54 protein-coding genes, 1 tRNA gene and 1 pseudogene (2 of these 56 running past the window's edge) are annotated in these 57,299 nt (G+C 68.6%); 28 read left to right on the top strand and 28 right to left on the bottom strand.

Features of this window, described 5'->3' with window-relative positions; translation table 11 throughout:
- The 5 genes in view from OG817_RS27900 to OG817_RS27880 are tightly spaced (at most 10 nt apart) and all read right to left on the bottom strand, a layout consistent with a single transcriptional unit that may run on beyond the window.
- Positions 1–704, bottom strand: the 5' portion of a protein-coding gene (locus OG817_RS27900; RefSeq protein ID WP_406047567.1) for a DNA glycosylase AlkZ-like family protein. It extends 280 nt beyond the left edge of the window; only the first 704 of its 984 coding nucleotides appear in the window; its start codon is at positions 702–704; the stop codon falls past the left edge of the window.
- 8 nt (positions 705–712) lie between these two features.
- Positions 713–1,300: a hypothetical protein gene (locus OG817_RS27895; protein ID WP_406047566.1), complete on the bottom strand. Its 588-nt coding sequence runs from the start codon at positions 1,298–1,300 to the stop codon at positions 713–715.
- A 4-nt stretch (positions 1,301–1,304) separates the two neighbouring features.
- Positions 1,305–1,910: an RdgB/HAM1 family non-canonical purine NTP pyrophosphatase gene (gene rdgB, locus OG817_RS27890; RefSeq protein WP_406047565.1), complete on the bottom strand. Its 606-nt coding sequence runs from the start codon at positions 1,908–1,910 to the stop codon at positions 1,305–1,307.
- A complete protein-coding gene (gene rph / locus OG817_RS27885) occupies positions 1,907–2,623 on the bottom strand; it encodes a ribonuclease PH (protein WP_131361811.1) in 717 nt (238 codons plus the stop codon). Before rph ends, rdgB begins: the two co-directional genes overlap by 4 nt.
- 10 nt (positions 2,624–2,633) lie before the next feature.
- A complete protein-coding gene (locus tag OG817_RS27880; protein WP_406047564.1) occupies positions 2,634–3,491 on the bottom strand; it encodes an SGNH/GDSL hydrolase family protein in 858 nt (285 codons plus the stop codon).
- 162 nt (positions 3,492–3,653) lie between these two features.
- Between OG817_RS27880 and OG817_RS27875 the strand changes: the two genes are divergently transcribed.
- Both OG817_RS27875 and OG817_RS27870 read left to right on the top strand, forming a co-directional pair.
- A complete protein-coding gene (locus tag OG817_RS27875) occupies positions 3,654–4,826 on the top strand; it encodes a Gfo/Idh/MocA family protein (RefSeq protein ID WP_406047563.1) in 1,173 nt (390 codons plus the stop codon).
- A 161-nt stretch (positions 4,827–4,987) separates the two neighbouring features.
- Positions 4,988–5,836 (top strand): SAM hydroxide adenosyltransferase, encoded by an 849-nt coding sequence (locus OG817_RS27870; protein WP_406047562.1) that lies wholly within the window; start codon positions 4,988–4,990, stop codon positions 5,834–5,836.
- Positions 5,837–5,838: 2 nt separating this feature from the next.
- On the opposite strand, the gene OG817_RS27865 is transcribed toward OG817_RS27870, so the two are convergent.
- The 3 genes from OG817_RS27865 to bcp form a co-directional block, all read right to left on the bottom strand.
- Positions 5,839–5,919 (bottom strand) — tRNA-Leu (locus tag OG817_RS27865).
- Positions 5,920–5,972: 53 nt separating this feature from the next.
- Positions 5,973–7,571, bottom strand: a complete 1,599-nt coding sequence (locus tag OG817_RS27860; protein ID WP_406047561.1) for a substrate-binding domain-containing protein — start codon at positions 7,569–7,571, stop codon at positions 5,973–5,975.
- Between the two features lie 365 nt (positions 7,572–7,936).
- Entirely contained in the window at positions 7,937–8,404 is a 468-nt protein-coding gene (gene bcp / locus OG817_RS27855) for a thioredoxin-dependent thiol peroxidase (protein ID WP_131361816.1), read from the bottom strand.
- 102 nt (positions 8,405–8,506) lie between these two features.
- Here bcp and OG817_RS27850 point away from each other — a divergent pair, with 102 nt between their 5' ends.
- The 3 genes from OG817_RS27850 to OG817_RS27840 all read left to right on the top strand — a co-directional run bounded on the left by OG817_RS27850 (position 8,507) and on the right by OG817_RS27840 (position 10,232).
- A complete protein-coding gene (locus tag OG817_RS27850; RefSeq protein ID WP_406047560.1) occupies positions 8,507–9,550 on the top strand; it encodes a glucose 1-dehydrogenase in 1,044 nt (347 codons plus the stop codon).
- A gap of 77 nt (positions 9,551–9,627) precedes the next feature.
- Complete coding sequence (locus tag OG817_RS27845) at positions 9,628–9,897, top strand: DUF3618 domain-containing protein (protein WP_396395416.1); 270 nt, start codon at positions 9,628–9,630, stop codon at positions 9,895–9,897.
- Positions 9,898–9,938: 41 nt separating this feature from the next.
- The gene (locus OG817_RS27840) at positions 9,939–10,232 is read left to right on the top strand and encodes a co-chaperone GroES (protein ID WP_360453437.1); all 294 of its coding nucleotides are present in this window, start codon (positions 9,939–9,941) and stop codon (positions 10,230–10,232) included.
- On the opposite strand, the gene OG817_RS27835 is transcribed toward OG817_RS27840, so the two are convergent.
- From OG817_RS27835 to OG817_RS27825, 3 genes are all read right to left on the bottom strand, one after another.
- On the bottom strand, positions 10,229–11,338 hold the full coding sequence (locus OG817_RS27835) for an amidohydrolase family protein (protein ID WP_406047559.1): 1,110 nt from the start codon (positions 11,336–11,338) through the stop codon (positions 10,229–10,231). The genes OG817_RS27840 and OG817_RS27835 overlap by 4 nt on opposite strands.
- Complete coding sequence (locus tag OG817_RS27830) at positions 11,325–12,404, bottom strand: FAD-dependent oxidoreductase (protein ID WP_406047558.1); 1,080 nt, start codon at positions 12,402–12,404, stop codon at positions 11,325–11,327. Before OG817_RS27830 ends, OG817_RS27835 begins: the two co-directional genes overlap by 14 nt.
- A gap of 70 nt (positions 12,405–12,474) precedes the next feature.
- Complete coding sequence (locus OG817_RS27825) at positions 12,475–12,852, bottom strand: DoxX family protein (protein WP_406047557.1); 378 nt, start codon at positions 12,850–12,852, stop codon at positions 12,475–12,477.
- A gap of 86 nt (positions 12,853–12,938) precedes the next feature.
- Between OG817_RS27825 and OG817_RS27820 the strand changes: the two genes are divergently transcribed.
- From OG817_RS27820 to OG817_RS27780, 9 genes are all read left to right on the top strand, one after another.
- Positions 12,939–13,409 (top strand): MarR family winged helix-turn-helix transcriptional regulator, encoded by a 471-nt coding sequence (locus tag OG817_RS27820; protein ID WP_406047556.1) that lies wholly within the window; start codon positions 12,939–12,941, stop codon positions 13,407–13,409.
- A 43-nt stretch (positions 13,410–13,452) separates the two neighbouring features.
- Positions 13,453–14,061 carry a TetR/AcrR family transcriptional regulator gene (locus tag OG817_RS27815; protein WP_396395411.1) on the top strand — a complete coding sequence of 203 codons (609 nt, stop codon included), beginning with the start codon at positions 13,453–13,455 and terminating at the stop codon, positions 14,059–14,061.
- 6 nt (positions 14,062–14,067) lie between these two features.
- The gene (locus OG817_RS27810) at positions 14,068–14,967 is read left to right on the top strand and encodes an alpha/beta fold hydrolase (protein WP_406047555.1); all 900 of its coding nucleotides are present in this window, start codon (positions 14,068–14,070) and stop codon (positions 14,965–14,967) included.
- Positions 14,967–16,067 (top strand): succinyldiaminopimelate transaminase, encoded by a 1,101-nt coding sequence (dapC, locus tag OG817_RS27805; RefSeq protein ID WP_406057527.1) that lies wholly within the window; start codon positions 14,967–14,969, stop codon positions 16,065–16,067. Before OG817_RS27810 ends, dapC begins: the two co-directional genes overlap by 1 nt.
- Before the next feature lie 69 nt (positions 16,068–16,136).
- Positions 16,137–17,507, top strand: coding sequence for a M15 family metallopeptidase (locus OG817_RS27800; RefSeq protein ID WP_406047554.1), 1,371 nt, complete (start codon positions 16,137–16,139; stop codon positions 17,505–17,507).
- Between the two features lie 185 nt (positions 17,508–17,692).
- Positions 17,693–18,340 carry a hypothetical protein gene (locus OG817_RS27795; RefSeq protein WP_406047553.1) on the top strand — a complete coding sequence of 216 codons (648 nt, stop codon included), beginning with the start codon at positions 17,693–17,695 and terminating at the stop codon, positions 18,338–18,340.
- Positions 18,341–18,401: 61 nt separating this feature from the next.
- Positions 18,402–19,556 carry an amino acid deaminase/aldolase gene (locus tag OG817_RS27790; RefSeq protein WP_406047552.1) on the top strand — a complete coding sequence of 385 codons (1,155 nt, stop codon included), beginning with the start codon at positions 18,402–18,404 and terminating at the stop codon, positions 19,554–19,556.
- Positions 19,553–20,851, top strand: coding sequence for a D-arabinono-1,4-lactone oxidase (locus OG817_RS27785; RefSeq protein ID WP_406047551.1), 1,299 nt, complete (start codon positions 19,553–19,555; stop codon positions 20,849–20,851). Before OG817_RS27790 ends, OG817_RS27785 begins: the two co-directional genes overlap by 4 nt.
- A 56-nt stretch (positions 20,852–20,907) precedes the next feature.
- The gene (locus OG817_RS27780) at positions 20,908–21,630 is read left to right on the top strand and encodes a PIG-L deacetylase family protein (protein WP_406047550.1); all 723 of its coding nucleotides are present in this window, start codon (positions 20,908–20,910) and stop codon (positions 21,628–21,630) included.
- Here the strand turns inward: OG817_RS27780 and OG817_RS27775 are convergent.
- The 6 genes and pseudogenes from OG817_RS27775 to gndA form a co-directional block, all read right to left on the bottom strand.
- Entirely contained in the window at positions 21,586–22,464 is an 879-nt protein-coding gene (locus OG817_RS27775) for a DUF559 domain-containing protein (protein WP_406047549.1), read from the bottom strand. The genes OG817_RS27780 and OG817_RS27775 overlap by 45 nt on opposite strands.
- Before the next feature lie 235 nt (positions 22,465–22,699).
- Positions 22,700–23,110: a hypothetical protein gene (locus tag OG817_RS27770; protein WP_406047547.1), complete on the bottom strand. Its 411-nt coding sequence runs from the start codon at positions 23,108–23,110 to the stop codon at positions 22,700–22,702.
- A 75-nt stretch (positions 23,111–23,185) separates the two neighbouring features.
- Positions 23,186–23,722 (bottom strand): DUF6817 domain-containing protein, encoded by a 537-nt coding sequence (locus OG817_RS27765; protein WP_406047546.1) that lies wholly within the window; start codon positions 23,720–23,722, stop codon positions 23,186–23,188.
- A 368-nt stretch (positions 23,723–24,090) separates the two neighbouring features.
- Complete coding sequence (locus OG817_RS27760; protein WP_360453183.1) at positions 24,091–24,522, bottom strand: DUF6319 family protein; 432 nt, start codon at positions 24,520–24,522, stop codon at positions 24,091–24,093.
- 203 nt (positions 24,523–24,725) lie between these two features.
- Positions 24,726–25,940: pseudogene (locus tag OG817_RS27755) on the bottom strand (integrase core domain-containing protein); the annotation flags it as partial.
- 297 nt (positions 25,941–26,237) lie between these two features.
- Positions 26,238–27,677: an NADP-dependent phosphogluconate dehydrogenase gene (gene gndA / locus OG817_RS27750; RefSeq protein ID WP_406047545.1), complete on the bottom strand. Its 1,440-nt coding sequence runs from the start codon at positions 27,675–27,677 to the stop codon at positions 26,238–26,240.
- 179 nt (positions 27,678–27,856) lie between these two features.
- Between gndA and OG817_RS27745 the strand changes: the two genes are divergently transcribed.
- Genes OG817_RS27745 through OG817_RS27735 form a run of 3 tightly spaced genes read left to right on the top strand, consistent with a single transcriptional unit; the run spans position 27,857 to position 33,206 of the window.
- Positions 27,857–31,033 carry a DUF2961 domain-containing protein gene (locus OG817_RS27745; protein WP_406047544.1) on the top strand — a complete coding sequence of 1,059 codons (3,177 nt, stop codon included), beginning with the start codon at positions 27,857–27,859 and terminating at the stop codon, positions 31,031–31,033.
- Positions 31,030–32,676 (top strand): family 43 glycosylhydrolase, encoded by a 1,647-nt coding sequence (locus OG817_RS27740; protein ID WP_406047543.1) that lies wholly within the window; start codon positions 31,030–31,032, stop codon positions 32,674–32,676. Before OG817_RS27745 ends, OG817_RS27740 begins: the two co-directional genes overlap by 4 nt.
- Positions 32,673–33,206, top strand: coding sequence for an isochorismatase family protein (locus OG817_RS27735; RefSeq protein ID WP_406047542.1), 534 nt, complete (start codon positions 32,673–32,675; stop codon positions 33,204–33,206). Before OG817_RS27740 ends, OG817_RS27735 begins: the two co-directional genes overlap by 4 nt.
- On the opposite strand, the gene OG817_RS27730 is transcribed toward OG817_RS27735, so the two are convergent.
- The gene (locus tag OG817_RS27730) at positions 33,193–33,549 is read right to left on the bottom strand and encodes a hypothetical protein (RefSeq protein ID WP_360458058.1); all 357 of its coding nucleotides are present in this window, start codon (positions 33,547–33,549) and stop codon (positions 33,193–33,195) included. The genes OG817_RS27735 and OG817_RS27730 overlap by 14 nt on opposite strands.
- 41 nt (positions 33,550–33,590) lie before the next feature.
- Complete coding sequence (locus tag OG817_RS27725) at positions 33,591–34,418, bottom strand: NAD(P)H-binding protein (RefSeq protein ID WP_406047541.1); 828 nt, start codon at positions 34,416–34,418, stop codon at positions 33,591–33,593.
- Positions 34,419–34,777: 359 nt separating this feature from the next.
- Here OG817_RS27725 and OG817_RS27720 point away from each other — a divergent pair, with 359 nt between their 5' ends.
- A complete protein-coding gene (locus tag OG817_RS27720; protein WP_406047540.1) occupies positions 34,778–35,422 on the top strand; it encodes a class I SAM-dependent methyltransferase in 645 nt (214 codons plus the stop codon).
- Here OG817_RS27720 and OG817_RS27715 read toward each other — a convergent pair.
- Positions 35,400–36,587, bottom strand: a complete 1,188-nt coding sequence (locus OG817_RS27715) for an aminoglycoside phosphotransferase family protein (protein WP_406047539.1) — start codon at positions 36,585–36,587, stop codon at positions 35,400–35,402. The genes OG817_RS27720 and OG817_RS27715 overlap by 23 nt on opposite strands.
- A 4-nt stretch (positions 36,588–36,591) precedes the next feature.
- Entirely contained in the window at positions 36,592–37,794 is a 1,203-nt protein-coding gene (gene tyrS / locus OG817_RS27710) for a tyrosine--tRNA ligase (protein WP_406047538.1), read from the bottom strand.
- A gap of 236 nt (positions 37,795–38,030) precedes the next feature.
- On the opposite strand from tyrS, the gene idi reads away from it, so the two are divergent.
- Entirely contained in the window at positions 38,031–38,588 is a 558-nt protein-coding gene (gene idi / locus OG817_RS27705; RefSeq protein WP_406047537.1) for an isopentenyl-diphosphate Delta-isomerase, read from the top strand.
- On the opposite strand, the gene OG817_RS27700 is transcribed toward idi, so the two are convergent.
- Positions 38,583–39,464: an NAD(P)/FAD-dependent oxidoreductase gene (locus OG817_RS27700; protein WP_406047536.1), complete on the bottom strand. Its 882-nt coding sequence runs from the start codon at positions 39,462–39,464 to the stop codon at positions 38,583–38,585. The genes idi and OG817_RS27700 overlap by 6 nt on opposite strands.
- 104 nt (positions 39,465–39,568) lie before the next feature.
- On the opposite strand from OG817_RS27700, the gene OG817_RS27695 reads away from it, so the two are divergent.
- On the top strand, positions 39,569–40,471 hold the full coding sequence (locus OG817_RS27695; RefSeq protein ID WP_406047535.1) for a GNAT family N-acetyltransferase: 903 nt from the start codon (positions 39,569–39,571) through the stop codon (positions 40,469–40,471).
- Here the strand turns inward: OG817_RS27695 and OG817_RS27690 are convergent.
- The 6 genes from OG817_RS27690 to OG817_RS27665 form a co-directional block, all read right to left on the bottom strand.
- Positions 40,448–41,440, bottom strand: a complete 993-nt coding sequence (locus tag OG817_RS27690; protein WP_406047534.1) for a 2-dehydropantoate 2-reductase — start codon at positions 41,438–41,440, stop codon at positions 40,448–40,450. The two genes, OG817_RS27695 and OG817_RS27690, sit on opposite strands and share 24 nt — an antisense overlap.
- Before the next feature lie 112 nt (positions 41,441–41,552).
- Positions 41,553–42,512 carry an ABC transporter permease gene (locus tag OG817_RS27685; RefSeq protein WP_406047533.1) on the bottom strand — a complete coding sequence of 320 codons (960 nt, stop codon included), beginning with the start codon at positions 42,510–42,512 and terminating at the stop codon, positions 41,553–41,555.
- 2 nt (positions 42,513–42,514) lie between these two features.
- On the bottom strand, positions 42,515–43,441 hold the full coding sequence (locus OG817_RS27680; protein ID WP_406047531.1) for an ABC transporter permease: 927 nt from the start codon (positions 43,439–43,441) through the stop codon (positions 42,515–42,517).
- Positions 43,438–44,451 carry an ABC transporter ATP-binding protein gene (locus OG817_RS27675; protein ID WP_406047530.1) on the bottom strand — a complete coding sequence of 338 codons (1,014 nt, stop codon included), beginning with the start codon at positions 44,449–44,451 and terminating at the stop codon, positions 43,438–43,440. The genes OG817_RS27680 and OG817_RS27675 overlap by 4 nt, the downstream gene beginning before the upstream one ends.
- A 76-nt stretch (positions 44,452–44,527) precedes the next feature.
- Positions 44,528–45,508 carry an ABC transporter ATP-binding protein gene (locus OG817_RS27670; protein ID WP_396395382.1) on the bottom strand — a complete coding sequence of 327 codons (981 nt, stop codon included), beginning with the start codon at positions 45,506–45,508 and terminating at the stop codon, positions 44,528–44,530.
- 5 nt (positions 45,509–45,513) lie between these two features.
- Complete coding sequence (locus tag OG817_RS27665) at positions 45,514–47,310, bottom strand: ABC transporter substrate-binding protein (protein WP_406047529.1); 1,797 nt, start codon at positions 47,308–47,310, stop codon at positions 45,514–45,516.
- Positions 47,311–47,476: 166 nt separating this feature from the next.
- On the opposite strand from OG817_RS27665, the gene OG817_RS27660 reads away from it, so the two are divergent.
- The 8 genes from OG817_RS27660 to OG817_RS27625 form a co-directional block, all read left to right on the top strand.
- Positions 47,477–48,160 (top strand): response regulator transcription factor, encoded by a 684-nt coding sequence (locus tag OG817_RS27660; protein ID WP_131517438.1) that lies wholly within the window; start codon positions 47,477–47,479, stop codon positions 48,158–48,160.
- Between the two features lie 71 nt (positions 48,161–48,231).
- Positions 48,232–49,608 carry an ATP-binding protein gene (locus OG817_RS27655; RefSeq protein WP_406057525.1) on the top strand — a complete coding sequence of 459 codons (1,377 nt, stop codon included), beginning with the start codon at positions 48,232–48,234 and terminating at the stop codon, positions 49,606–49,608.
- A gap of 155 nt (positions 49,609–49,763) precedes the next feature.
- Positions 49,764–51,362 (top strand): ABC-F family ATP-binding cassette domain-containing protein, encoded by a 1,599-nt coding sequence (locus OG817_RS27650; protein ID WP_406047528.1) that lies wholly within the window; start codon positions 49,764–49,766, stop codon positions 51,360–51,362.
- 247 nt (positions 51,363–51,609) lie between these two features.
- Positions 51,610–52,098, top strand: coding sequence for a hypothetical protein (locus tag OG817_RS27645; protein WP_406047527.1), 489 nt, complete (start codon positions 51,610–51,612; stop codon positions 52,096–52,098).
- Positions 52,099–52,105: 7 nt separating this feature from the next.
- Positions 52,106–53,260, top strand: a complete 1,155-nt coding sequence (locus OG817_RS27640) for a sensor histidine kinase (protein WP_406047526.1) — start codon at positions 52,106–52,108, stop codon at positions 53,258–53,260.
- On the top strand, positions 53,257–53,895 hold the full coding sequence (locus tag OG817_RS27635; protein ID WP_360456855.1) for a response regulator transcription factor: 639 nt from the start codon (positions 53,257–53,259) through the stop codon (positions 53,893–53,895). Before OG817_RS27640 ends, OG817_RS27635 begins: the two co-directional genes overlap by 4 nt.
- Positions 53,896–53,943: 48 nt before the next feature.
- Complete coding sequence (locus OG817_RS27630; RefSeq protein WP_406047525.1) at positions 53,944–54,720, top strand: IclR family transcriptional regulator; 777 nt, start codon at positions 53,944–53,946, stop codon at positions 54,718–54,720.
- Between the two features lie 145 nt (positions 54,721–54,865).
- Positions 54,866–57,299: the 5' portion of a sugar-binding protein gene (locus OG817_RS27625; RefSeq protein ID WP_406047524.1), read on the top strand. Its footprint extends 707 nt past the window's final position; only the first 2,434 of its 3,141 coding nucleotides appear in the window; it begins with the start codon at positions 54,866–54,868; its stop codon lies beyond the right edge, outside the window.

The following is a 57,299-nucleotide window of genomic DNA, read 5'->3' as shown; positions in this document are numbered from 1 at the left end:
AGGAACCGTGCGCCGGCCGGTGCCGGGGCTGACCGGAGGGCCTGCTCGTCCGCCGCGAGGATCCACCCCTCGCGACCTTCCAACTCAACCGGGAGAAGCTCACCGTCCAGCAGCTTCCAGACTTCTCTCGCATCAGGTCTCGACAGCCCGGACCACCAACTGAAGGCCTCCACGGTGGTCGGCCCGAGCGCCTCCACGTGTCGCCGGCACAGCTCCAGATGCGCGTCCTGGAAGTCGATCTCGGGCGCCGGAACCTCACGCACGTAGAGCGCACTGGTCGTCCACCGCAACGCCAGCCGCCCACTCCAGCAGGCACTCCGCAGCTCATTGCCCCGGCCGCCGCGATGCTCGGCGCCGCCCAGTTCCCGGCAGATCCGGTCGGCCTGACGTGCGATCTCCCGCTGCTTTCCCTCGTCAAGCGGCATCCGCCCGACCGTGAACACCCCGAAGTCCCGCTCCGGCAACACATACACCGCCGCCCGCGGACTGTACGTCTGCACCAACCCCGGCGCCTCCCACGCCGACGGCTCACACGCCTCCACCCGCGCGTGCAACCCGATCAACGCATCCCGAGGAGCCGTATCCTGCAACCCGAACCGAGCCGCGCCCACATACTCCCCAGCCCCCAACCGCTCACCCAGCCGGTTGACGTCCAGCCGATACCGCACAGCCTCCGCATAGCTGACCGGCACTGCGTGACTCATACCTCGGGTCAGTCCAGGGCGTCCAGGTACGCCGTGCCGCGGGGGCTCAGTTCGTAGCCGACTTCGAGGCTGTGGGTGAGGCCCAGGTTCTTGAGTTTGCGGACGTCGAGTTTGAAGGGGGCCGTCTCGCGATTGAGGGAGGCGGCCAGGTCGGCGGCCCGGGTGGCGGGCTTGGACTGGATCAGCCGCAGCGTCTGGGTGGTCCAAGCGCCGTGGTGGCTGAGCTCGTCGAAGCGGGCCAGCCGGTTCGTGAGATCGGCGAGGTCGTCGGCGGTCAGCTCCGACTGGGCCGCGAGCTCCTCGCGCGGGTCCGGCCCCTCGACCAGGTGGAACTTGATCAGGAACGTGGGCCAGTCCTCGTTACCGCGCAGCCGCCGGCGGACGTCCTTCGCGTTGCGCCGGTCCGCGTCCGCCACGTCGGCGTCGCTGTCGGCGATCAGCTCCGGGTTCACCTGGCGGACGCTGTCGATCTCGATCCGGCCGGCGTTGGTGCGGTAGATCCGCCCCTCCGCCACCCGGGGCTCGGCCCACCGCCGGTACGCCGCGGTGATCTTCCCGTCCGCGACCCCGTCCCGGTCCGATCCGGCGAACAACATGGTCCTACCCTCCCAACGCCTTCGCGACGATCGGGGCCAAGGCACGCAACGCCTTGCCCCGATGGCTGATCGCGTCCTTCTCCTCGATCGACAGTTCCGCCGTCGTCCGGTCGTACCCCTCGGCCTGGAACAGAACGTCGTACCCGAAGCCGCCGGTGCCGCGCAGCTCGCGGATGACCGACCCGCGCATCTCACCGAGCACCAGCTCGTCCTCCTCGTCCGGCCGGACGAACGCGACCGCGGCGATGAACGACGCACCACGCCGCTCGTCCGGCACATCCTCCAGCTGGCCGAGCAGCAGCAGGTTGTTCGCGTGGTTGTCCTTGGCCGGTCCCGACCAGCGCGCCGACAGTACGCCGGGCATGCCGTTCAGCGCGTCGACGCAGATGCCGCTGTCGTCGGCGATCGACGGCAGCCCGGTCGCGGCCAGCGCGGCGTGCGCCTTCAGCAGCGCGTTGCCCTCGAACGTCGGCTCGGTCTCGGCCGGCTCGTCGTACGCCGGTACGTCGCCCAGCCCGAGCACCTCGATCCCGGGCACGATCGGGGTCAGGATGCGACGCAGTTCCTCGAGCTTCTTCTTGTTGTTAGAGGCCAACAGCACCTTCGTCACGCGAGTGCCTCCAGCTGCAGCTTGGTCAGCTCCGCGCATCCCGCCGTACCGAGCTCCAGCAGGCTGTCCAGCTCGGCGCGGTCGAACGGCGCACCCTCGGCCGTGCCCTGCACCTCGATGAACTTGCCGTCGCCGGTCAGCACCAGGTTCATGTCCGTCTCGGCCCGGACGTCCTCCTCGTAGCAGAGGTCGAGCATCGGGGCGCCGTCGATGATGCCGACCGAGACCGCGGACACCGAACCGGTCAGCGGCTCGCTCTTCAGCAGCTTGCGCTCGCGCAGGTACGACACCGCGTCCGCGAGGGCGACGTACGCGCCGGTGATCGCCGCGGTCCGGGTGCCGCCATCGGCCTGCAGTACGTCGCAGTCGAGCAGGATCGTGTTCTCGCCGAGCGCCTTGTAGTCGATCACGGCCCGCAGCGAACGCCCGATCAGGCGGGAGATCTCGTGGGTCCGGCCGCCGATCTTGCCCTTGACCGACTCGCGGTCCGAGCGGGTGTTGGTCGCCCGCGGCAGCATCGCGTACTCCGCGCTGACCCAGCCGAGACCAGAACCCTTGCGCCAGCGCGGTACACCCTCGGTCACACTCGCAGCACACAGCACCCGGGTCCGGCCGAACTCGACCAGCACCGAGCCCTCGGCGTGGTCGAGCCACTTCCGGGTCAGGGTGACGGGCCGTAGTTGATCCGGGGTACGTCCATCGATACGCGCCATGCGTCCGACCCTATGCCTCCAGACGCTGGACCTCCGCATTGGACGGGCGCAGGGCACTGGACGAACCGGACGGACGCAGGCCACTGGACGGGCGAACCTGGGTGACGGCCATCCGGGCAGCCCACGGCACCAGGTCGTTGGCCCGGCGGCCGAGCCACGGAACGCCTTCCTTGACCCTCCAGAGCGTGTCCGCCCACCGGCTCGGTGCGACCCCGGCACAGTCCAGATCCGGAGGTACGTCGATCGGCAGCCCGCGCCGGGCCAGTTCGTCGGCGAACGCCCGGGCCAGCCGCCGGTGACCGCGCTCACCCGGGTGCAGCCGGTCGATGCTCCAGAAGTCCCGGCGGTACACCTCCGGGTAGTCGGCCATGTCCAGCCGGATCCCGCCGAACTTCGCGTGCAGGTCGTCGTACACCTGGTTGACCTGCTCGATCCGCTGCCACAGTGGGCGGCGCAGCCACGCCGGCAGACCGAACACCTGGCCGTGGTCGTGGAACCTGACCGTGAGCAGCAGTGCGCCACGGGCGGTGAGTTGCTCGGCGCAGTGATCCAGGCAGGCACGGATCCGGCCGGAGTCGAAGTTGGATCGCAGAGTGTCGTTGACCCCGACGATGAGCGAGGCGATGTCGATCGGACTGGTCGTTACGGCTTCGGGCAGCTGCTCGGTCGCGACCAGGTGCACGGTGGCCCCGCTGGTCGCGAAGTTGGAGAACGTCACACGGTGGGAACTGGCCAGGGAGTCGGCAAGCAACGAGGCCCAGCCCCGCCACCCTTCACCCGGGCGCGCACCGGCACCGGACAGGTCGGTCGTACTGCTGCCGTTCATCGGGTCCCCGACACCTACGGTGGTCGAGTCCCCCAGTGCCACGTAGTGGAGGCTCACATTCCGCCATGGTGACGGCACGGAGCGAGACTTCGGTGTTTCCTGGATGACCAACGCATCAATTCCAGCTGGAGGACGGGTGATTGAAGGACGCAACTGCTCGGAGTTACTGTGCTTCAAACAACTATGTGCAGGAGCTGCTTGCTGATGACTGATCTTCGGTTTGGCTTGGTGGGACTCGGGGCCCGTAGCCGGCTCGCGCAGTACGCGCACACCCCGGGCGAGGGTTCGGCGATCGTGGCAGTGGCCGATCCGGCCGCCGCGCAGCGAGACATCGCACTGGAGCGGTTCGCCGGCGCGACGGCGTACGCGGACCATCTCGGACTGCTCGACCAGAAGCTCGACGGCGTCTTCCTGACGACGCCCGACGACCTGCACGAGGGTCCGGCGATCGACTTCCTGCGGGCCGGTGTCTCGGTGTTCGTGGAGAAGCCGCTGGCCATCACGACCGAGGGCTGCGACCGGGTCCTGCAGGCGGCGTACGAGAGCGGCGCGCGCCTGTACGTCGGGCACAACATGCGGCACATGCCCGTCGTGCTGACCATGCGGGAGCTGATCCAGTCCGGCGCGATCGGCGACGTGAAGGCGATCTGGTGCCGGCACTTCGTCGGCCACGGTGGCGACTTCTACTTCAAGGACTGGCACGCGGACCGCCGTCGTTCCACCGGCCTGCTGCTGCAGAAGGGTGCCCACGACATCGACGTGATGCACTGGCTGGCCGGCGGCTACACCACGCGCGTGAACGCGATGGGTGCGCTGACCGTGTATGGCGGTATTGAGGACCGGCAGGACCGATCGGAGCAGCGATTCGGCGACTTCGTCAGCGACGACAACTGGCCGCCGCTGGAGCAGAAGGGCCTGGCGCCGGTGATGGACGTCGAGGACCTCTCCATGGTCAACCTGGCGCTCGACAACGGGGTCCTGATGACCTACGAGCAGTGCCACTTCACGCCGGACTATTGGCGCAACTACACCGTGATCGGTACGCACGGCCGGCTGGAGAACTTCGGTGACACGTACGGCGGCGTGGTGAAGGTCTGGAACAGCCGCCGGTCCGGGTACCGCGAGGACGCCGACCAGGTCGTTGAGATCCCGGGCAGCTCGGACCACCACGGTGGCGCCGATCCCCTGCTGGTGGGCGAGTTCATCCGCTTCGTCCGCGACGGCGGCGAGACGCTCACGTCACCGGTCGCCGCGCGGGCCGCGGTCGCTGCCGGGTACGCCGCCACCACGTCGCTGCGTTCGGACGGCACCCCGATCGACGTCCCGCCGCTGGACCCGACCCTGGTCAGGTATTTCGACAACGGCCAAACGCGGTGAGCTAAGCTCCTGGTCGTGACCTGGTACGCCGCACTGCGAATGCTGAGCCCTCGATGCGGAGGACTCTAGCGGCGTAGGCGCATGTGCTTGCAGCGAGAGGCCCCCTGTGTCGGGGGCCTCTCTCTTTTTCCCAGCTGCCTGCACATCCTTGGAGAGATTCGATGTACCCGATCACCTATGTCACCGACTGTTTCGGCGGCAACGCCCGCGCCAGACTCAGCACCCGGATCGGCGCCCTGTTCGGCCAGTCGCCGACGATCGTGGCCGCCGACGGGCCCGATCCGGAGTCGTTCGCCGCACTCACCCTGCTCGACTGTCTGAGATCGACCGAGTCCTTGGGGGCGGACGGCCATCCGACCATCACGCTGGTCAACATCGCGCCCCGCGACGGCGAGTGGCCCAACGGCGCCGCGTTCTGCTTCTTCAGCTACGGCCGGCATCTGGTCGCGAGCACGTTCGACGCGCGCACCCTGTCCTTGGTACGCCGTGAGCTCGGGATCGATCGGGTCCACGTGACGGACATCCGCGAGGTCGTCGAGGCGGCGCGCGACTGGGCCGAGTTCAGTGCCGAGGAGCTCGAGAGGATCGCCGACACCCAGTTCCGCAGCCTGTGGTACCTGCCGCTGCTCGCCAAGTGGCTCACCGACGGCCACGCCGTCCCGTCGACACCGACCGCCGTACCCGTGCTGGATGACGCCGAGCCGACCGTGAGCGTCGTCGACAACTTCGGCAACTGCAAGCTCGACTGCGGTGCCGCCGCGATCGGGTTCTCCATCGGGGCATCCATCCCGGTCGCCGGCCGCACTCAGGACGGCTCGATCACCCTGACCGAGGTCGGCTGCTACCGCCACCTGACCGACGTACCTCTCGGCGTCGCGGGTCTGATCCTCGGCAGCTCGGGCACGGACTTCGTCGAACTCGTCATCCGCGGCGGCTCGGCGGCGTCCGCCTTCAACCTCCGCCCGGGCGACTCACCACTGCGCAGTACGCCGGCCGAGTACGCCGCCTGAAGTGCCAGAGGCGGGACTCGAACCCGCACGCCCGGGGGCACCGGCACCTAAAGCCGGCGTGTCTGCCGTTCCACCACTCTGGCTGGGGTGCAGCGCTGCTCCCCTCGGAAAGACATCCTAGGGGAGCAGCGTCCGGTCAGCGGCTTTGCAGGGCGTCGATGAACACCGTGCGCAGGTCGCCGGGGTTGCGGGCGACGTACGACTGGCCGCCGGTGGCCTGGGCGAGTTTGCGGAGTTCCTCGGCGTCCGCGTCCGGGCCCATACCGAGTGCGATGATGCGGACCGGGCGGGCCGGGTCGCGGAGGCCTTCCAGGGTCTGGATGGTCTTCTCCAGGGTCGGGCTGCCCGGGTCGTCGTTCTTGCCGTCGGTGAACAGCAGGATCGAGTTGACCGCGCTCGAGTCGTACTGGTTCCGGACCGCGCGGACCGCCGCGATCGCGGTGTCGTACAGACCAGTGCCGCCGTTGGCGACCGCGTGCTGGATCTTCAGGTTGGCCAGGATCTTGCCCCGCTGGCCGGACGACAGCGGCGCGATCGGGACGAGTTCCTTGTAGTCGCCGCCGTCCGAGCCGATCCGGGTCGAGAACGTCCACAGCCCCAGCGAGGCGCTGTCTGGGAACAGCGACAGACCGCCGCTCGCCGCCTCGATGGTCAGCTGCATCCGGGACTTGCCGCCGACCTGCTCCGCCATCGAGCCGGAGACGTCGATGACCGCCAGCGAGTGGGTGGACAGCGACAGCCGGGTCCAGTTCTGCAGCGCCTTCTCGATCGCCTCGCCGGTCGGCTTGGTCAGCTGGGTCAGGTCGCCGACCCCGCGGCCGCCGCTGAGCGGGCTGAACAGTGCGTCCCGGAAACCGGCCTGGTCGCGGGCCTGGCTCGACGCGTCGGACAGCAACTCCGCCGCGAGCGCCTTGCCGGCGTCGGTGATCGTCTCGGCGTCGTCCTTGGCGGTGACCACCATCGGGTAGTCCAGCGCCAGCGTGCCGGTGGCCGGCATGATCGCCTTCAGCTGGGCGTCCGGGTGCTCCTCCTGGTACTTCACGAAGCTCTGCTCCGACGCCGGTACGACGACCTTGCTACCGTCCTGGTCCGCCCGGCCGAACAGTGCGTTCACGTCGGAGTACGGCTTGGCCATCGAACCGAGTCGCTGCGCGAGCGGCACGATCACCTGCGACACCTGGGTGTCGGAGGCGGAGGTCTTCTGCCGCTCGGACTGCACTGCGAGCAGCGCGAGCGCACCGGGCGAGGTGTTCAGCGGGTCCAGCAGGGCCGGATCCGAGGCGCCGAGGGCGCGCAGCCAGGACGACGTGTCGGCGAAGTTGGCGCCCCGCCCGACCAGCACCAGCGGCGAGGTCGCGACGGACGGTACGGCGATGCTCGGGACGCTCTGGCCGTCGTCGGCCTGGGCCACCCACAGGGACGAGTCCGGCACCCACAGGTCGGGCCGGTTGTCGCTGCCGCTGGCGATGTCCCGGGCCACCTTGGCCGAGGGAGCCCCGCTGATGGTGAACTGCAGACACGGAGTTCCGTCGTCGCCCCCCTTGCCGGCCACCGACTTGGCCGCGGCCTCCAGCGAGGGCTGCATCTCGGGTGTGGTGCTCAACGAGACCTGCGTCGGGTCGTCACACGACTGCCCGCCGAGGAACCCGTCGGCGCCGGACTGCGATCCGAAGGAGCGGACCACAAAGACGGCGCCCAACGACACCACCAATAGCCCGACCGCAGTGATGTACACCGAACGACGGTTGTTGTTACTTCGCGTCACCGCAGAGGAATGTTTTCCCATCGCGGCAGGTCCCTCCCTCCCAGAGGCTGACTGCGCGCGCAGATTACCCGCTTTCGGCTGGTCAGGGCCAAGGTCGGAGTACTTCTTGACACACCCGGGGGTAGACCGCAACCGAACGCCGGTGGTCCTGGGAGTACCGCTCTTTCGCAAGAACACTCAAAAAGTCACCGACGGTAGTCCTGTCACTCCGATCCGGTGAGATCGGGGTGTGATCCAAATCACACCGGAGACTTTCCTCAAACGACCGTTCCATGGACCATCGCCGTGAAACGGTCGAAGGTTTCCCTGCGCGGAGTGGTCTGGACCGGCCCGGATCAGAGGCCGAGATCGCGGCGGAGCTTGGCGACGTGACCGGTGGCCTTGACGTTGTACTGCGCCACCGAGACCTTGCCCTCGGGGTCCACCACGAAGGTGGAGCGGATCACGCCGGTGACCTTCTTGCCGTACATGGTCTTCTCGCCGAAGGCGCCGTACGCGGTCAGCACCTGCTTGTCCGGGTCGCTCAGCAGCGGGAACGTCACGCCGTCGCGCTCGCGGAACTTGGCCAGCTTCGCGGGCTTGTCCGGTGAGATGCCGAGTACGGCGTACCCGGCGGCCTGCAGCGAGTCCAGCGAGTCGCGGAAGTCGCAGGCCTGCTTGGTGCAGCCGGGCGTCATCGCGGCCGGGTAGAAGTAGACGATCACGTTCTTCCCGCGCAGGTCCTTCAGTGCGACCTCGTTGCCATCGGCATCGGGCAGGGTGAAGTCAGGTGCGACATCGCCGACGGACAGACGTTCGGACATCAGGCCCTCCAGGGGAACGGGGTGAACTGCTCGCAATCGTACGTGGGCGGGGAGCCTGAGTGGCGACTTGCGCGGGCAGGGGCCGCGGGGTGGAGTTGGCGCATGCGGGCCATGACAGTCATACCGGGGAAAGCCGACTCTGCGAAGCTCGGAGAGGTCGCGGACCCGCCCACCTCCGACGGTTCCGTGCTGGTCGAGGGGTTGCTGACCGGCATCTGCGGGACGGACATCGAGCTGGTCTCCGGAGCGTTCGGCAGCGGGCGGCCGGGCTCGGATCACCTGGTGATCGGACATGAGTCGCTGGGGCGGGTGCTGGAGGCGCCGGCGGGTTCTGGCTTCGCAACAGGCGATCTGGTGGCCGGTGTGGTCCGCCGCCCCGACCCGGAGCCCTGTCCGGCGTGCGCACGCGGTGAGTGGGACTTCTGCCGCAACGGTGAGTACACCGAGCGCGGCATCAAGGAGATGGACGGGTACGGCGCCGAGCGGTGGCGGGTCGACCCGTTCTTCGCCGTACCGATCCCGGCAGAGCTCGGGCACCTCGGCGTACTCGTGGAGCCGGCCAGTGTGATCACCAAGGCCTGGGAGCAGGTCGATCTCGCCGGTCGGCGGTCCTGGTTCGGGCCGCAGCACGTGCTCGTCACCGGGGCTGGGCCGATCGGACTGCTGTCCGCCCTGATCGCGACACAGCGCGGGTACGACGTCCATGTCCTGGACCGGGTGCCGGACGGGCCGAAGTCGGAGCTGGTGCGAGCACTCGGTGGCACCTATCTGACCGACCTCGCCGAGCTGAGCGTCGTACCGGATGTGGTGATCGAGGCGACCGGGGCCGGGCAGGTGGTGTTCGACTGCGCGAAGCTGCTCGCGCCGGCCGGGGTGATGTGCCTGATCGGGATCTCGCCCGGTCCCGCGTCGATCGACGTACAGCTGGATGCCCTGATCCGGCAGTTGGTGGTCCGCAATGCCGCGCTGGTGGGTTCGGTGAACGCGGGCAAGCGGCACTACGCCGATGCCGTCGACGTGCTGCTCGCCGCGGACCGGACCTGGCTGGAGCGGCTGATCACCCGGACCGTGCCGCTGTCCGACTGGCCGAGCGCGCTGGTCCGCGAACCGGATGACATCAAGGTGGTCGTGGACTTGCAGGCCTGACCTGCGAGGATGGGATGTACGCAGGGCAGGCCCGGCCATCCCGGGGCTGGCCCGACGAATGAAGGGAGCGCCGACAGGTGTCGGACACGAAGGCGAAGGCTCGGACTGCCGAGCAGATCGAGGCGGACATCGCCGCCACTCGGGCGCGGCTGGCCTCCACGGTGGACGAGCTGGTCGACCGGGCGCACCCGAAAAACCTGGCCAAGCGCCAGGTCGAGCACGCGAAGGCGCAGGTCTTCGACGAGCGTGGCCAGTTGCGGACCCAGAAGATCGTCGCGGTCGGTGGTGCCGCGGTCGGCGTACTCGCCGTCCTGCTGCTGATCCGGCGGCTGGTGGGTCGCCGGTGACTCCTCGCAAGAAGCTCTCCGACGACAAACTGCCTATCCGGATGCTGCACGACCGCGTCCTGGTCTCCCTCGAGCAGGAGGGCGAGCGCAAGTCGTCGGCCGGCATCCTGATCCCGGCCACCGCGCAGATGGGTCGCCGGCTCGCCTGGGCGAAGGTGGTCGCCATCGGGGCCAATGTCCGCACCGTCGAGGTCGCCGACCGGGTCCTGTTCGACCCGGAGGACCGGGCCGAGGTCGAGGTCCGCGGTGACGACTACATCCTGCTCCGCGAGCGCGATCTGCACGCGGTCGCGGCCGGCCGTCTGGAAGACGGCCAGACCGGCCTCTATCTCTAAGGCAGCCGGTAGAGCCGCCGGGCGTTGTCACGACCCCACAGAGCGGCTACGCGTACGGCGTCCTCGGCGGACCAGTCGTCCTGCTCGACGAAGCCGCTGAGCACTGACGTGACGGCCCGCCGCCACAGGACAGCGCCGAGGTAGTGCAGCTCTGCCGGGCCGAACGCGTCCGAGGAGTAGAGCAGCTTGCCGAACGGCGCCAGCTCCAGACCTTCCGCGACCACGGCCGCCGCCCGCGCGCCGACGTACATGGTGGTCAGGCCCAGGTCGAAGTACACGTGGGGGAAGACGTGTGCGAGGTATCCGGCCTCGCGGTGGAACGGATAGCAGTGCAGCAGGGCGACCTGCGTGCCGAGTGGCTCCACCTGGCGCAGCCACTCGGTCAGCAGTAGTGGGTCGGCGGTCCGCAGGTTCAGGTCGGTGTCGCCGAAGCCGACGTGGAGCTGCAGCGGTAGGCCGCGGCGTGCACCGATCCAGAGCAGCCAGCGCAGGAGCACCGGGTCGGTGACGCGGTCCGTGCCTGCGGAGTACCAGCGGTCGAGTGCGGCCAACACCTCTTTGGTGTTTGGCTCGGCCGGGTCGAAGTCGAACCCATGCCGATACGCGACGATGCTCTTCAGCCCGACAGCACCGGCAGTCCGTTTCTCCAGCCGCCGTAGAAACGCATCCGGTACGGCGGCAACGGTGGACTCGTGTGCGGCGACGTACTCGAGCTCGGACTCCAGCCGGACGACCTCATGCGCACGCGAGCCGCTCAACGCCGCCAATTCGTCCACACCGGTCACTGCGTCGGCTTGGTAGCCCGTGTCGACGAGGTAGTCGCTGACACCTGCGGCGTCGAGGAGCAGGGTGTTCGGATTGTGCTGCGCTCGGGCCGCGAGGTAGTCGTCGGGCGACGCGTGCGGCTCCAGTCCGAGCAGCGGAGCGCAGTACCGGCGGATCGCCAATCCCAGTTGGGAATCGAAGGTCGACAGCCACGGCGGGACCGGCCGGTCCGACTCGGTGATCAGCCGCTCGAAGGCGGTCCGGTCGAGCGGGCCTTTGACCGCGCCGTGAACATGGTGGTCCACCAGCGACAGCTCGGCGATGTGGTCAGCGAGGGACATTGTGGCTCGCCATCCGGAATCGCGACGGTACGGCGGCTGCACCGGTCACCAGGCCACGCACGAACTCACCGACCAGCGGTACGAACTTGAAGCCCTGCCCGCTGAACCCGACGGCGACCGTGATCGGTCCGGCCCGGTCGATGACGAAGGTGTCCGACGGGGTGTTGTCGTAGAGGCAGCTGATCGTCGTGGACCGCGCTGTGTCGAGTCCCGGGTACCACTGCTCGACGTGGCGGATCAGCTCGGCGTCCCGCCCCGGTTCCGGCGCGAAGTCCCGCGTGTCGGGGTCGACTTCCGGACCGGAGCCGTGCAGTCCGACCTTCACTCCGGTTCCGGGCTCGAACAACCCGTAGCTGTTGCCGTTGTGGTTCAGGAAGCTCGGCCAGTCCAGGCCATCCGATGTCGGTGCGAAGAACCGCGGCTGCTCCTGCGTGCAGATGATCGGTGGCAGCGGCGCGAGTCCTGTCAGCAACCTCGGAGCCCACGGACCGGCCGTCACCACGACGTGCTGCGCCCGCACCGCCCCACCTGGTACGTCGAGCTCCACGAAGCTGTCGTGGACGCGCAGAGCGTGCACCGGCGACTGCACGCGGAACTCTGCGCCGTGCCGGCTTGCGACCGTCTGCAGTGCCTTGACGGTGCGGTCGGCGTACAGGCGTCCGGAGCCAGGCTGGTGGAGGACCGGTGTCTCGAAGCGGAACCCCGGCCACCGTTCGGTCGCCGCCTCGGCTGTCAGCACCTCGCCGGTTGCCGCATGCAACGACCGGAACGCCTCGACGGTCGCGTCGTCCACGCCGAAGTCGATCCCACCGGTGACCTCGAACAGCGTCTCGCCGGACTCCGCCTCCAACTCACGCCAGAGCGGCCGCGCCTGCTCGGTCAGCCGCGCGAGGTCGGCGTTGTCGGCAGCCGGCCGGAACAGCCGCGTGCCGCCGTGCGATCCACCGCGTTCGTGCCCGAGCGTGAACTGCTCCAGTACGACGACCTCCCGCCCGTCAGCCGCCAACGCGCGAGCCGCCGCCGACCCCATCGCCCCGGCCCCCACCACCGCCACGTCGTACGTCATTGCCCACCCCTCCAACCGGCGTCCTTCGTCCGGTTGGGTCCTATCTTCCTAGAAGTTGGTGGGACTCTTCCTAGAAGCTGTTGGGGCCGAAGCGGAAGACGGCGAGCAGGACGGCCAGGATCAGCACGACCGCGTTGAGCGGGAGCACCTTCCACTCCTTGCGGCGGGCGTGGGTCACGATCGCGCCGGCCATGATCACCGCAAGCCCGACCGCGGCCAGCGGGACCAGGATCGGTGCGATGTCGAGGGCACCGGGCAGGATCAGGCCGAGTGCCCCGAGCACCTCGGCGGTGCCGATGAGCTTCACCGTGCCGGCCGAGAAGTCCTCGACCCACTGCATGTTCGGGTTCGCGAGCAGCCTGCGGCGCGACTGGCTCAGTTTGGTCGCGCCGGCGGCCAGGAAGAAGGCGGCCAGGACCCCCGCGACGATCCACAGAAAGACGTTCATGTCCCACTCTCAGTGATGAGTTGACGTTTCAACCTAAAGCTAGCGCGGGTGACTTGAAGCGTCAACTAAGGCCGTAGACTGGGGTCATGGGGAGTGAGACGCGGTGGCTGGAGGCCGACGAGCTGGCGGCGTGGAAGTCGCTGTCCACGCTGCTGTTCACATTGCCGGGCGTGCTCGATTACCAGCTCCAGCGGGACTCGGCACTGAGCCATTTCGAGTACCTCGTGCTCGCCGGTTTGTCGGAGTCGCCGGAGCGCTCGCTGCGGATGAGTGATCTGGCCGGGTTCGCCAACGGATCGCTGTCGCGGCTGTCGCATGTGGTGAAGCGCCTGGAGCAGCGGGGCTTCGTGACCCGTCGACCGGCCGAGGACGACGGCCGGATCACGGTGGCGACCATCACCGATACCGGCTACGACGTCCTCGTCGCGGCCGCTCCCGGTCATGTCGCGACGGTCCGCGAGTACGTCGTCGACACGCTCACGCCGGCACAGCTCGCCGAGCTCAAGACGATCGCCGACCAGATCCTCGCGAAGGTGGACCCGGGCAAGGCCTGCTGAAAATCCCTTGCCGAGAAGTGAACGGTCGTGCTTTTATCGTCGAGTGGGCAAGGGCGAGGAGACCCGCGCCGCGGTGCTGGACGAGGCTGCGCGTGTGGTCAGTGCAAGCGGCTTGAGCGGTCTGACGATCGGCCTGCTGGCCGATCGGATGCAGCTGTCCAAGAGCGGCCTGTTCGCCCACTTCCGGTCCAAGGAGCAGTTGCAGGTCGCGGTCGTCGAACGAGCAGTGGAGCTGTACGCCGAGCGCGTCGTCCGGCCGGCGCTCAAGGCTCCGCGCGGTGAGCCGCGGCTGCGGGCGTTGTTCGACCGCAAGCTCCGCTGGGACGACGGTGATCTCGCCCTGCCGGGCGGCTGCTTCTTCGCCAGCGTCTCCGCCGAGCTGGACGACGCACCGGCCGGCCCGGTCCGCGATCTGGTGGTCAGCGCCGAGCGCGATCATGCCGAGCTGATCGCGAACGTCTTCCGGACCGGCATCACCGAGGGACACTTCCGCGAGGATGCGGACCCCGAGCAGTACGCGTACGACATCAGAGGTGTGCTGCTGTCGTACCACCACGCCAGCCGGCTTCTGGCCGACCCCAAGGCCGAGGACCGAGCGCGCACCGCCTTCGAGGCACTCCTCCGGGCCGCCCGATCCGACCGTGTGGAGTGACTTGTCGTGGCCAAGAAAAGCACGAACGTTCGGTTGCTGAATCTCGTCTTCGGGCTGTCCGAGCGCCTCGCACCACCGGTCGGCACGGCCTTGCTCAACCGGCTGTGGTTCCGCATCCCCGCCGTACCGGAGAAGGTGCGGCGGCCGCGGGGTGAGCTGCCCACACCAACGCCGTTCGAGGTTGGGACGCTGCGCGGACTGTCGTACGGCGAAGGTCCGGCGGTCTATCTCGTCCACGGTTGGGGTGGGTGGGGGTTGCAGTTGGCGGCGTACATCCAGCCGTTGGTCGACCAGGGCTTTCGAGTCGTCACGTACGACGCTCCGAGCCACGGCGATTCGGCTCCCGGGCCAGAAGGCAGCTCCGCGTCGACCCTCCTCGAGATCGCCGACGCGTTCACCGCGGTGGTTGCCGCGCAGGGACCGGCGTACGGCGTGATCGCGCACTCGGCCGGTGCGACGGCCACTGCTCTGGCGCTGCGGGACGGGCTGGACGTCGAGCGGCTCGTCTTCGTGGCGGCAGCGACCGACTTCGCCGTGACACTTGATCAAATGCAGGCGGTCCTCGGTTTCGGGCCGCGGATCCGGCGTGGGTTCGAGCGCAGGTTCGAGGCGCGCTTCGGTCCGATGAGCTCGTTCCGGACGGGCGCGATCGTCGCCGAGATCGCCGCCGGCCGGGCGCTGCCGCCGTTGCTCCTGATCCACGATCGCTCCGACGCGGAGACGTCGTACCAGGGCAGCGCCGACTTGGCCGGGGACTGGCCGGGCGCGCGGCTGGAGACCTCCGAGGGACTCGGGCACCGGCGGGTGCTGCGGGACCCGGACCTGGTGAAGCAGGCGGTCGGCTTTCTCGCGGAGCGGGCGCCCGGCGGCGGCGCGGGCTCTGGGCGAGAGATGATGTGGGAGTGATCTTCGAGACCTCCAGCCGGCTGCCAGACTTCCCATGGGACAAGCTCGCCCCCTATAAGCAGAAGGCGGCCGAGCATCCCGACGGCATCGTCGACCTGTCCATCGGCAGCCCGGTGGACCCGGTGCCGGACCTGGTGAAGAAGGCGCTCGCGGACGCGGCCGACGCACCGTCGTACCCGACCACCATCGGTACGTCGACCGCGCGGCAGGCTGCTGTGGACTGGATGGCTCGGCGTCTCGATGTCACCGGAGTGGACCCGCAGACCGGCATACTGCCCGTGATCGGCACCAAGGAGCTGATCATGCTGCTGCCGACGCTGCTCGGCATCGGCGCCGGTGACACCGTCCTCATCCCGGACCTCGCCTACCCGACGTACGAGGCCGGCGCTGCGCTCGCCCGTGCGACCTGCGTGCCGGTCAGCGATCCGACGACGTACGACGGGCCGGTGCGGGTTGCCTACTTGAACTCGCCGCGGAACCCGACCGGTGAGATCACCTCCGCGGACGACCTGCGCCGTGCGGTCGAGTGGGCGCGGGCGAACGACGTACTGCTGGTCAGCGACGAGTGCTACCTCGAGTTCGGCTGGGACGCGCGGCCGCTGTCCGTGCTGCACCCGGACGTGTGTGGTGGCAGCTTCGACAACCTGCTCGCGGTGCACTCGCTGTCCAAGCGGTCCAACCTGGCCGGGTACCGCGCTGGCTTCGTGGCCGGCGACGAGACGGTGGTGACCGAGCTACTTGCCGTACGCAAGCACGCCGGGCTGATGGTGCCGTCACCGATCCAGGCCGCGATGGCTGCTGCCTTCGCCGACGACGCGCATGTGGAGGAGCAGCGGGCTCGGTACCTGCGCCGCCGGTCCGTGCTGCGGGACGCGCTGACCGACGCGGGCTGGGCCATCACCCTGTCCAACGGTGGGCTGTACCTGTGGGCCGAGCACCCGTCGTACGACGCCTACGGCTCCGTCGGAGCGCTCGCGGACCGCGGCATTCTGGTCGCTCCAGGAGCCTTCTACGGTACGGCGGGGGAGCGGCACGTGCGGGTCGCCCTGACCGGCACGGACGAGCGAATCGACGCCGCAGTGAAGAGACTGCAGGACTAACAGAACTTTCACGTCTTGTGCGACGTCCTCTTCAGTGGGTAGATAAATCCCTGGGGAGGGGACGTGCACATGAACATGTGGCGATCTGTCGGGGTGGCGGGGACTGCTGTGGTGCTGGTGCTGGGGTTGCTCCCGGCCGGAGCGCAGGCAGCCGACGAGCCGACGCCTGAGGTGACGGGAACGACTCCTGCGGTCACGCCGCCGGCTGAGACACCACCTCCACCACCGACCGCTGCGGTGGAGGAGCCGACGCCGACTCCCACTCCCGCGGTGGAGGAGCCGACGCCGACGCCGACTCCCGCGGCGGCGCCGGAGTGGTCGATCACGTTGAACCAGCCGGCTGCGTCGTGGGAGGACCGGCCCGTCGTGTTCACCGGAGCGATCAGCAAGCCGATCACCGGTTCCTACATCACACTGTGGCAGCGCGTCTCGACCACGTGGGTCCTCCGTGGCGCGACCCGGACCACGACTGGCGGGGTCTACAAGTTCAGCTTCGTCTCGCCGTACCCCGGGACCTGGGCGTTCCGCACCATCATCGGAGCGAAGGACACGACGTCGCTGGCGATCTCGGCGGCCCGGACTGTGCCGATCCAGGACCGCAAGATCGTGGTCAACACCCCGGCCCCTTGGTACGCGACGCTGACCGGTGCGTCCGTCAGCGGGCGAACCTGGCCGCCCGAGCCGGGCAAGGAGCTCGCGCTGCAGCAGTACGTCGGTGGCAGGTGGCTCGCACTGGGCATCACCACGATGGACAAGTGGGGCAAGTACCTCTTCCGCGTGCCGGACAACGTGCCGTCGACCCGGACCGTCCGGGTGCTGAGCCGGTGGGTCAGCCAGCCGGCGATGGAGTACTCCGCCTCGGTCAAGATCGTGGTCAAGGCGCACATGAACCCCAAGGTGTACGCCGTCTCGGCCGCGATGGTGCCGTACACGTACCGGGCCGGCTGTCCGGTCCGGCCGTCGTCGCTGCGGCTGCTGCAGCTGAACTACTGGGGTTTCGACCGCACGGTGCACCGCGGTGAGCTGATCGTCCGGGATGCCGCTGTACAGAAGATGATCACAGCCTGGACGGCGACGTTCGCGGCCAAGTTCCCGATCCGGCAGATGCGGCGGGTGGACCGGTTCGGCGGCAGCGACATCAGGTCGATGGAGGCCGACAACACCTCGGCGTTCAACTGCCGCCGCGTCACCGGCAACCCGTATGCGTTGTCGCCGCACTCCTATGGCTGGGCGATCGACATCAACACCGTCGAGAACCCCTATCTGGCGGCGAACAACGTCTGGTACCCGTCGAACGGGAGCGCGTACCGGAACCGGTCGGTGTCGCGGCCGGGCATGCTCTTCGCCAGCAACACTCCTACCAAGGCGCTGATCGGGCAGGGGTACTTCTGGGGTGCGCGCTGGAGCAAGCCCGACTACCAGCACTTCGAGCCGAAGTGAGAGCACTCACTGGTGCCGCGGTGCTCGCTGGTGCTGCGGTGATCGCGCGTACTGCGGTGCTTGCTGGTGCTGCGGTGCTTGCTGTGGTGCTGGTGGGCTGCAGTGCTGACCCGCCGCAGCCTCAGGCTGCTGGGACGCCCCAGCCCACCAGCACGCCTATCCCGACGCTAGGTGGCACCGTGCCGGTGCCTACGAACACCCTGAGCACGGTCAAGCCGACGGATGCCGCCGTACCGCCGGAGCAGCCGGAGGAGGCGACCGCACCGCCGCCTGCCTCGGCTGGTCCGCTCAGTGCTCGCAACCTCCCGGCGCCCGCCAAGCTCGGGGCTGGTTGGAAGACGTACGTCGACCCGGGTGGTGCTGAGGCGGGGTTCCTGGGCAACAAGACCTGGACCCGGCAGCGTGAGCCACACCAGGCGGCGTTCGAAGCGCTCCCGGTTGGCTGTGCTGGGCAGCTGCCGTCCGGGTCGCTTCCGGTGCCGCAGTACGCGCTCCAAGCGACGTACCGCACCGCCGCTGGGCTGCCTGCAACGGCACTGCTCCTTCGCTTCACCGGTGCTGAGGAGGCTGCCGCCTACTACCAGGGCTACCACTCCCGCATGACCGCGTGCGGGAATGGCGGCGACCTCTCCGTCACCCAGCTCTGGACCGAGGACGCCGCCACAGCAGCCACCCGCCAGTACGCCGGAGCCGAGTCCTACACCGACATCTCAGTAGTCCAAGGCCGCACAGTCGCCCTCCTGGCCGCCACCGCCACCACCCCACCCCCCACCCAATCCACCTGGTCCCACACAGCCACCCCCGCCCTCCAATCCACAATCGACACCCCCTGACCCACCCGCCGTTCGCAGAAGTTGTACTACCTTTCAGTATTTGTTGTCTTACACTCGCGGTATGGGTGACTTCGACCGGTATGCCCGCCTGACCGCGGGTCTCGACGCGCCGTTCGCGGTGGTCGACCTCGCCGCGTTCCGCCGGAACGCGGACGACCTGGTCCGCCGCGCCGCGGGTACACCGATCCGGATCGCATCCAAGTCGGTCCGCTGCCGCGCGCTGATCTCCGCCGCGCTCGAGCGCCCCGGCTTCCACGGCGTGATGAGCTACGCCCTCCCGGAAGCGCTCTGGCTGGCGCACAACGGCATCGACGACATCCTGATCGGCTACCCGACCGTGCATCGCACGGCTCTGCGCGCCCTGTCCGAAGACCCCGAGGCCGCCGCCCGGATCACGCTGATGATCGACTCACCCGAGCACCTCGCCTTCATCAAGTCCGTCGTGACCGGCAACGCCCGCATCCAGGTCTGCCTCGACGTCGACGCCTCCTTGCGGATCTTCGGCCAGCACCTCGGCGTCCGCCGTTCGCCCCTCCGCACCCCCGCCGACGCCGCCACCCTCGCCCGCACGGTCGCCGCCGACGACACCTTCGAACTGACCGGCGTCATGTTCTACGAGGCGCAGATCGCAGGCCTCCCCGACACCTCCCCGGCCGTCCGCTGGGTCAAGCGCCGCTCGGCCGCCGAGCTAGCCGACCGCCGCGGCGCCGTCGTCGACGCCGTCAAGCAGATCGCTCCGCTGCGCCTGGTCAACAGCGGCGGCACCGGCAGCGTCGAGATCAGCAGCGCCGATCCCGTCGTCACCGAGGTCACCGCCGGCTCAGGCCTCTACGGCCCGACGCTCTTCGACAAGTACGACGTCTTCAAGCCCGAGCACGCGGTCGCCTACGCCCTGGACGTCGTACGTCGTCCTGCCCCGCGATTCGCCACGCTCTTCGGCGGCGGGTACGTCGCGTCCGGGCCGGCCAAGAAGTCGAGGCTGCCATCGCCGACCTGGCCGGCCGGGCTGAAGCTGCTGGGCACAGAAGGTGCCGGAGAAGTGCAGACTCCGGTCCTTGGCAGGTCCGCCGAAGGGTTGCATCTTGGAGACCGGGTCTGGATGCGCTATGCGAAGGCGGGCGAAATGCTGGAGCGGTTCGAGGTCGTTCACGCGATCGACGGCGACGAGTTGAGTGAGCTCGTCACGTACCGGGGCGAGGGGAAGAACTTCGGATGAGCACCTGGCGGAACTGGGCCGGCACCGAGTCGGCCACCGGTGTGGAGATCCTCCGGCCGTCCTCCACCGACGAGCTCGCCGCGATGGTGAAGGCTGCCGCCGAGCAGGGCAAGAAGCTCAAGGCTGTCGGCGCGGGCCACTCGTTCACCGGCTGCTCCGTGCCCGAGCAGGTGATGGTCCGGATGGACAGACTGTCCTCGATCGTCAACGCAGACAAGGAATCCGGACGCGTGACCGTCGGCGCCGGCACCGGCCTGCGCAAGCTGAACGCCGGCCTCGCCGCCTTCGATCTCGCGATGGCGAACCTCGGTGACATCGACAAGCAGACCATCTCGGGCGCCATCTCCACCGGCACCCACGGCACCGGCGCGCGCCTCGGCGGCCTCGCCACCCAGGTCGTCGCGCTCGACCTGGTCACCGCGGACGGGTCGGTGCTGCACTGTTCGGCCGAGGAGAACCCGGACGTCTTCGCCGCGGCCCGCGTCTCCGTCGGCGCGCTCGGGGTGATCAGCTCGCTCACGCTGCAGACCGTTCCGGCGTTCTTGCTGCGAGCCCAGGAGATGCCGCTGCCGCTCACGGAGGTTCTCGACGGGTTCGATGAGCTTGCCGATGGCAACGATCACTTCGAGTTCTACTGGTTCCCGCACACCGACCTCGCGTTGACCAAGCGGAACAACCGGGTCGCCGCCGGCGTCGGAGCGTCCCCGGTCGGCCGGGTCCGCGGCTGGATCGACGACGAACTCCTGTCCAACAAGGTCTTCGAATTCACCAACCGCGTCGCGGTCAGGCAACCCGGCCTGGTTCCCCGGATCAACCGGATCGCGTCCCGCGCGTTGTCGGCCCGCGAGTATGTCGACGCGTCGTACACAGTGTTCTGTTCCGAGCGCAACGTGATCTTCCGCGAGTCGGAGTACGCCGTACCTCGGGAGAACGTGGTCGAGGTGATCCGCCGCCTTCGCGAGTGGATCGATGCCTCGGGTGCGCGCATCCCGTTCCCGATCGAGGTCCGCGTCGCCGCAGCGGACGACATCTGGCTGTCCACCGCCCAGGGCCGCGACACGGCGTACGTCGCCATTCACCAATACCACCGCCTCGCACACACCGCCTACTTCGACGCGTTCGAGCGGATCGTCGCCGACTACAACGCCCGCCCACACTGGGGCAAGCTCCACACCCTCACCGCTGCGGATCTCCGCACGCGCTACCCGCACTTCGAGGACTACCTCGCCGTCCGCGCTCGTCTGGACCCGACCCACACCTTCACCAATCCGTACACCCGCCAGATCTTCGGCTGACCGGCTCGCGCGCCGGGATGGTGTTCGAGGTGACGCGGCGCGGGTAGCCTGCGGGCATGACTGACGTGGAGGGGCTGCAGCCGGTCGACGAGGACTGGCACAAGGCGTTGGCAGTGATCGCTCACCCGGACGACATGGAGTTCGGGTCGGCGGCTGCTGTGGCGCGATGGACGGCGCAGGGGAAGGAGGTCGTGTACTGCCTCCTGACGTCCGGGGAAGCGGGCATCGACGGAGTCCCGCCGGAGAAGTCGGGGCCGCTGCGCGAGGCCGAACAAATCGAGTCGTCGCGGATCGTCGGGGTCTCGGAGGTCGAGTTCCTCGGCCAGCCGGATGGGACGATCGAGTACGGCGTCCCGCTGCGCCGCGTGATCGCAGAGGTGATCCGGCGGCATCAGCCGGAGATCGTGATCACGAACAACTTCCACGACACGTGGGGAGGCGACGGCAACCTCAATCAGGCCGATCACATCAACACCGGTCGCGCGACGATCGACGCGGTCCGCGACGCCGCCAACCGCTGGATCTTTCCCGACGTGGGTGAGCGCTGGGGCGGCGTACGGCAGGTCTGGGCCGCGGGCTCACCCAACGCCAAGCACGCCGTCGACACTACCGACACGTTCGACATCGGCGTCCAGTCGCTGAACGCGCACAGGGTCTACATCGACGGCCTGAACTGGCCACACTTCGACCCGACCGAGTTCCTCGAAGGCGTCTCCCGCCCCGCCGGCACCCTCCTAGGCACCCGCTACGCCACCCGCTTCGAAGTCATCACACCCTGACGTCTCCACCGAGTCGTGGAATCGGGTGCGCATCGGTCCACGATTTCCTCCGATATCCACGACTCGATGTCCACGTGCACGGAGGTCTTGGGTAATGCGGGCCACGACGGTGCCGGGGGCGTGGAGGAGGTCGTGGGCTGTGATGACGCGCACCAGCCAGCCCTCGCGTTCGAGATTCTCCCGGCGGCGGATGTCGCGCCGCCATTGCCCGATGTCCTGCGCATGATGGCGGCCGTCGTACTCGATCGCGATCTTGAGCTCTGGGTAACAGAGGTCGGGCTGGGCCAACCAGCCTCCGTCGGAGTCGAGGACGACCCGCCCGACCTCGGGCTCAGGCAGCCCGTCGAGCACGAGCAACAGCCGCAGCCGAGACTCCATCGGTGAGTCGACGCCCGGTCGAACCAGAGTCGCAGCCCGCCGCGCCAATCGGATGCCGCGAAGGCCGACCGCCGCGGTCGCCGACTCGATCAGGCGTGCGGGGTCGACATTCGTACGGCGTACCAGTGCATCGCCCGCCGTGACGAGCTCGGTCAGGTCGCTGTACGACGCGAGGTCGAGGAACGTGCGCTCCGGTGGTGTCACCGGCACACCGAGCGCGGGCACTCCCTCCAGATTGCGGATCTCATGAACCCGAAGGCCGCGAACTCGTGGCACCACCCGATGGGGATCGCGCCGGACGCTCAGATGCAGTTCGCCCGAGGTCGGTCCCGTACCGCACCACAGCCCCAGCGCTGTGTGATGACTGATCACCCCACCGGGCGCGAGTGGCAGAGCCGCCGCGGCACGCACACGTGGCGTCAGGAGAACCTCGGCCGGCGCATAGACCGATCCCACGACCCTACGAAAGCGGCCGCTGCGCAGTATCCCGGGCGACATTCCCGCCCTCCGCGCCTGCGCCGCCGTGAAAATCTCTCCGAGCATCCCTCCACTCTGTCCGACCCAGCGCCCCGCCCGTGCCGCTTATCCACAGGCCGCCGCGCGGTGGCGTTCGTCGGCACCCCGAGTCGTGGAATTGTGTGCGCGGAATCCCCGATCAGGGACCCGGATCCACGACTCGAGCGCCCGGGTGTCAGCTCTTGGGGAGGTCGAGGTGGATGGAGAGGTGTGGGGGGTTGGGCTTGGGGTGACGGGGTTCGCGGTCGCCGGAGGGGTCTGGGCCGGGTGGGTTGCCGGGGCCGGACCAGGAGCGCACGAGGGTGCGGCCTTTGCGGGAGAGGCGGTGGAGGTCGATCTGCTCGACCTGGTGTGCCGGGACGCCTAGCTGAGCCAGGCTGCGGTTGGCCATCGCGCAGGCAGAGTCGTGCTTGCGCGTCGAGAGCTTGTGCTGGAGGACGATCGCGATCGACCCGTCGGGCAGGTCCTCGACCCGGCATAGGCGCATGCCGGCGTCCAGTGCGTACGACTTGAACCCAAGGTCGATGTAGTCGGCGTTGGACAGTCGATTGGTCTTTGCGCGAGCAACCACTTCATACCTGGCCATGTACCGATCATGCGTCGGCGCGCAGGCGTTTTCCAGGTACTCCGGCCGCCGGCAACGGCAAGGTGGCCCGGTTGATCAGACCTGGACGACCCGGTTGGCCTCGGTGAGGACAGCGGGGGAGGCCAGCGACTGCCATCGCGGGAGTTGTTCCTGGAGGAACTGGTGGAGTTTCGGGGCCAGGTCCGGAGCGTGGTCGAGGACGTCGAGTTCGTTGACGATGGTCAGATCGACGAAGTCCCGGAGATCCGCGGTGGAGAGCTCCTCCGACGTACCGGTGAAGCGGTCGGTGACGGTGCGGTGCTCGGCCAGGTCGCGCCAGGTGGTTTCGCGGTCGCACGCGCCGTAGCGGTACACGATCTGCTCGGCTTCGGGGCCGATGACGGCCTCCAGGACCGGGCGTTCGCTCTGCCAGTCGAACAGGTGGGTGGGGAAACCGTCGGTCCCGTAGGCGGCGTGGGCGAGGCCGGCCAGGACGAGCGTGTCGGAGGCGCCGAGGGTGGTGAGGCGCTTGGCGACGCGGTGGAGGTGGACGTACAGGCTCCCGCCCGCGTGCTCGAGCTCGTCCGCGCCGCGGACCAGCAGCAGCGATCCCATGTCCTGAAAGGCGCTCATCTGACCCCTTCACTTCGGGAGCGGCCAGGGCCCAGGAGGATCGGCCCAGGGAATTACGGTACGGCCTCGATCACGACCGCGCCCAGAGGTGCGGCGCGCCGGGTTCGTCACATTTTGTTGCGGGGTCTGCGAGCTGGTGCCGCTGCCGCGGCCGCCGCGGTGTCTGCGGGTACTGCCGTTTGGTACTTCCCACCCTTGTGCGGGGAGGCGCCTACATGTCCGTTGCCGGACGGGTGGGAAGCACCAAACGTCAGCAGTTGTCGCTGCAGCAATCGTCGCTCAAGCCGCTGTCGTCAAGCAGTTGTCGTTCAAGCGGTTGTTCTTGGCTGAGATCCGGGGTGGTCGCCGCCGTAGTCAGCCGACGGGGGTCAGTCCGCGAGGTCGGCGAGGGCTTTGCGGGCGGCTTCCAGTTCGGCTTCGAGGGCGGCGACCTTGGCGGCCTGCTGTTCGCGCGCGGCCTCGATGACCTCGTCGATCGGGGTCGACAGGTCCTCGTGCAGTTCCTTGGCGGCGCGGGAGACCGCGGCGGCCGCGACGGCGAGGTTGCGGGCCAGGTAGGTGCTGCCTTGCTTGAGCTCGGCGTGCCACTCGCCGTCGGCGGTGCCGGTGACGGTCAGCGTCAGCTCGAGGGTCTTCGTCTTCTTGCTCGCGGCCTTCTTCGCCGGAGCCTTCTTCGGCTTGTCCGCTGCAGGCGCGTCGGGCGCCGGAGCGTTGTCCGGGGTGGCGTCCGTCGGGGTGAGGGTGTCGGGAGTGTCGGCGACGTCCGACGGCGCTTCTACTGCCAGAGTGTCTACAGTCATCGTTGCGGCGATCTCCTTGTGAACATCGCCCGCCGTGAGCGGGCTCGCGCTGAGCGTCTATTAGAACATACGTTCGAGACGCAAGCCAATCCGCGAAGAAAGTACATGTGATGTCTCAGGACATGGGTGACAGTTCTGCATCAGGACATCGGTGACAGTTGGTGTGTCAGGACATCGGTGACGGTTCAGGGGTCTTGGCGTGGGCCGCGGGGGCGGCCGTTGCCGACGTAGGTCACTCCTGGTGCGGGTCTGGTGTGCTCGATGAGGATCTCGCCTTCCAGGTCGGTGACGGTGATCTTGTCGCCGGGCTTGTTGCCGGTGCTGATGACGAGGACCTGCTGGAAGCCGCGTCGCCCGTCGACCAGGTATTGGACCTTGTCCAGGTAGAACATGCCGGCGGGAGTCAGCTTCTTGACGACGGTGTCGTCGGGCAGGTCAGCGGGCGCCGGTGCGAGAGGCGGCCGGGGCCGGCTGGCGGGACGGTGGGAGCGACGGGGAAGGTTGTGTGTGGGACGTGGCGGCTCGGCCTTCGCGGTGGCTTCCCAGGCGGCCTGGGGCGTGACGCGTCCGGGCAGGCCCTGGTGGGGGCGCTGGGTGTTGTAGATGTGGTCGAAGGCCTCGACCTGGGCCTGCAGTTCGTCGAGCGTCTCGGCGAGCGGTTGTTTGTCGAGGTAACGGAACAGGGTCTGGTGGAAGCGTTCGTTCTTGCCCTGGGTCGTCGGCTTGTAGGGCTTGCCGGTGATCGGCTCGACCCCCAGTGCCATCAGGTGGACGACGAATTGACCCAGGAGCCCACGGCGCGACGGATTGAGCGCGGATCCGTTGTCGGACAGCAGCCGCTGAGGCACGCCGTTGGCGGCCACGGCCTTGTCGAACACGGCGATCGCCGCGGCAGATGTCTCGCCCCACGCGACGTGGGAAGCGACCGCATAGCGGGAGTGGTCGTCGATGAGCTGGAGGATCACACACCTACGCCCACCGGTGAGCACGTACTCGGTGCCGTCGAGCTGCCAGCAGGCGTTCGGAGCTGGATAGACGAACCGGCGCCAGGCCGAGCGTGGCTTCTTCCGCGGTTCGAACCGCGCCACACCGGCCTGCCGGAAGATCCGGGCCAGTGACGCGACCGAGGGCACCACCTCCAGCCCCATCGCGCGCATCTTGTCGTGCACGCTGATCGGCCCGTGGTCGAGCCCGGAGGCCTCCAACGCAGCCCGCACCTGCACCGCTTGTTCTTTGACCTCCTCGGTCAACTTCGCCGGGCTCGTCCTCGGGCGCCTGGACCTGGGCTCGAGCACGGCCGCCGGACCGTCGGCCGTCGCGCGCTTGCGCAACTCGTAGAAGGACTTGCGCGAAATGCCGTGCTCGGCGCAGAAGGTCGAGACCGCACCGCGCGGAGCATCGTCCGGCCACTGCGAGATCGCAAGGCGGACACGGGGATCGATAGGTTCATTGGCTGGCACCGCCCGAGCCTCGCGGCCGAAGTGTCACCACCAAGCCCACCAGAAATGTCACCGATGTCCTGATGCAGAACTGTCACCGATGTCCTGCGACATGACACGCGAAGAAAGTACAAGTACAAGGGAAGAACCCGCCCCCTCGCTTCGCTCGGGGGCGGGGAGAACCGAGGCGGCCAGCCGCCGTACGGGCGCTGGCCGCCGAGCTCAGGACCGCGCCCCGACGGGTCGCCGGACCGCGTGGGCGGTCGGCGTGATGGGTCAGGACTGGGTTTCTGAGCGGTTGCCGGACCATTCGAGGTGGTAGGTGCCTTCGCGATCTACTCGCTTGTAGGTGTGGGCTCCGAAGAGGTCGCGGAGGCCCTGGATCAGTGCTGCCGGCAACCGTTCTGCGCGGAGGCCGTCGTAGTAGGACAGGGCCGCGGAGAAGCCGGGTGCGGGTACACCGACCTGGGCCGCCGTCGCGACGACCCGGCGCCAGGACTCCTGTCCGTTGGCGACGGCTTCCTTGAAGTAGTCGTCCACCAACAGTGAGGGCAGCGCGGGGTTCCGGTCGTACGCCTCCTTGATGCGGTCGAGGAAGCGCGCCCGGATGATGCAGCCGCCGCGCCAGATCGTCGCCATCGCACCGAGGTCGATGTCCCAGTCGTACTGCTCGCTGGCAGCCCGGATCGCGTCGAACCCCTGGGCGTAGGCCACGAGCTTCGACGAGTACAGCGCATGCCGTACGTCGTCGATGAACGCGTCCCGATCGACATCGGCCTTCTCCGAAGCCGGCCCCGGGAGTACGCCGGCCGCCGCGGACCGCCGTACGACGTCACCGGACAGCGACCGCGCGAACACGGCCTCGGCCATGCCGCTCACCGGGATGCCCAGATCGAGCGCGGACTGCACGGTCCACCGGCCGGTGCCCTTCTGCTCGGCCTGGTCCAGGACGACGTCCACGAACGCACCGCCGGTGGTCGGGTCGGTCTGGCTGAGTACGTCGGCGGTGATCTCGATCAGGAACGACTCGAGGTCACCGGTGTTCCAGTCCCGGAACACGTCGGCCAGTTCCGTCGGTGACAGTCCGAGGACGTGCCGGAGCAGGTCGTACGCCTCCGCGATCAGCTGCATGTCGGCGTACTCGATGCCGTTGTGCAGCATCTTCACGAAGTGGCCGGCACCGTCCGGGCCGACGTGTACGCAGCAGGGCTGGTCGCCGACCTGGGCCGCGATCTTGGTCAGCATCGGTTCGAGTGCGGCATACGACTCGACCGAGCCGCCCGGCATGATGCTCGGGCCGTTCAGTGCGCCCTCTTCGCCGCCGGACACGCCGCTGCCGACGAAGTGCAGCCCCTGGGCCTGCAGGGCGTCCTGCCGGCGACGGGTGTCGAGGAAGTGCGCGTTGCCGGCGTCGACGACGATGTCGCCCTCCTCCAGCAGCGGGACGAGATCGTCGATGACCGCGTCGGTGGCCGGACCGGCCTGGACCATGATGATGATCTTGCGCGGCCGCTCCAGCGACGCGACCAGCGCGGGCAGGTCGTCCGCGGGTACGAACTCGCCCTCGTGACCGAACTCCTGGATCAGGGCGTCGGTGCGGCCCTTCGACCGGTTGTGGACGGCGACGCGGAACCCGTTGCGCGCGAGGTTCCGGGCCAGGTTGCGGCCCATCACGGCGAGGCCGGTGACGGCGATCTGGGCTGGAGCAGAACTCATCGAATCTCCCGCAGGTCAAGGTGTGTGCGGACCCAGTCTGGCGCGCCCGGCGAGCCTGTTCGTCGGCGGGCCCGATCGGTGGACGGGGCAATTCGACGTGGCCGAGCCCTTCTCAACCGCTGTGCATCGATGGTAAACATCTGAGAAATCGATTTCCGACACCGCCGGAAGGCCGCCCAATGTTCCGTCGTGTTGCCGCGCTCGCTGTCAGCGCCTTGCTCGCTCTCTCCGCCGTGAACGCCTCGACGGCATCAGGTACGACGTACGCCGGGAACGACAACGGACCGGTCGGATGGCAGGTGTATCGCAACCTGGACCGGCTCCCCGAACTGCAGACCGGTGTCCGGACCAAACAGTTCTCCAGCTTCGGCCGGGACGGTACGAACAACGACGGGTTCGACGGCAGGTACTCCTGTCTGCGCACCACCGCCGACGGCTGCGTGATCGCCGAGGACAACGGTCCCGGTGAGGTCGCGTCGATCTGGTTCACCCGGGATGAGGGCAACGTCAGCAAGACCGGAACGATCACCGTCGAGCTCGACGGCAAGCAGGTGCTGCACGCGTCCCTGCAGGACGTGGTCGACGGCAAGCTCGGCGCGCCGTTCACGTTCCCGCTGGTCGCGAACGGGGTCGAGACCAGCGGTGGCGTCTACATCCGGGTGCCGATGCCGTACCGCTCCTCGATGCGGATCACCACCCAGACCAACCCGTTCTTCTACCACGTCGACTACCGCCAGTTCCCCGACGCGAACGGCGTCAGCACGTTCGACCCGAGCGACAAGGCCGAGGATGTCGTCGCCCTGCTGAAGGCGGCCGGTACGAAGGACCCGAAGCCGGCCCAGCCGAACAGCAAGACCACCGCGACCCCGGTGAAGCTTGCCCCCGGCAAACGAATCACGCTGGCCGACGTCCAGGATCCGGGCGAGGTCAGCGCGCTCCGGCTCAAGCTGCCCGAGATCGAAGGGCTGGACCTGCAGTCCTTCGCGGACGACGGGCGCGCGTTCGTCGGCGGCAGCAAGTTCACGATGAAGCTCGACCCGGCGAACACCGGCGTGAAGCTGGTCCGCCGGATGGATCTGCGGATCGGCAACCAGCGCGCGAAGGTGCTCGTCGACGGCACCGGGGCCGGCGAGTGGGCACCGCTGAAGGCTCAGGGCGCGCAGTGGGCGGATCAGACCGTCGACCTCCCGGCCGAGCTTACTGCCGGTAAGTCCGAGATCACCATCACCAACCAGTTCGTCTCGTCCGACCTCGACTTCAACGAGTTCACCTACTGGGCCGACTCGATCGTCGGCGGTACGGCGAAGCGCACGGACACCCTCGACGTCGGTCCGGACCACGTCGCGGACGAGCAGGCGCACGGCTACGAGATCACCCAGCAGAACTGGAGCGGCTCGCACGCGATGGCGTACGCCGCCACCGAGGAGGACGCGGCCCGGGTGAAGCCGTCGGACTCGCTCCTGGCCGGCGTCCGCGTCCAGGTGACGATCGACGGTGAGAAGCGGGTCGACGCCCCGATCGGTGAGTTCTTCGGCTCGGGCCTCGGCGAGAACCCGGTCCGCTCGCTGTTCTTCGGGATGGACCCCGACGGCTGGTACTCGTCCTGGTGGCCGATGCCGTACGCCGCCAGCGCCACGGTCAGCCTGGTCAACACCTCGGCGTACCCGCTGAACGGTCAGGCCGAAGTTACTTCGAGTAAGGACGCGCGCAAGGCGGTCGACCTGGCGACGGGCAAGACCGGCTACTTCAGCGCGATCTCGCAGCGCGGCGAGACCACGCAGGGCAGTGACTGGAACTTCGCCGACGTCACCGGTCGCGGCAAGTTCGTCGGCGTCTCCCAGACCATGGAGGGATTACTTGCCGACGGCAACACCCGCGGCTATCTCGAGGGCGACGAGCGGGTGTACGTCGACGGCGAGCGCACCCCGGCGATTCACGGCACCGGAACCGAGGACTACTACGAGTCAGGCTGGTACTTCAACGCCGGCACCTACTCGACGCCGTTCCACGGCAACTCCGCCCACGAGGTGCGGGCCGGCTTCTGCGCCAACGAGTGCGACGGCGCCTGGCGCCTGCACATCACCGACTCCGTCGCCTTCCAGAACCAACTCGACTTCGGCATCGAGCACGGCCAGCAGGACGACCACCCGGCGATCTACGGCTCGACTGCATTCCTCTACACCGCCGCGAAGTTCGGCGCCCGCGAGACCGACCGCATCGACACCGGCTCCGCGACCAGCCGCGAGCAGCACGGGTACGCCGACACCAACCCGCAGGCGTACGACGTGAGCTCGGTGTACGAAGGCGATCACGACGACACAACCCTGACCGACCAGGTCCGGGCCACCCCCCAGCCCATCCGCTTCAGCGTCAAGACCGAGCCGGTCAACCGGGGCGTGACGCTGCGCCGAACAAGCGACCAGAACGTCGCCGGCCAGTCAGCCCAGGTGTTCGTCGACGGCAAGGACGCCGGCACCTGGCTGCAGCCGCTCGGCAACGATCACCAGCGCTGGCTGGACGACAACTTCCAGTTGCCTGCGGCACTCACCTTCGGCCGGACCAAGCTCGACATCGAGCTGAAGCCCGCCGGCCCGAGCTGGACGGCATCGTCGTACGTCGTCCAATCGCTGGTCCTCCCGTACGACGACAAGACCGGTCCGGCGCAACCGACGGGACTCACAGCCACTGGCCGGGCCGACAACGCGATCAGCCTGACCTGGTCGGACGCGAGTGACGACAGCGGAATCGCGCACTACAACATCTACGGTGCGAAAGCGGGAGGTGCCGAGAAGCTGATCGGCACCAGTCCGCTGCCAGGTTTCGTGCACCGCAATCTCGGGCTGAACGAGACCTGGTCCTACCGCGTCGCCGCGGTCGACCTCGCCGGTCATCAGAGCGGCAAGTCCGCCGCCGCGCAGGGATCCACAGGCAACACGATGCGACTCGAGGGCGAGGCGATGTTGCCGCCGGTGTCGTCAACGGTCCCGGTCGACCCGCAGGGCAACTGCTGCGGCGTGAGCTGGTCGGGCGGATCGCAGGCCTGGATCCACGCCACCAAGGCCGGCGACAAGGTCGTGCTGGGCTTCAGCGTCCCGACGACCGGCTCGTTCAACCTCTCGACGGTGCTGACCAAGGCGGGCGACTACGGCATCGCCGACGTACAGGTCGACGGCGGCACAGCTGTGAGCTTCGACGGCTACGCCGCCTCCGGAGTCAGCACGCAGCAGCTCGACCTCGGAACGGCGCAACTTACTGCCGGTAACCACCAACTCGTCATCACCTTGACCGGCAAGAACCCAGCCGCCACCGGGTTCCTCGTCGGAGTCGACCTGCTCGACCTGGAGCTCAACTCATGATGCGCAAACTCATCGCCGCACTGGTCGGCCTCTCTGTCCTCACTGTGCCGTTGCACTCCGCCGCATCGCCCGAGCGCGTGCGCATCACGCCGTACGAGAAGATCGACAAGGTTGTAGCCGCCGGCGAATTCGCCAAGGTCTACGACCCGAGCGTGGGCGAGGCCGAGCCGTGGTACTACAACGACCACACCCTGGTGCAGGACCGCGCGACCGGCACCTGGCATGTGTACGCGATCACGCACGCAGAGCCGGCCAACCCGCTCGACGAGAAGAGCTTCGGCCACGCAACAGCGCCGACCCCGAACGGTCCGTGGACGAAGCAAGCGCCGGCGCTGATCGCCGACCCGGCCGCGGGGGAGAGCCACATCTGGGCGCCGTACGTCATGTACGACGAGGGCACCTACTACATGTTCTATGCCGCCGGTACGCCGGATCACACGGCGTACCGGATGCATCTGGCGACGTCGACCGATCTCGTGCACTGGACCCGCGATGCGGCCAACCCGCTGTTCACCGATGGCTTCGACGGACGGGACCCGATGGTGCGCAAGGTCGGCGACCAGTGGGTGATGTACTACACCGCCAACTCGTCGCCGGCCGGCGGGAACCACATCGTTGCCTACCGCACCAGTACCGACCTCAAGCACTGGAGCGACCGCCAGACAGCGTTCCAGCACCCGTCGACCGGGACGTTCGGTGGCCCGACCGAGTCGCCGTTCGTCGTCCAGCGCGGAACGGATTGGTACCTGTTCGTCTGCTGTGACGGTGGCTACGAGTCGACAAAGGTCTACAAGAGCGAGGATCCGCTGCACTTCACCGTCGATCAGCTCGCCGGCACGATCCCGGCGCACGCGGCCGAGGTCGTGCAGGACGGCCAGGACTGGTACGTCACCGGAGCAGGCTGGGGGAAGGGCGGCCTGTTCATCGCGCCGCTCGACTTCGCCGAGCTGCAGGTGACAAAGGGCCGCGTGGTGACCACCAACCACTACCGGGCGACGATCGAGACCAGCCCCCGAGCAGCACTCACTGGTCTGGACGTCGACCCAACCGGGCGCCGAAACTACCGTCCAGCGCTGGACTCGACCGGACGCACGACCGCGCCGTATCTGGCGGTCGGGAACTTCGGCGCCACCGACCTCAGCGGCCCGGCTGCCCACGTGGACGCGCGCCGTACGTCGTTGACGCTACGCGGCATCCCCTTCGGCGATGAGCCGGTCGCCGCAGACTGGACGTTCGACTTCGGCCCGACCACGTTCGACACCCGGCTCGCCTGGACGGTCAAGGCACCAACGAACGCACCCGTCTGGGAGGTCGCGCTGAACGTCGACTCCGCGTTGCCCGAGCAAGGTGACCCCGGCGGCTTCGGCCGCGACGGCGACGTCGCAGGACTGCCCCGATGGTCGATGGCGACAGCCCCCGGCCTCAGCGTTGTGACGGCGTACCGGCCGGGCTCGGCCTGGTCCGAGGACAACCACTGGTACGACCCGTCGAACGGCGCGGTCGCCTGGCAACCGCTCTGGCAACCGGGCGGACGCGCGCTCCCACCAGGGAAGTACGACGGCGGCTGCTGGCGTCTCGGTTTCTCCGGCACCGAGCGGGACGTGGCCTTCGCGGATTCCCTGGCCGCTAGTGTCGGTACGTGACCACGCTCAGCCTTTATCCCCGCAGTACTGCCCTCGTCCTGATCGATCTGATGCCGCGGATCATCGCGCTCGACACGGCACCGCTGGCCGGACCGATGGTGCTCGAGCGATGCGTGGCGCTGGCGAAGGCGACGCGGTCGGTGGGCGGGCTGGTGGTCAACGTCCGGGTCGAGCGGCCGGGGCTGGACGCACAGCCGGACGGGAGTGGGCTCGCACCAGATCTCGACCCGCAGCCGGGTGACCTCGAGATCGTGAAGCGAACGATCGGAGCTTTCGGCCGGACGAGTCTGGACGACGAACTGCGATCGCGCGGGATCGAGACCGTGGCGCTGGCCGGGATCGCGACCAACTTCGGCGTCGAGTCGACCGGCCGCGCCGCGGACGATCTCGGCTACAACACCGTCTACCTCACCGACGCGATGGCCGGCCTCGACCAGCAGGCCCACGACTTCGCGGTGTCCTATGTCTTCCCGCGCCTGGGCACTGTCTGTACCGGCACCGAGTACGTCGCAGCGCTCAGCCCCGCCTAGTGCCTGGATCGAGATAGTGCAGGCGGCGCCAGATCGCCTCGGAGACCTCGGGGAGCAGGTCGTTCGCGTGCTGGTTGAGCTGCCAGTGCGTGTTCGAGGCGCGGTCGACTGCCACGGCGCATTCGGCCAGCCAGCGTTCGGCGCTCTGCTCGGCGGCTCGCGGCAGGGCGCCGTACATCGCGGCGAGGCCCAGGATCACGCTGTCGCCGAGGACCCGGTTGGTCAGATCGTGGCCGGTCATGGCGTGGTACTGCGCGATGAACGGCGCGAGCACGGCCAGAGCCCGCGTGCGCGGATGACGGGATAGCCAGAACTGCCGCACCCGATCCAGCAACTGGTTCACCGCGAGACCTCCTCACCGCGACGCTACCCGCTCCAATGTTCCTACGCGAACAGCCTTGCGTTCTCGCGAACCCAGTCCTGCAACGTGCGCGGCGCCCGTCCGGTCACCTGCCGGACCGTGTCGTTGACCGTCGTCTCGTCAATGATCCCGTCCCCGAAGAAGCCTTCGATCGCCTCGGCGTACGGCGCTGGCATCGAGGCCTGCAGCTCGTCCTGCGTCTCCGCCCGGCTCATCGGGTACGCCGTCAACCCCCGGCCGATCGCCTCGGCCAGGATCTCCACCTGCTGCGGCGGAGTGAGGGCGACCGGACCGGTGAGGCGCAGGATCGCTCCAGCCTGGTCATCGGCAGTGAACGCACGGACGGCCACATCCGCGATGTCCCGCGGGTGGATCGTCGCGATCGGTACGTCGGGGAACTGAACCCGCACCACATCACCCGCGCGGATTTGATCAAGCCAGCGGAGCGTGTTGGACATGAACGAGTTCGGCCGAAGGAGCGTCCACTCCAGCCCGGATGCCCTCACCGCCTCCTCGGCCGCCTGGTGATACCCGGCGATCGCGTTCGACGTATCGCTGCCGGCCAGCGAACTGCTCGACAGCAGCACGACCTTCCGCACTCCCGCCCGGACCGCGTTCGCGAGCAATTCTTCGACCCGGTCGTAACCGCTGAGCAGGAAAATCCCTGACACCCCGTCCAGTGCGTCGGCGAATGTGTCCGGCTTGTTCAGATCGCCGTACACGGGATTGATCCCGCTCGGCAGTGGTGTGTCGGAGCGGATCAGCGCCCGGCCCGCGATCCCCTCGGCCGCCAACGATTGCACGACCGCGCCGCCCGCGTTTCCGGTCGCACCCGTAATCAGGATCGTCATGCTCCCACCCTTTCGCTCGGCTTCGATGAGTCAGCGTTCCATATCCCGCATGCCATCGGCGAAAGCGTGTTTGTCCGTACATTACGGCTGTAATCCGCAGGCTCTCGTGCAGGCCGTGCACGTGCCGCCTCCGCGGTCGTCGTCGTACCTCCTCCGCTGACCACGACCACGCCGCCGCCGGTGACGCCGCCACGCCGCCCGACACCGACAAGCCGCCCGACACGCCGCCCGACAACCCGCCCGACACCTCGGTCGGCTCCCAGACGCCGGAGTCGCCTGCCGGAACGCCCTGATCCTGGTTGCCCTTTGAACCGGATTGCCCGCTGATCCGTACAGCAGGACAACGAAAGGGGACCAGGATGAGCGGCACCGACCTCGCATACGGCACCGGGCTGACTGAGAACAGTTTGTATCGGTACGACGACTGGCTGCTCCGGGCAGCCGCCATCCGGGACGGTGATCGCGTCCTCGACATCGGCTGTGGAACCGGCGGTACGACGCGCGCCGCCGCCTGGCTCGCGGGTTCCGGCGACGCCGTCGGCGTGGACCTCTCGGAGCAGGCGCTGGCTGAGGCCACCCGTCGTGCGGAGGAGACCGGCGCGGTCACTGCGACGTTCGTGCCGGCCGACGCACAGGTGCATGCCTTCGAGACCGAGACCTTCGATGTCCTCCTCAGCCGCACCGGCTGCACGGACTTCGCCGACCCGATCGCGGCCTTCACCAATCTCGCGCGAGCGCTGCGTCCGGGTGGGCGCGTCGCACTCCTGGTCTGGCAAGCGCCCAGCCGGAACCCGTGGTACGCCGAACTCACCACCGGCACCACGCCGCGGCTCGACGTACCCGGTCCGTTCGCGTTCGCCGATCCTGCACGGGTCGCGCACATCCTCACCACCGCGGGCTTCCGGATGCCCGAATGCGAGCCCCTGCAGGAACTCATCCAGGTGGGTCCGGGCGTCGACTACCCGTCGGCTGCCTGGCTCGTCACCACCCGCAAGCCCGCATAGCCTCGACCGCGGCCTGGAGTTCGGTGCGCGGGTCGTCCGCGTGGTAGACGCGTTCGTCCGGCTCGATGTTGTCGAGGAACCGCTGGTACATGACCGCCCCGACCAGACGTCCGAGCACCGTCATCGGCTGCAGTGCCCGGAACGGTTCGCTGTTCGGGATCCGGCGCTTCCAGGCCGCCGACCAGACCTCGACCGCGTGATCGCCCTGTGCCTGCGGCATCCATCCGCGGAGCCGTTGGATGTCGGTGGCCGGATGGCCGACGAAGCTGTCCGCCCAGTCGACGATCGCCCGGTTGGTGCCGTCCGAACGCCAGTTGCCCGGATGGAAGTCGCCGTGTACGAGCGTGATCGGCAGACCCGACGCATCCAATTCGGACAGGATGCCGGGCAGCTTGGTCAGCAGCTCCTCAACCGCGAGCGCGTCATCACCGGGCAGCGCGACGATGGTCAGCAGCCGGGACACTTCATCCGCCAGGTGCTCCGGTCGCAGTACCGGCGCGTCGAGCGCGTCCACCTCCGCCGCAAGCTCGGCTTGTACGGCGACCCACCGGCTGACCACGTCCTCGATCGTCGGCGGATCCGGCTGCCAGCAGTCGACCCCGGGCGCGTGGGCGAGCAGGGACCAGCGGTTGCCGGCCGACGTACCGAGCACGGTGGGTGCGAGCTGAGCGTCGTACCGGTGGATGTGATCAATGATATCGGCGTCGATACTGCAGAACCGGCTCGTCGCCTTCGCCCAGGCACCCGGGAAGCGGATCAGACAGGACAGGTTCCACGTCTTGACCTGAACCGGATCGAGCGGGCCGACGATGCCTCGCGCCCACTCGATCAGCCGGCCCGGTCCGTCCACCTCGGCCCACGTCGCCCGAAGCGGATCGGGTGCGACGATCGCGTCCCATCCGTCGTACGGCGTCTCGTCCAGTACGCCGGCACACGGTTCGCCCAGCGCCTGCACGTGGTAGACGACCCGGCCACCGCGACCGACCACCGCCTCGTCCGCGTGCACGAGCCGCAGCACCATGGTCTGGACGCCGAGCAACTGGTCGAGCTGCCGGGTCACGCCCTCGACTTCGGACCACCACGCCGGCTCCACCTCGAAAGCCGGCACCCGGCCCGCGTAGCGCTGCCCGACGCTGACCAAAGCCTCGACCGTCTTCGTCTCCACCTGATCAGTGTCGTCTGACCCGGTGCCACGTGCGTGCGCCGGATTTGATCACCACGCCGGTGCCCAGGTCGACGGCCTCCGCCGGGTCGTCCGCCCGGGTGCCGTCGATGGTGACGGCCCCCTGCCGGATCAGCCGCCGGAGCTCGGAGTTGCTGTCGCCGGGCCGGATCGCGCGCAGGAGATCGAGCGCAGTCGTCACAGAGCTGTCGACGACGATCTCCGGAATGTCCTCGGGCTGACTGCGGTCGGAGAACGTCCGCCGGAACGCCTCCAGTTCGGCCTTCGCCGTGCCGGCGCCGTGGTAGCGCGTCACCACGGCAGCGGCCAGGCGGAGCTTGGCGTCGCGGGCCTGCGGACCGCCGTGTGCGGCTGCGGCGCCGAGTGCGGCGACCGTGTCCATCGGGAGTTCGGTGTAGACGCGGGCGTACGGCTCGACCAGGTCGTCCGGGATGCTCATCAGCTTGCCGAACTTCTCCCGCGGCGGGTCCGTCAGCCCGACGTAGTTGTTCAGCGACTTCGACTGCTTCGCCCGTCCGTCGAGACCCGGCGTGATCGTGGTCGTGATCACCACCTGCGGCGGCGCGCCCAAGCGCTGCTGGAAGTGCCGGCCGAGTTGCTCGTTGAACAGCTGGTCCGTGCCGACGATGGTCAGATCGCTCTGCATCGCGAAACTGTCGTAGCCCTGCAGCACCGGGTACGCCAGCTCGTGGACCGCGATCTCCCGCCCGGCCGCGACCCGCTCCCGGAACATGTCCCGCGCCATCAGCTGTGCATGCGTGACCTGCGCGAACAGACCGAGCAGCTCCGCCACCCGCATCCCGTCGTACCACTCGGAGTTCCGCCGTACTTCGAACACTGCGGGATCCGTGCGCAGTACCAGTGACACCTGCTCGAGGAACGACGTCGCATTCGCCTCGATCTCCTCCGGCGTCAGCACCGGCCGGGTCTCGGACCGCCCGGTCGGGTCGCCGACGCGGGTGGTCAGGTCGCCGAGCAGGAACACGACCTGGTGGCCGAGGTCCTGCAGCTGCCGCATCATCCACAGGTTGACCGCGTGGCCGAGATGCAGATCCGGTGCGGTGCAGTCGACGCCGTACTTGATCCGCAAGGGCCGCCCGCACGTCAGTCGTTCACGCAGGTCGGCCTCGCCGACGATGGAGTCGGTGGTACGGCGTAATCGGTCGATCACCGTGGTCGGGTCGTTCATGGGGTCCTCTCAGCAGGTCTGGAGGCACCCTCGCCACGACAGCGCCTCCGGCAACGGAAAGAGGCAGGAACCCGGTCGGTTCCTGCCTCGGAGGCTCTGGGTGGAGCGAGTTGCGGGGACTACCGAATGCCGGCCCCTCCCAGAGCCGGTCGATATGCCACGCCTCGCTTGATCACGGCGTCAGAGTAGCACCGGCGCATTGGGCCCACAGCCGGGTATCCGCCTACCCTCGGGGGGTGACGGAGGAGCGAGTGGTGCTGCTGGACGACGCCGGCCGGGCGATCGGGACCGAGGCCAAGGCAACGGTGCACCACTCCGCGACCCCGCTGCACCTGGCGTTCTCGAGCTACGTGGTCGACGGCGCGGGCCGGGTGCTGCTGACCCAGCGCGCCCTGACCAAGCCGACCTGGCCGGGGGTCTGGACCAACAGTTGCTGTGGGCATCCACTTCCCGGTGAGCCGGTCCCCGATGCGGTACGGCGCCGGCTCGCCGACGAGCTGGGGATCGTGGCGGACGGCGTCGAGCTGGTGCTGCCCGAGTTCCGCTACCGCGCCGAGATGCCGACCGGCGTGGTGGAGAACGAGATGTGCCCGGTGTACCGGGTCCGGTGGTCCGGCGATCCCACGCCCGATCCCACGGAGGTGGCGTCGTACCGATGGGTCGAATGGTCCGACCTGCGCGACGTACCGGGCCTGTCGCCGTGGTGCCTGCTGCAGTTGGACGAGCTCAGTGGGGCGCCAGGGGAGTGGACCGTCGGGGATCCTGCGCTCCTGCCGCCTGCTGCGCGGTCATGAGCTGAGGTCGCGGTCGAGCAAGTCCGCGTGCAGGGCAACCGCGGTGGTGCTCGCGTGCCCGGCAGCGCCGATCGCGAAGAGGGCGGGGACGGCCGTCGTACCGACCGCGTAGACACCAGGGATGCTGGTCCGTCCGGAGCTGTCGACGGCGACCGCGCCATCCAGTACGTCGCAGCCGAGGTTCGTCGCGAGATCACTCTGCTGATGCTGCCGGACGACCACGAACACAGCCCGCGGAAGCAACGTGTCACCGCCCTTCAGCAGCACGCGTACGTCGTTCTCCGCTGGCTGAACGGCCTCGATTCGCTCGGTGCGAATCGTCACGCAGGCCTTGTCGAGCTTGGTCAGGTGATCGGCGCCGAGTTCGTCGCCATCGGTGCACAGGACGACGTCGTCGCTCCACCTGCTGAGCAACAGCGCCCGGGCAACCGAGCGGTCCGGCAGCCCGCGCATCCCGAGCTGCACGAGCGGCTCGTCACGCACCTCCCAGCCATGACAGTGCGGACACGCAACAACCGACCGACCCCACGACTCCCACACACCCGGCACATCCGGCAGCTCGTCCCGGAGCCCGGTCGCCAGTACCACGGATCGCACCCGCTCACCCTCGACGACGAAACCGTCGCCGTCAGCGGTCACGTCCTCGACCCGCGTGTCCCGCACCTCGACGCCGTACTCCCGGAGTTGCCGGCGCCCGAATGCGACCAACTCGCCCGGTGCGGTGTCCTCGACTCCGAGGAAGTTGTGGACGTGCTCGGCCGTCCGGTTCCGCGCCTTCCCGTCGTCGAACAGCACCACTCGCCGCCGCGCCCGTCCCAAGGTCAGCGCCGCCTGCAGGCCCGCCACACTTCCACCGATCACCGCTGCGTCGATCACAGCGCCATTCTTGCCGCTGCTTCCACTATTTGAGAAGAACTGCCTCAGATAATGAGACGATGAATTCGAGTGCGCACCCGGTCCGGGTAGGGCAAGGTGGGGGCATGGGTGAGATCGTGATCCGGCCGGTCGAGTCGGAGCGGGACTACGAGGACTGGCGTGCGGTGCGGCTCGCGGTGCAGCCGTACGAGCGCTGCCCGAGTGTGGCCGAACTGCAGAAGTTGGCGAAGCCCGGACGGCTCCTGGTGCTGGCCGTGATGGACGGTGCGGTCGTCGGCAGTGGGATGTCGGATCACTCCAGCGAGGCGGGCCGTGCGGCCGTCAAGCCACGGGTCCGCCCCGAGGCACGACGGCGAGGTGCCGGCACCGAGTTGCTGCGTGCACTGACCGAGCATGCCGTTGCCCAGGGCTACCAGGTCGCGGGCTGCGCGGTCGACGACGAGGAATCACTCGCGTTCGCCGACCACTTCGGTTTCACCGAGGCGAACCGCCAGGTCGAGCAGCTCCGCCGGATCGGCACCGAGCCGTGGCCGGAGCAGCCGACGGCGTACCGGATCGTGACCGTGGCCGAGCGGCCCGAGCTCTGGGCGAAGGCTTACGAGCAGGTGGCGGTGCCGACCCTTCCCGACCTGGATGTGCCGGCACCGATGGACGTCTCGGCCGAGGAGTGGGAGATCGAGTGGATCAACGACCCGGCGGCGATGTTCCTGGCCGTCGTCGGTGACGACGTGATCGGTGTCGCCGGGTTGATGCTCGACACCGACCAACCGGAGCGGGCTGAGGTCGCCTACACCGCAGTCCATCCGGACTGGCGCGGCAAGAGCGTCGCCGCGACCTTGAAGCGAACGAGTATGGCCTGGGCGGCCGAGCACGGGATCACCGAGATCTACACCTGGACCCAGCGCGGCAACGAGAACATGCGCCGGCTGAACGAGCACCTCGGGTTCACCTACGGCATCGTGAGCGTCGATGTCAATGCGAAGCTACCGCTGCAGTTCGCGGAGTAGCTCGGGGCCGGGCCAGGGGTGGTGGTTGGTCTCGGCCTTGTGGATCAGCTCGATCAGCTTGGCGTTGACCGGAGCTCTGCGGCCGAGGGACTCCGCCAGGCGGACGACCTCGCCGTTCAGGTAATCGATCTCGGTCGGGCGGCCGGCTTTGAGGTCTTCCCACATGGAGGTCCGGGCGAGCGGGTCGATCGCGAGGACCGAGCCGGCCAAGCGGCGGAACAGGAAGTCGGGCAGGCGGAGGACGGCCGGGAAGCGGCGCATCGGCACCGCCAGGATCCGGGCCGGTTCGATGCCGTGCGCAGCGAGAAGGGCGAGTGACTCGGCCTGAGCCGCGGCGAGGCAGCGACGGTACGCGCGCTGGGACAGCTCGTCGCGCAGCGGGAGATCCGAGAGCGCGTTGATCGGGTTGTTGAGGTTGAGCAGGAGCTTCGACCACTGCACCGGCAGGATGTCGTCATGCTGCTTCAGCGGCAGCCCCGCTCGGGCGAAGTCCTCGACGTACGGCGCCAGGCCCGGATGGCTTTGGACATCGAGCGCACCGGCGGTGCCCTGGTGGAAGACTCCCTCGCCACGGTTCAGCACGTTGAACGGAACCATCCCGGGCACCACGACCTGGTCCGGCAGCCCTTCCCGCAGGACGTCACCGTTGCGGAGGCCGTTCTGGAAGCTGACCACGATCGCGCCCGGCTTGAGCACACCGGCCAGCTCGGCGGCTGCCGTCCCGGTCGCCGCCGACTTGACCGTCAGCAGAACGAGATCCGCCGCTCCCGCCGCCGCAGGCGAGGTCTCGTAGCGAACATCGGCAACCCGGAGATCAGCACCGAGGTAGTCGGTCAGTCGTAGCCCGTGAGCCGCGACCTCGGCCGCCATCCGCGGCCGCCCGACGAAGACCACGTCGGCGCCACCCGCGAGCAGCCGTCCGCCCACGTAGCAGCCGATCCCGCCGGCGCCGTACACCACGATCGACACGGCACCACCGTACCGAAGGACAGGAGGTAGTCAGTGCCGACCGGCGCGGCTCCGCTTGGCCCACCCCTGAAAGGCCAACCAACCGGCCACTACCTCCTGTCCTTCGGTACATCTAGTGGAGTCGAACCCGCGGATCCAGGAAGGCGTAGGCGATGTCGACCAGGATGTTCGCGACCACGACGGCGGCGGAGGCGAACAGGACGATCCCGATGATGACCGGGAGATCCTGCTGGTTGATCGCCGTCACCGCGGTCTGCCCGAGACCGGGCAGGCTGAACACGGTCTCGATGACGACGACACCGCCGATCAGCTGACCCAGATCGATGCCGAACTGCGTGACCACCGGAGTCAGCGCGCTGCGCAGACCGTGCCGGACGATCACCCGGCTCTCCCGGATGCCCTTCGAGCGAGCGGTCCGGATGTAGTCCTCGCCGAGGACGTCGAGCATCGAGCCGCGGGTCAACCGGGTGTAGGTGGCCGCCAGCAACAAAGCCAGCGCTACCCACGGCAGCAACAGGTGCTGGAACCAGGCGCCGGCCCCGGCGCTCAGTGGGGAGTACCCACCTGCCGGGAACCAGTGGAATCCGGCCAGCGTCAGCCGGAAGTACAGGAAGTACAGCAGCAGCAACCCGAGCAGGAACGACGGGAACGAGTAGAAGAACAACGAGAACAGCGTCAGCCCGCGATCGGCCAGCGACCGTGGATGCACCGCGGAGATGACCCCGTTGAAGACTCCCAGCAGCAACCACAGTACGGCGGCTCCGAGCGCCAGCGAGACCGTGATCGGCAACGCGGTCCCGATGATCGTGGTCACCGGCACCTGGTGGTAGTAGTCGTACCCGAGGTTGCCGTGCAGCGCGTTCTCGACGAAGTGCAGGTACTGCTTCCACACCGGCAGGTCCAGCCCGAGCCGGTGCTTGATCAGGTCAACGGTCTCCGGCGTCGCCTGCCGGCCGGCCAGTGTCTGCGCGACGTTGCTCGGGGCAACGAAGAACAGTGCGAACACGGCCACCGTGATGAGCCAGAGGACCAGGAGTCCGTGGCCTAGCCGGCGGATGAGGAAAACAGCCATCACTAGGTCCGATCTGCGCGGGGGTCGAAGGCGTCCCGGACCCCGTCACCGAACAGGTTGAACGCGAGCGTCGTGATCAGCAGCGCCAGGCCGGGGAAGAGGATGAACCACCACGCGGTCGTGTAGTAATTCTGCGAGGCGCTGATCATTCCGCCCCAGTCGGCCGTTGGCGGCGGCAGTCCGAGCCCGAGGAACGACAACGTCGCCTGGGTCACGATCACCACCGGGATCAGCAGCGTGGTGTAGACGATCACCGGCGCCAGCACGTTCGGCAGTACGTCGACGAACATGATCCGGCCGTCACCCGCCCCCAGCGACCGGGCCGCCTCCACGAACTCGCGTTCGCGCAGCGACAGCACCTGCCCACGCACGATCCTGGCCACCGACGCCCAGCTGAAGAACCCGATCACCAGCACGGTCACGGTCAGGCTCGGCCCGGTGACCGAGACCAGCGCGATCGCCACCAACAGGAACGGCACGGACAGTACGACGTCGATCAGCCGCGCGAGCACCGTGTCGACGACCCCGCCGAGGAACCCGGCCGCGAGCCCGAGTACCACGCCGATCGCGACGGTGATCGCGGTCGCGATGACGCCGACCAGCAGCGAGACGCGAGCGCCGTACGCGATCCGGACCAGGATGTCCCGGCCGAGGTCGTCGGTGCCGAGCCAGAACGTCCCGTTCGGCCCGCGCGGCAAGCCATCCGGGGTCAGCCCGATGTCGCGGTACTGCTCGTTCGGCGGATGACCGGTGACCGCGGCGAAGACCGGCGCGAGGATCGCCATCAGCACGATCAGCACGATCACGACCAGCGAGATCATTGCGACCTTGTCCTTGCGCAGCCGTCGCAACGCCAGCACGAACGGACTGCGGCCCTCGATCGCCTTGGGCTCGTCAAGGACATCGACCATCTCGATGGCGGCGGTCATGATGCCTTCAGGTCCGGTACGGCGGTCGACAGGTCTTCGCCGATCGTCAGCGGATGGAAGCAGGCGGTCCGGTGGTCGTGCTGGTCGTCGAGGACGGAGATCAGCGGCGGCTCGCCCGCGGCGCAGTCGGCTCGCGCCTTCGGGCACCTCGTGTGGAACCTGCACCCCTCCGGCGGGTTCGTCGCGGCGGGGATGTCGCCACCGAGGATGATCTGCTCACGGCTGTCGGCCGTGTCCGGATCCGCCACCGGCAACGCGGACAACAGCGCCCGCGTGTACGGGTGACGCGTCTGCCCGAACAACTCGTGCGTCGGCGCCAGCTCGACGATCTTGCCCAGGTACATCACCGCGATCCGGTCACTCACGTGCCGGACCACGGACAGGTCGTGCGAGATGAACACATAGGTCAGGTCGAACTCCTTCTGCAGATCGGCCAGCAGGTTGATGATCTGCGCCTGGATCGACACGTCCAGCGCCGACACCGGCTCGTCGCAGATCACCAGCTTCGGCCGCAGCGCCAGCGCTCGGGCGACCCCGATCCGTTGCCGTTGGCCACCGGAGAACTCGGCCGGGAACCGGTTGTAGTGCTCGGGGTTGAGCCCGACCAGCTCCATCAGTTCCTGGACCTTCTTCTTCCGTTCCGGCCCGGACGCGATGCCGTGGATGGCGAACGGGTCACCGATGATCGAGCCGACCCGGCGGCGCGGGTTCAGTGAGCCGTACGGGTCCTGGAAGATCACCTGCACCTCGCGCCGCACCGGTCGCATCGCCCGCCGCGACAGCGTGCTGATCTCCTTCCCGTCGAACCAGACCGAGCCCGACGTCACGTCGTACAGGTGGGCCATGCAGCGGGCCAGTGTCGACTTGCCGCAGCCGGTCTCGCCGACCAGCCCGAGCGTCTCGCCCTTGCGCACCTCGAGAGAGACCCCGTCGACCGCATGGACCACCTCCTTCGAGTGGGTCGGGAACTCCTTACGGACGTCGTCGACTTTCAGCAGTACGTTTCTCATCCACGTCCTCGCTTCGCTCCGGGCGCGGATGAGGCTCCGAGCATGCTGTGCTTTCTGATGAACTCGCTTCGCTCGTTCATGACGCGATCGCCTCGCTCACGGTGTGGGGCAGCCAGCAGGCCGACTGGTGTCGCGGGTCGGCGCCGACGTCGGTGAGCGGCGGCGCCTCGGTGCGGCACTTGTCGAACACGTGCGGGCAGCGGGCGGCGAACGGGCAGCCCGCGGGCAGACTGATCAGGCTCGGCGGACTGCCGGCGATCGGGGTCAACCGGTCGCCGCTGCGGGCCGGCAGCGATGCCAGCAGGCCTTGGGTGTACGGGTGGTGGTTGCGGTAGAAGATGTCGCGGCGCGGCGCCCGTTCCATCACCGCGCCGGCGTACATGACGACCACCTCGTCGGCCATCTCCGCCACGACGCCGAGGTCGTGGGTGATCAGGATGATCGCCGTACCGAACTGCTCCTGCAGGCGGCGCATCACGTTCAGCACCTGGGCCTGTACGGTCACGTCGAGCGCGGTCGTCGGCTCGTCCGCGATCAGCAGCGCCGGGTCGAGCGCCATCGCCATCGCGATCATCACCCGCTGCCGCATCCCGCCGGAGAACTGGTGCGGGTAGTCGTCGATCCGCTCCGACGCCCGCGGGATGCCGACCAGGGTGAGCAGCTCGGCGGCCCGTTGCCGGGCCGCCTGCTTGCTGATCACGGTGTCGTGCGCCCGGATCATCTCGACGATCTGCCAGCCGATCCGGTAGTGCGGGTGCAGGCTGGACAGCGGGTCCTGGAAGATCATCCCGATCTGTGCCCCGCGCAACCTGCGCAGGGTCGACTGGTCCGCGCTGATGAGATCCGTCCCGTCGAAGAACGCCGTACCGGACACCTGGGCGCCGCGGGTCAGACCGGTGATGGTCTGGGTGGCGACGCTCTTGCCCGACCCGGACTCGCCGACCACCGCCAGCGTCTGTCCGGCCTCGACGTCGAACGACAGGCCCCGGACGGCGCGGACGGTGCCGTCCGGGGTGTCGAAGGAGACCCGAAGATCCCTTACTTCAAGCAGGGCCATGAGGTTCAGCCGCCCTGCTTGTCCTTGGACAGCCACACGTTCGTCGGGTCGTAGTTCTGCATCGACGGGACGTAGACGGCGTTGTGGACCTGGGTGGCGTGGTAGTTCGCCTGCTTGTTGTTGGTGAGCGGGTAGAACGCGGCCTGGTCCATCACCCGGGCGTCGGCCTTGGCCCACAGCTCGGCGGCCGCGTCCGTCGTCGGTGCCGCGATCGCCTGCCGGATCAGGTCGTTGGTCTCCGGGTCGTTGTAGAGGCCGAAGTTGCTGCCCACCGGTGGGAACGACGGCTCACCGGAGAACAACGGGTTGAAGAACGACAGCGCCGCGTTGCCGTACCAGTCGGCGCCCCAGCCGGCCAGCGACAGGTCCCAGACACCGCGCCGGGCGACATCCGGCACCTGCAGGTACTTCACGTAGAAGTCCGCGTTCGGCGACGGTACGCCGGTGACGGTGATGCCGGCCTTGGACAGGTCCTGCTGGATCGTCTGGAAGCCCTTGCTGCTGCCCTCGGTCGCGTTGCGGTAGAGGAACTTCAGCGTCAGATGCGGATACCCGGCCTCGGTGAGCAATTGCTTGGCCTTCTCCGGGTCGTACGGGTACGGGTCGATCTGCTTCGAGCCGGTGATGACGTCCGGCAGTACGTGCGTGAGCGGCGGGTTCAGCGTCTTGCCGCCGAGCACCTGCAGGACATGGTCCCGGTTGATCGCGTAGCTGATCGCCTGCCGGACCTTCGGGTTCTCCAGCGCCTTGTTGTTGTTCGGCGAGACCGTGTTGTAGACGACGTACGGGTTCGAGCTCGCGGTGTCGCCGATGGTCAGGTTCGGGTCCTTCTTGGCCTGCAGCGCGGGCAGTTGCGACGGCGGCGGTGCGACGTCGAACTCCATGTCGGCGGTCGGCGTACCGGTCTGCAACTGCTGCTGGATCGAGTCCTGGGTGACGGTCTCGTTCACCACGATCTTGTCGACGTAGGCCTTGCGGACCGGGTCGGTGGCCGCGTCCCAGGCGGGGTTGCGCGAGTAGTTGATCGACTTGGTCGGAACCCACGAGTCGACCTTGTACGGACCGTCGGACGGGAAGTGGTTGCCGAGCTCGGTGCTAGCCGGGAGGTACTTCAGCGACTCCACCGGGGCCGGCGAGAAGGCCGGCAGCGTCAGCATGTCGACGAAGTACGTCGCCGGCTGGGTCAGGTGGAAGACGACGGTGGTGTCGTCCTTCGCGACCACACCGGGCAGCGCCGTCTTGTCGATGTACTCCTGGATCCCGGCGACCGTCTTCGGCGCCTTGGCGAAGCCGGCGGCGAACGCTTGGTAGCCGTCGATCAGGTTGGCGAAGTCCGGGATGCCGCCGAACGGCTGTACCGGGTTCGCGGTCCGCTTGACGCCGCGGACCACGTCGGCGGCCGTCACCTGGCGCGCCGGGGAGGTGCCCCATTTCGCGCCGGGCCGGATCTTGATCGTGTACGTCTTGCCGTCCGCGCTCAGCCCGCCGTTCGCGGCGGTCGGGATGTCGGTGGCGAGGTCCGCGACCGGTGCGGTGTTCTTGCCACCTGGCTCCGCGGGGTACGTGAACAGCTGCCGGCTCCACATCCGCAGGTTCAGGTAGCCGACCGAGTAGTAGCTGATGTTCGGATCCATGTAGTCGACGTCGCCTGCCCCGAGCATGTTCAGGGTGCCACCGCTGACCGGTGTGGCTGCGTCACCTCCGGATCCGGACGGTGATCCGCCACCGTTGCTGCATGCGGCGAGCGCGACGAGCGCTGCCACGGCGGCAAGGGATACTGCCGCCAGCCGTCTTCTGGCCATTGGTCCTCCTCCGGACTCGATAGCGCCGAAGCTAGGACCGTGGCGCGGACCCCGGAGGCTGGGTTACCGAAGCGTCAAGAGGTTGTCACCCGGGGCCCGCACGAACATGACGGATTCATGACAGCCGTAACCGGCGCGCGCTCCGGTGGTGCGGGACACTGGGTCCGTGCCACACAGCCTGCTGCTGGTCGACGACGAGCCGCGCATCCGCCGGGTGCTGCGGCTTGCCCTGGAAGACGAGGGGTACCAGGTCGCCGAGGCGGCCAACGGGTACGACGCTCTGGCCGCGCTGCGCCGGGAACCACCGGACGTGGTGCTGCTGGATCTGATGCTGCCGGACCGGGACGGATTCACGGTCTGCCGCGAGATCCGCCGCGCCAGCGACGTGCCGGTCATCATGGTGACCGCGCGCACCGACAGTCACGACGTGGTCGCCGGGCTGGAGGCCGGTGCCGACGACTATGTGACGAAACCGCTCGTTGCCAAGGAGTTGTCGGCCCGGATCCGGGCGCTGCTGCGCCGGGTGGAGCCGGCGAACGCCCGGCAGCCCGACGTACTCGTGGTCGGCGACCTCACGATCGACGTCCCCGGGGCCGAGGTGACCCGTGGCGATTCGGTGCTGCCGCTGACCCGGACCGAGTTCAAGCTGCTCGCCGAACTGGCCGGGGCAGAGGGCAAGGTGCTGAGCCGTGAGCAACTGCTGTCCAAGGTGTGGGGCTACGGGTACTTCGGTGACAGCCGGATCGTCGACGTACACATCCGCCGGCTGCGGCTGAAGATCGAGCACGACCCGGCCAGTCCGAAGCATCTCGTCACCGCCCGCGGCCTGGGCTATCGACTGGTGAGTTGACGTTGCGGCGACGGCGACTGGGGCGGCGATGGGGCCGGACGGGTCTCAGACCTGGCCTGCGCGGGCGCGTGATGGTGGCCTACGGCCTGCTCGCGCTCGGACTGTCGTCTGTGCTGGCGCTGGTGACTTGGGGTGTCGTCTCCGACTACCTCACCGAGCAGCGCGAGTCCTCGGCGATGGTCGAGACGGCCGACAACGCAGCGGCCTTCCACTACGGGCTGTTCGGCGCGCCACAGCCGTGCCGGCCGGTGCGTGAGCAGGCCGAGTGCGGCAGCCTGACGCCGAACCCGGATGTCAGCGTGACGAATCTGCTGACCAGCCTGCCATCCACGGATGCCGCAGCTTCGATGGTCTACTACGACGACACCTGGTACTCCCTGACCGGGAAGCCGTCGGATCTGCCGATCGACCTCGTCACCACGGTCCGCAACGGTACGGCGGCGAGCCGCCGACTCACCGTGGGCGGCCAGCACGTGCTGGCGGTCGGCGTACCGATGAAGGTGCCGGGTACGGCGTTCTTCGAGTGGCACCCGCTGGCGAGTCTCGACGGGACGCTGCGGACGTTGAAGATCACGCTCGTCGCGGCGGCGATCGTGACCGCGATGATCGGCCTGGCGGTCGGGCGGCTGGCGAGCACGCTGGCGCTGCGGCCGCTGGCGGCGCTGACCAAGGTGGCGGATGCGGTGGCGCGCGGGCGGCTGGATGCGCGGCTGGAGGCGGAGAACGACCGCGACCTGGGCGGGCTGGCGCGATCGTTCAACCAGACCGCGGCGGATCTGGAACGGCGGGTGGCGGCGGACGCGCGGTTCGCGGGTGATGTGAGCCATGAGTTGCGTACGCCGTTGATGACGATGCTCAACTCGATGCAGTTGATCCAGAACCATCGGGCCGAACTGCCCTCGGCGGTGCGTGAGCCGGTCGAGTTGCTCGGCGACGACCTGGACCGGTTCCGGCGGCTGGTGATCGATCTGCTGGAGATCTCGCGGGACGACGGTGGTGATCAGGGCAGTCGGGAGATTGTGCGGATCGCCGACCTTGTCCGGGCTGCCGCGGATGCGACGGCCGGGCGTGAGGTGACCACGGTGGCTCCGGACGCCGAGGGGCTGACGCTGCAGGCGGACAAGCGCCGGCTCGAGAGGGTCATCGCGAACCTGGTCGAGAACGCCGAGGACCACGCCGGCGGCTGCAAGGGTGTCGGCGTCGAGGCCGGTGGACTCGGCGTCATCATCACCGTCGACGACGCCGGTCCCGGGATCGCGCCCGAGGACCGCGAACGTATCTTCCAGCGCTTCGGCCGCGGCGAGACCAGCGGTCGGGGCCGTGGCGTAGGCCTCGGCCTTGCCATCGTCGCCCGCCACGTCCAATGGCACCAAGGCACCATCCAGGTCACCACCCACCCCTCCGGCGGCGCCCGCTTCGTAGTAGAACTCCCCGCCAAATCCACCTGACCCCCCAGGCCTCCGCCCCTCTGCGCGGTTAATCGGATGACGTGGCTGGGGGTGGTGGGTATTTTGGATTCATGGCTACTTGCCTCTGTGTCTAGCTGCGGGACCCGCTTCCGTACCTGAAGTGCGTCCCTTGGCTATCACGGAGAGTAACCATCATGATCACCGTCAACGGTGTAGACATTCGCGTCGGCGCCCACCTGCTGCTGTCCGACCTGTCGTTCCACGTCAGCCCCGGCGACCGCGTCGGGCTCGTCGGCCGTAACGGCGCCGGCAAGACCACCTTGCTGAAGACGCTGGCCGGCGAAGACCGCCCGGCCACCGGGACCATCAGCGTGTCCGGCTCTATCGGCTACCTGCCGCAGGACCCGCGCGCCGCCGACCCCGCCGTCACGGTCACGGACCGGATCCTGTCCGCCCGCGGCCTGGATGTCGCCGTCCGCAAGCTGCGCGACGCCGAGGCCGCGATGAGCACTGCCACCGGCGACGCGCAGGAGCGCGCGATGGCGGCGTACGCGCGGGCCGAGGCGCAGTTCCAGGCCGGCGGCGGGTACGCGGCCGAGGCGGAGGCGGCGCGGCTGGCGGCCGGCGTCGGTCTGCCGAACCGCGCCCTCGAGCAGCCCGTCGGTGAATTGTCCGGCGGTCAGCGCCGTCGCGTCGAACTGGCCCGGATCCTGTTCGCGCAGCACGACACGCTGCTGCTCGACGAGCCGACCAACCACCTCGACGCCGACTCGGTGCTGTGGCTGCGTTCGTTCCTGCTGTCGTACCCGGGCGGCCTGATCGTGATCAGCCACGACCGCGAGTTGCTCAAGGCAACGGTCAACCGGGTCTTCCACCTGGATCCGCTGCGGGTCACGATCGACATCCACAACACCGGCTGGACGAAGTACCTCGAACAACTGGAGACCGACGAGCGTCGCCGCACCCGGGAGCGCAACACGGCCGAACGCAAGGCCGCGGTCCTGCACACCCAGGCGCAGAAGATGCAAGCCAGCGCGACGAAAGCCGTTGCCGCGCGCAACATGGCGCGGCGGGCGGACAAGTTGCTCTCGGACCTCGAGCCGGTACGCCGGGCCGCGCGAGTAGCCCGCATCCGGCTGCCCGCTCCGGCGCCGTCGGGGAAGACACCGCTGGCCGCCGTCGGCCTCAAGAAGGCGTACGGCGGACTCCAGGTCCTGAACGGCGTCGACCTCGCCATCGACCGGGGGAGCCGGGTCGTCGTTCTCGGGCTGAACGGCGCGGGCAAGACCACTCTGCTCCGGCTGCTCGCGGGGCGGGAGGAGCCGGACGAGGGCCGCGTCGTGCCCGGTCACGGGCTGCGGCTCGGGTACTTCGCCCAGGAGCACGACACCCTGGACCTGGCCGGCACAGTTCGGCAGAACCTTGCGTCGGTCGCTCCCGGGCTGACCGACGGCGAGGTCCGGAACGTGCTCGGTTCGTTCCTGTTCAGCGGTGACGACGCGGACAAGCCGGCCCACGTGCTGTCGGGCGGGGAGAAGACCCGCCTGGCACTCGCCGGGCTGGTCCACTCCGGCGCCAACGTGCTGCTGCTGGACGAGCCGACCAACAACCTGGACCCGGCCTCCCGGGACGAGGTCCTGGGTGCGGTCGGCAGCTACCCGGGCGCGATCGTCATGGTCACCCACGACGAGGGCGCGATCGAGGCCCTGCAGCCGGACCGCGTGCTGATCCTCCCCGACGCCAGCGAGGACCTCTGGTCCAACGACTACCTAGACCTGGTCTCACTGGCCTGACCCCACCCCACCCCACCCCACCCCATCTGATGGGCTGACCCAGCCGTCGGGGGGTTGGCCAACCGTGTGCCGTTGGCCAACCCACCATCTCGTGGGTCAACCCATCAGACGGGGGCTGGGCGGGGTCAACCCACGGGTTGAGGTCCGGGTTCCACCTGGGGGCGAACTGGGGGCTGACGTTCCGGGGGCCGGATCCGAGGAGTGTTGTCACCAGCAACGAACAACCTCCTCGGAAAGGAACTGAGAGATGTCGGCCGGAGTAGTGGTGGGGATCTTGGTAGGGCTGTGGGTGCTGTTCCGGGTCGTCGGCCGGCAGATCACCGGGTCGCTGGTCACGCAGCGGTCGCTGATGGTGATGCCGGCGATCCTGCTGATCATCGGTTTGCTGCCGCTGCCGGCGGCGCTCGGTACGGCGTCGACCGGCGAGATCGCCTTCCTGGTGCTGGACTGCGTCGTACTGGTCGGGCTCGGACTGTCCCGCGGTGCGAGTCTGCACCTCACCCGGCGCGAGGACGGGCTGTACCAGAAGGGGACGGGCGCCACGCTCGCGCTCTGGATCGTGACGCTCGGGATCCGGGTCGGTGCCGCGTTCGCCGCGCCGGCGATCTGGCCGCACGGCACGCTGAACCACGCGACGCTCGCCCTGACCATCGGTCTCACCATCGCCGCACAGAACGCGATGATCTACCGCCGGGCGCTGAGCATGCACATCCCGCTCGCGGTCGAACGGGCATGATGACGGTATGACGTCGACGCTCAGGAGCCGGGTGCGGGCCGCCACCGCGCCTGGTCTCCTGATCCGTGCGATCCCGGGCGTACTGACGATCGGCACGCTGGTCTTCGCGGGCGGTGTGCCGGACCCGCACCGGCTGCCGTACCCGGTGATCCTCGTCCTCGCCCTACTTGTTGTCATCAGCAACTTCTCGCTCTTCGGTCTGCAGCACGGGGAGCCGCTGGGCAAGGCTACCTATGGGCTGCTGGTGTTCGCGGTCGCCGGATCGCTTCTGTGGTTCGCGCTGCCGCAGAGTCCGCTGATCGTGCTGCCGTTCTGGGTGTCCAGAGCGGCAGTTCGCTATCACCGGGCCGGGCCTCGCGAGATCGCGGTGGTGGTCATCGGTGTGGTGGGCGCCTCGGTGCCGCTGTACGTCACGACCGGTTCGGTGGCCGGGGCAGTCGGGCCGGCGTTCGGGTTGGTGGCCCTGGTGCTGGCCTCGATCAACCGCCGGAACCGGGAGTCCCAGCTCGAGGACCTCGAAGTCTCGCTGGCCCGGAAACAGGCCGTGATCGAGGAACATGGCCGCGCCGCCGCCCTGGCCGAACGAGCCCGGATCGCCCGCGACGTGCACGACGTACTGGCGCATTCGCTGGCTGGACTGTCGTTGAGCCTGCAAGGGGCGCGGTTGATGCTGATCCGGGATGGCGCGTCGCCCGAGGCGATCGAGCAGGTGACGCGGGCACAGGGGCTGGCGGTGGAAGGTCTCGCCGAGGCGAGGCGCGCGGTGGCTGCGCTGCGTGAGGACGCGGTTCCCGACGTACGGGCGTTCGCCGATCTGGTCACGTCGTACCGGCTGGAGAGTAGGGCAGCGGCGGACTTCGAAGTGGAGGGGGAGGCGCGGGAGTTGTCCGCCGATGTGATGAGCACCCTGTACCGGACGCTGCAGGAGGCGCTGGCGAACACCCGCAAGCACGCGCCGGGCGCGCCGGTCGACGTACGGCTCCGGTACGGCGATGATGTCCGGCTGACCGTCGAGGACAGGCAGGGGAAACGTCCCGCGCAGCCGACGCCCGGCGGCTATGGTCTGCTCGGGATGAAGGAACGGGCCGACCTCGTCGGTGGATCGGTCGAGGCCGGTCCGACGTCCGAGGGCTGGCGGGTAGAACTGAGGATTCCGGTATGAGTGCAGTGCGCGTCGTGGTCGCCGACGATCAGACTGTGGTCCGCGACGGCCTGGTCACGTTGCTCAAGCTGCTGCCAGGGATCGACGTGGTCGCGGCCGCGTCCGACGGCGAGGAAGCCGTGCGATTGGTTGCCGAGCACAACCCCGACGTCCTGCTCGTCGACCTGCGCATGCCGAAGTGCGACGGTGTGGAGGCGACCAGGCGGGTCCGCGCGGACCACCCCGGCACGGAGGTCGTCGTACTCACGACCTACAGCGACGACGACTCGGTGCTGTCCGCGTTGCGGGCCGGTGCGCGAGGGTTCCTCACCAAGGACGCGGACGCCGAGTCGATCGGGCGGGCCTTGCAGGCGGCCGCGGCCGGGCAGTCCATCCTCGACGCCGAGGTCCAGCGCCGCCTGATCGAAGGCGCCGCCACCCCGAAGCCCGCCGACCTCGCCGGCTCGGGCCTCACTCCCCGCGAGATCGAGGTACTGCGCCTGATCGCCGACGGACTGTCGAACACGGAGATCGCCCGCCACCTGGTCGTCAGCGAGGCCACGGTCAAGACCCACATCAATCACCTCTTCGCCAAGGCCAACCTCCGCGACCGCGCCCAAGCCGTCGCCTACGCCTACCGCCTCGGTCTGGCCTAAGAGCTTCCGAGGTTCACGGATGCGAACTCCATCTGATATACCGAACACGTGAGCGACGCTGACAGACCGCCGGCCGTGAAGTCGGCGGCTCGGACCGTGGAGCTGCTGGAGGCGCTGGCCCAGGCCCCCGGGCGGCTGACGCTGACTGAGCTGGCCAACCGGCTCGGTTACCCGAAGTCCAGCATCCACATGCTGCTCCGGACGCTGGTCGGCGCCGGCTGGGTCGAGTCCGACGAGCGCGGTACGGCGTACGGCATCGGAGTCCGCGCGCTCCTCGTCGGGACCGCGTTCCTCGACCGCGACGTCGTCAACCAAGTCGCGACGGCACACCTTGCCGCGCTGCGTGCGTACCTCAACGAGACTGTTCATCTCGCCCGGCTCGACGGCGCCGACGTGGTCTACCTGGCCAGTCGCGAGTCGATGCACATCCTCCGCAGCGGGTCCTGGGTCGGTCGCCGGGTGCCCGCACATTCGAGCGCAATGGGGCAGGTGCTGCTCGCACAGCTCTCGCCCGAGGAAGTCGAGGCGCGCGTCCCGACCGAACTCACGGCGGAAACTCAGCACACGATCGCCGACCGGCAGGCGCTCGCGCGCGAGCTCCAGGACGTCCGCGTACGGCGCTGGGCCGCCGAGCGGGAGCAGGACGCCCTGGGCCTGGGGAGCATCGCGGTGGCGATCCCCTTCGGCCGCCCGGCGGCGTACGGACTCAGCTGTTCGATCCCGCTGTCGCGGTTCACCGATGCCCACCAGCGCGACGTGGTCGAGGCGCTCCACCAGCATGCCGAGGAGATCGGCGGCACCTTGCGTCGCCTGCCCAGCGCCTGAGCGCTGGACGTACGCCATTCACGTCGCCCGGGGAGTCCCGCGCGGCACGAACCGTTGACACATCCCGGCTGGCCGCCTACTTTTTCGTCGTCGTTCAACATTACAGACTTTGTTCATGTATGTGAACTCGCGAAGGGACCGCCCCATGCACGGTTCGGTTCGGAAGGTGCTCGTGGTGGTCGCCGCCGGAGTGCTGGCCGCCGTTCAGCTGGGATCACCCGCGCAGGCGGCGAGTGATCCCGGGATCGTCTTCACCAACCCGGTCGCCGCCGACGGGATCACCGCCTGGCCCGGTGACCCGGACAAGACCCCGGAGCACGCGGCGTCGAGCCGGCTCGGGGTGCCGTGCTGGCAGACCAGCAACGATCTGAAGGACCAGTACATCTACCTGAACATCGACGCGGCCCGGATCCCCGCCGGCGCCACCGACGCGGTGCTCACGGTCAACTATTTCGACACTCCGGGCCAGCAACTGAGCGCGCAGTACGACAGCGTCAGTTCGGCCTTCACGCCGCTGCCCTGGTTCACCTTCCCCGGCACCGGCGCGTGGGCGACCACCCAGTTCCGGACGTCCGACGTCAACTTCCAGAACCGCGCGAACGGCGCCGACATCCGGCTGATGGCGAGCGCACCTGGTGGTGAGATCAGCTCGGTCTGCGTCTCGTCGGTCAGCATCTCGTTCGCGGACACGACCGGTATCACCGTCACCAACCAGAGCCTGGTGTTCACCCAGGGATCGGGCAGCGTGACGCTCACCTCGACCGCGTCGTCGGTGGCCTGGAGCATCACCGACGACCAGTACCTCCCCGTTGCCTCAGGCAACACGACGACCGGCTCCGTCGACGTGGCGGCCCTAGGTCCCGGCTTCTACAACCTCCGCCTCACGGCCGGCGAGACGGTGGTCGGTACGACGCTCGCCGTCATCCCACCGCTGCCGGCCGGAATCCAGTCCCCGCAAGGCAAGTGGGGCGTGAACACCCACATGAACCACTACTACAACCTCAGTGGCGCCCTCATCCGCACCCTCGGCCTGGCCGGCTTCTCACACATCCGCGACAGCCTCGAGTGGACCCACGTGGAGTCCGGCTCACCCGGCAACTACACCGTCGAGCCGCAGTACGACGCGATGGTCGCGGACGCGAAGGCGAATGGCATCATCCCGCTGCTGGTGACCGGCTACCGCAACGCGCTGTACGACGGCGGGCACACCCCGAGCACCACGGCCGGTCTGGCCGGGTTCGGCCGGTACCAGAGCTTCTGGCTGAAGCACTTCGCCGGCACCACGAACGACATCGAGACCTACAACGAGTACTACCAGCCCGGCTTCAACGACAGCGCCTGTGGCATCACCGGCGCGTGCTTCCTGCAGCTGATCAAGGCGGCGTACCAGCAGACCCACGCGGACAACCCGAACGCGAACGTGATCGTCGACGTCGGCCCGAACAAGGGTGACACCTCGTTCCGCGACCAGTTGCTGTCGCTCGGCGGTCTGGCGTACATGGATTCGATCAACGCGCACATCTACACATTCCCCGGCCCGGAGGGCGACCTGGACACCCAGATCCAGAACCTGCGCACCGCGGCGAACGCGCACGGCGGCGCCGGCAAGCCGCTCTGGATCAGCGAGGAGGGCTACCCGACCGCCGCCAGCTCCGGTGGCTCGATGCTCGACCAGGCCCGCAAGTCGATCCGCAACGACACGATCATGATCGCTAACGGCGTCAGCCAGTTCTACTGGTACGACGCCCTGAACGACGGCACCAACCTGGACGACAAGGAGAGCACCTTCGGCCTCCTGCAGGCACCGGCCGGACCGATCGCCGGGATGGCGCCGAAGCCGGGCCTGGTCGCGAAGGCGACCACGATCCGCGCACTCACCGGCCTCGCCTACAGCGGCCGCGACACCCTGGCCGCCCCGCTGTACTCGTACCGCTTCGGTTCGGGTACGTCGACCACCCGCGTGCTGTGGTCGACCGGCACCGGCTCCTCATCGGTGGAGCTCAGCACCACCAGCCCGCTCCAGGTCACCGACATGTACGGCCACAAGACCACGCTGACCCCGACGCAAGGCGTGGTGACGATGACGGTCGACCAGGACCCGGTCTTCGTGAAGGGCCCGGCCACCGGGGTTGCCGTCACGGCGTCGCCACAGGCGAAGGTTGCTGCTGCGGATCCGTCCAACTCGCAGGAGCCGACCGCGGTCACGGTGACGATCAAGGGCACGCCGTACAACGCCGGCCCGGCCGCCGTGACGGTGGCTGGCCAGACGAAGGGGGTCCTGGTGTTTCGGGGCCGGGACACCCAGGTCACCATCGCGGTCCCGGCAAGCGACACGCTCGGACCGCGGCACGTCGTCGCGACAGTCTCCCGGCTCGGGAGAACCACTGCCCGCTTGGTTGCCTGGACCACTGTCGAGCCGGCGACCAAGATCCGCGTCGTGCCGCAGCTCACCCAAGCTGCACCAGCCGGCCTCGGCGTCGAACTGACCAACACCAGGGCGAGCTCGTCCGCCACGATCCAGGACCTGACCTGGACGATCGCCGGCCAGCACGGAACAGCCGGCGCCGGCCAGTCGATAG

The organism is Kribbella sp. NBC_00889, assembly GCF_045207705.1.
In the GTDB taxonomy this organism is placed as follows: domain Bacteria; phylum Actinomycetota; class Actinomycetes; order Propionibacteriales; family Kribbellaceae; genus Kribbella.
Note: the sequence above shows the minus strand (reverse complement) of the source record. Positions and strands in the feature narration are given on the sequence as shown.

Coding starts and splice junctions, on each gene's coding strand:
- OG817_RS27895 (WP_406047566.1), bottom strand. CDS start 1,300: ATGTTGTTCGCCGGATCGGACCGGGACGGGGTCGCGGACGGGAAGATC.
- rph (WP_131361811.1), bottom strand. CDS start 2,623: ATGGCGCGTATCGATGGACGTACCCCGGATCAACTACGGCCCGTCACC.
- OG817_RS27875 (WP_406047563.1), top strand. CDS start 3,654: ATGACTGATCTTCGGTTTGGCTTGGTGGGACTCGGGGCCCGTAGCCGG.
- OG817_RS27870 (WP_406047562.1), top strand. CDS start 4,988: ATGTACCCGATCACCTATGTCACCGACTGTTTCGGCGGCAACGCCCGC.
- bcp (WP_131361816.1), bottom strand. CDS start 8,404: ATGTCCGAACGTCTGTCCGTCGGCGATGTCGCACCTGACTTCACCCTG.
- OG817_RS27850 (WP_406047560.1), top strand. CDS start 8,507: ATGCGGGCCATGACAGTCATACCGGGGAAAGCCGACTCTGCGAAGCTC.
- OG817_RS27840 (WP_360453437.1), top strand. CDS start 9,939: ATGCTGCACGACCGCGTCCTGGTCTCCCTCGAGCAGGAGGGCGAGCGC.
- OG817_RS27835 (WP_406047559.1), bottom strand. CDS start 11,338: ATGTCCCTCGCTGACCACATCGCCGAGCTGTCGCTGGTGGACCACCAT.
- OG817_RS27830 (WP_406047558.1), bottom strand. CDS start 12,404: ATGACGTACGACGTGGCGGTGGTGGGGGCCGGGGCGATGGGGTCGGCG.
- OG817_RS27825 (WP_406047557.1), bottom strand. CDS start 12,852: ATGAACGTCTTTCTGTGGATCGTCGCGGGGGTCCTGGCCGCCTTCTTC.
- OG817_RS27820 (WP_406047556.1), top strand. CDS start 12,939: ATGGGGAGTGAGACGCGGTGGCTGGAGGCCGACGAGCTGGCGGCGTGG.
- OG817_RS27800 (WP_406047554.1), top strand. CDS start 16,137: ATGAACATGTGGCGATCTGTCGGGGTGGCGGGGACTGCTGTGGTGCTG.
- OG817_RS27790 (WP_406047552.1), top strand. CDS start 18,402: ATGGGTGACTTCGACCGGTATGCCCGCCTGACCGCGGGTCTCGACGCG.
- OG817_RS27785 (WP_406047551.1), top strand. CDS start 19,553: ATGAGCACCTGGCGGAACTGGGCCGGCACCGAGTCGGCCACCGGTGTG.
- OG817_RS27780 (WP_406047550.1), top strand. CDS start 20,908: ATGACTGACGTGGAGGGGCTGCAGCCGGTCGACGAGGACTGGCACAAG.
- OG817_RS27770 (WP_406047547.1), bottom strand. CDS start 23,110: ATGGCCAGGTATGAAGTGGTTGCTCGCGCAAAGACCAATCGACTGTCC.
- OG817_RS27765 (WP_406047546.1), bottom strand. CDS start 23,722: ATGAGCGCCTTTCAGGACATGGGATCGCTGCTGCTGGTCCGCGGCGCG.
- OG817_RS27760 (WP_360453183.1), bottom strand. CDS start 24,522: ATGACTGTAGACACTCTGGCAGTAGAAGCGCCGTCGGACGTCGCCGAC.
- gndA (WP_406047545.1), bottom strand. CDS start 27,677: ATGAGTTCTGCTCCAGCCCAGATCGCCGTCACCGGCCTCGCCGTGATG.
- OG817_RS27745 (WP_406047544.1), top strand. CDS start 27,857: ATGTTCCGTCGTGTTGCCGCGCTCGCTGTCAGCGCCTTGCTCGCTCTC.
- OG817_RS27740 (WP_406047543.1), top strand. CDS start 31,030: ATGATGCGCAAACTCATCGCCGCACTGGTCGGCCTCTCTGTCCTCACT.
- OG817_RS27725 (WP_406047541.1), bottom strand. CDS start 34,418: ATGACGATCCTGATTACGGGTGCGACCGGAAACGCGGGCGGCGCGGTC.
- OG817_RS27720 (WP_406047540.1), top strand. CDS start 34,778: ATGAGCGGCACCGACCTCGCATACGGCACCGGGCTGACTGAGAACAGT.
- tyrS (WP_406047538.1), bottom strand. CDS start 37,794: ATGAACGACCCGACCACGGTGATCGACCGATTACGCCGTACCACCGAC.
- OG817_RS27695 (WP_406047535.1), top strand. CDS start 39,569: ATGGGTGAGATCGTGATCCGGCCGGTCGAGTCGGAGCGGGACTACGAG.
- OG817_RS27685 (WP_406047533.1), bottom strand. CDS start 42,512: ATGGCTGTTTTCCTCATCCGCCGGCTAGGCCACGGACTCCTGGTCCTC.
- OG817_RS27680 (WP_406047531.1), bottom strand. CDS start 43,441: ATGACCGCCGCCATCGAGATGGTCGATGTCCTTGACGAGCCCAAGGCG.
- OG817_RS27675 (WP_406047530.1), bottom strand. CDS start 44,451: ATGAGAAACGTACTGCTGAAAGTCGACGACGTCCGTAAGGAGTTCCCG.
- OG817_RS27670 (WP_396395382.1), bottom strand. CDS start 45,508: ATGGCCCTGCTTGAAGTAAGGGATCTTCGGGTCTCCTTCGACACCCCG.
- OG817_RS27665 (WP_406047529.1), bottom strand. CDS start 47,310: ATGGCCAGAAGACGGCTGGCGGCAGTATCCCTTGCCGCCGTGGCAGCG.
- OG817_RS27655 (WP_406057525.1), top strand. CDS start 48,232: ATGGTGGCCTACGGCCTGCTCGCGCTCGGACTGTCGTCTGTGCTGGCG.
- OG817_RS27650 (WP_406047528.1), top strand. CDS start 49,764: ATGATCACCGTCAACGGTGTAGACATTCGCGTCGGCGCCCACCTGCTG.
- OG817_RS27645 (WP_406047527.1), top strand. CDS start 51,610: ATGTCGGCCGGAGTAGTGGTGGGGATCTTGGTAGGGCTGTGGGTGCTG.
- OG817_RS27640 (WP_406047526.1), top strand. CDS start 52,106: ATGACGTCGACGCTCAGGAGCCGGGTGCGGGCCGCCACCGCGCCTGGT.
- OG817_RS27635 (WP_360456855.1), top strand. CDS start 53,257: ATGAGTGCAGTGCGCGTCGTGGTCGCCGACGATCAGACTGTGGTCCGC.